This is a genomic window from Nonomuraea sp. B208 (genome assembly GCF_057536035.1).
In genome coordinates this window covers 1-57,671 of the sequence record NZ_BAAJOU010000008.1, presented here as the reverse complement: position 1 = coordinate 57,671, position 57,671 = coordinate 1, and the positions used below count along the sequence as shown (strand labels likewise).

The 57,671-nt window shown below is 73.5% G+C and carries 47 protein-coding genes and 1 pseudogene (1 of these 48 running past the window's edge); 27 read left to right on the top strand and 21 right to left on the bottom strand.

Features of this window, described 5'->3' with window-relative positions:
- Positions 1–507 carry the 3' portion of an ABC transporter permease gene (locus AC27IY_RS03830; protein WP_487177168.1) on the top strand. Its footprint begins 255 nt before the window's first position, so only the last 507 of its 762 coding nucleotides appear in the window; the start codon falls outside the window, past its left edge; its stop codon occupies positions 505–507.
- Positions 504–1,535 (top strand): ABC transporter ATP-binding protein, encoded by a 1,032-nt coding sequence (locus tag AC27IY_RS03825; protein WP_344206394.1) that lies wholly within the window; start codon positions 504–506, stop codon positions 1,533–1,535. Before AC27IY_RS03830 ends, AC27IY_RS03825 begins: the two co-directional genes overlap by 4 nt.
- 11 nt (positions 1,536–1,546) lie before the next feature.
- On the opposite strand, the gene AC27IY_RS03820 is transcribed toward AC27IY_RS03825, so the two are convergent.
- The 3 genes from AC27IY_RS03820 to AC27IY_RS03810 form a co-directional block, all read right to left on the bottom strand.
- The gene (locus AC27IY_RS03820; RefSeq protein ID WP_487177130.1) at positions 1,547–3,760 is read right to left on the bottom strand and encodes a polysaccharide lyase 8 family protein; all 2,214 of its coding nucleotides are present in this window, start codon (positions 3,758–3,760) and stop codon (positions 1,547–1,549) included.
- A 180-nt stretch (positions 3,761–3,940) separates the two neighbouring features.
- Complete coding sequence (locus tag AC27IY_RS03815) at positions 3,941–5,035, bottom strand: hypothetical protein (protein ID WP_487177129.1); 1,095 nt, start codon at positions 5,033–5,035, stop codon at positions 3,941–3,943.
- Positions 5,032–5,541 carry a SigE family RNA polymerase sigma factor gene (locus AC27IY_RS03810; RefSeq protein ID WP_344206397.1) on the bottom strand — a complete coding sequence of 170 codons (510 nt, stop codon included), beginning with the start codon at positions 5,539–5,541 and terminating at the stop codon, positions 5,032–5,034. Before AC27IY_RS03810 ends, AC27IY_RS03815 begins: the two co-directional genes overlap by 4 nt.
- 166 nt (positions 5,542–5,707) lie before the next feature.
- Here AC27IY_RS03810 and AC27IY_RS03805 point away from each other — a divergent pair, with 166 nt between their 5' ends.
- The gene (locus AC27IY_RS03805; RefSeq protein ID WP_344206399.1) at positions 5,708–6,235 is read left to right on the top strand and encodes a hypothetical protein; all 528 of its coding nucleotides are present in this window, start codon (positions 5,708–5,710) and stop codon (positions 6,233–6,235) included.
- Between the two features lie 45 nt (positions 6,236–6,280).
- Here AC27IY_RS03805 and AC27IY_RS03800 read toward each other — a convergent pair whose 3' ends face one another.
- Positions 6,281–7,225 (bottom strand): N-acetylglucosamine kinase, encoded by a 945-nt coding sequence (locus tag AC27IY_RS03800; RefSeq protein WP_487177128.1) that lies wholly within the window; start codon positions 7,223–7,225, stop codon positions 6,281–6,283.
- Between the two features lie 108 nt (positions 7,226–7,333).
- Here AC27IY_RS03800 and AC27IY_RS03795 point away from each other — a divergent pair, with 108 nt between their 5' ends.
- The 6 genes from AC27IY_RS03795 (at position 7,334) to AC27IY_RS03770 (ending at position 15,734) form a co-directional block, all read left to right on the top strand.
- Positions 7,334–8,086, top strand: coding sequence for a sugar isomerase domain-containing protein (locus AC27IY_RS03795; protein WP_487177127.1), 753 nt, complete (start codon positions 7,334–7,336; stop codon positions 8,084–8,086).
- 27 nt (positions 8,087–8,113) lie between these two features.
- Positions 8,114–8,989: a MurR/RpiR family transcriptional regulator gene (locus AC27IY_RS03790; protein ID WP_487177126.1), complete on the top strand. Its 876-nt coding sequence runs from the start codon at positions 8,114–8,116 to the stop codon at positions 8,987–8,989.
- Positions 8,990–9,088: 99 nt separating this feature from the next.
- The gene (locus tag AC27IY_RS03785) at positions 9,089–10,789 is read left to right on the top strand and encodes a ricin-type beta-trefoil lectin domain protein (protein ID WP_487177167.1); all 1,701 of its coding nucleotides are present in this window, start codon (positions 9,089–9,091) and stop codon (positions 10,787–10,789) included.
- Positions 10,786–12,519 (top strand): sigma-70 family RNA polymerase sigma factor, encoded by a 1,734-nt coding sequence (locus tag AC27IY_RS03780; protein WP_487177125.1) that lies wholly within the window; start codon positions 10,786–10,788, stop codon positions 12,517–12,519. Before AC27IY_RS03785 ends, AC27IY_RS03780 begins: the two co-directional genes overlap by 4 nt.
- Positions 12,520–12,617: 98 nt before the next feature.
- Positions 12,618–13,994: a sensor histidine kinase gene (locus AC27IY_RS03775; RefSeq protein ID WP_487177124.1), complete on the top strand. Its 1,377-nt coding sequence runs from the start codon at positions 12,618–12,620 to the stop codon at positions 13,992–13,994.
- 96 nt (positions 13,995–14,090) lie between these two features.
- The gene (locus AC27IY_RS03770) at positions 14,091–15,734 is read left to right on the top strand and encodes a potassium/proton antiporter (protein ID WP_371250441.1); all 1,644 of its coding nucleotides are present in this window, start codon (positions 14,091–14,093) and stop codon (positions 15,732–15,734) included.
- A 7-nt stretch (positions 15,735–15,741) separates the two neighbouring features.
- On the opposite strand, the gene AC27IY_RS03765 is transcribed toward AC27IY_RS03770, so the two are convergent.
- Positions 15,742–16,359 carry a TetR/AcrR family transcriptional regulator gene (locus AC27IY_RS03765; protein ID WP_344206406.1) on the bottom strand — a complete coding sequence of 206 codons (618 nt, stop codon included), beginning with the start codon at positions 16,357–16,359 and terminating at the stop codon, positions 15,742–15,744.
- Positions 16,360–16,510: 151 nt separating this feature from the next.
- Positions 16,511–17,953, bottom strand: coding sequence for an MFS transporter (locus AC27IY_RS03760; RefSeq protein ID WP_487177123.1), 1,443 nt, complete (start codon positions 17,951–17,953; stop codon positions 16,511–16,513).
- Positions 17,954–18,315: 362 nt separating this feature from the next.
- Here AC27IY_RS03760 and AC27IY_RS03755 point away from each other — a divergent pair, with 362 nt between their 5' ends.
- Positions 18,316–19,758, top strand: coding sequence for an MFS transporter (locus AC27IY_RS03755; protein ID WP_487177122.1), 1,443 nt, complete (start codon positions 18,316–18,318; stop codon positions 19,756–19,758).
- A gap of 60 nt (positions 19,759–19,818) precedes the next feature.
- Positions 19,819–20,637 (top strand): VOC family protein, encoded by an 819-nt coding sequence (locus AC27IY_RS03750; RefSeq protein WP_487177121.1) that lies wholly within the window; start codon positions 19,819–19,821, stop codon positions 20,635–20,637.
- Positions 20,638–20,862: 225 nt separating this feature from the next.
- Here AC27IY_RS03750 and AC27IY_RS03745 read toward each other — a convergent pair whose 3' ends face one another.
- Genes AC27IY_RS03745 through AC27IY_RS03735 form a run of 3 tightly spaced genes read right to left on the bottom strand, consistent with a single transcriptional unit; the run spans position 20,863 to position 25,976 of the window.
- Positions 20,863–22,260, bottom strand: a complete 1,398-nt coding sequence (locus tag AC27IY_RS03745; protein WP_487177120.1) for an ABC transporter substrate-binding protein — start codon at positions 22,258–22,260, stop codon at positions 20,863–20,865.
- A gap of 37 nt (positions 22,261–22,297) precedes the next feature.
- Positions 22,298–25,144, bottom strand: coding sequence for an ABC transporter permease subunit (locus AC27IY_RS03740; protein WP_487177119.1), 2,847 nt, complete (start codon positions 25,142–25,144; stop codon positions 22,298–22,300).
- A gap of 22 nt (positions 25,145–25,166) precedes the next feature.
- On the bottom strand, positions 25,167–25,976 hold the full coding sequence (locus AC27IY_RS03735; RefSeq protein ID WP_487177118.1) for an ABC transporter ATP-binding protein: 810 nt from the start codon (positions 25,974–25,976) through the stop codon (positions 25,167–25,169).
- A gap of 255 nt (positions 25,977–26,231) precedes the next feature.
- On the opposite strand from AC27IY_RS03735, the gene AC27IY_RS03730 reads away from it, so the two are divergent.
- The 5 genes from AC27IY_RS03730 (at position 26,232) to AC27IY_RS03710 (ending at position 32,263) form a co-directional block, all read left to right on the top strand.
- Entirely contained in the window at positions 26,232–27,428 is a 1,197-nt protein-coding gene (locus AC27IY_RS03730) for an acyl-CoA dehydrogenase family protein (protein ID WP_487177117.1), read from the top strand.
- A gap of 24 nt (positions 27,429–27,452) precedes the next feature.
- On the top strand, positions 27,453–28,562 hold the full coding sequence (locus AC27IY_RS03725) for an acyl-CoA dehydrogenase family protein (protein ID WP_487177116.1): 1,110 nt from the start codon (positions 27,453–27,455) through the stop codon (positions 28,560–28,562).
- A 62-nt stretch (positions 28,563–28,624) separates the two neighbouring features.
- On the top strand, positions 28,625–29,653 hold the full coding sequence (locus AC27IY_RS03720; protein WP_487177115.1) for an NAD(P)H-dependent flavin oxidoreductase: 1,029 nt from the start codon (positions 28,625–28,627) through the stop codon (positions 29,651–29,653).
- The gene (locus AC27IY_RS03715) at positions 29,650–31,470 is read left to right on the top strand and encodes a CaiB/BaiF CoA transferase family protein (RefSeq protein ID WP_487177114.1); all 1,821 of its coding nucleotides are present in this window, start codon (positions 29,650–29,652) and stop codon (positions 31,468–31,470) included. The genes AC27IY_RS03720 and AC27IY_RS03715 overlap by 4 nt, the downstream gene beginning before the upstream one ends.
- Before the next feature lie 31 nt (positions 31,471–31,501).
- Positions 31,502–32,263, top strand: a complete 762-nt coding sequence (locus AC27IY_RS03710; protein ID WP_364464361.1) for an SDR family NAD(P)-dependent oxidoreductase — start codon at positions 31,502–31,504, stop codon at positions 32,261–32,263.
- Between the two features lie 19 nt (positions 32,264–32,282).
- Here AC27IY_RS03710 and AC27IY_RS03705 read toward each other — a convergent pair whose 3' ends face one another.
- The 3 genes from AC27IY_RS03705 to AC27IY_RS03695 all read right to left on the bottom strand — a co-directional run bounded on the left by AC27IY_RS03705 (position 32,283) and on the right by AC27IY_RS03695 (position 35,859).
- Positions 32,283–32,915 (bottom strand): TetR family transcriptional regulator, encoded by a 633-nt coding sequence (locus AC27IY_RS03705; RefSeq protein ID WP_329578008.1) that lies wholly within the window; start codon positions 32,913–32,915, stop codon positions 32,283–32,285.
- A gap of 146 nt (positions 32,916–33,061) precedes the next feature.
- On the bottom strand, positions 33,062–34,219 hold the full coding sequence (locus tag AC27IY_RS03700) for a thiolase C-terminal domain-containing protein (protein ID WP_423471454.1): 1,158 nt from the start codon (positions 34,217–34,219) through the stop codon (positions 33,062–33,064).
- A complete protein-coding gene (locus AC27IY_RS03695; RefSeq protein ID WP_487177113.1) occupies positions 34,216–35,859 on the bottom strand; it encodes an MFS transporter in 1,644 nt (547 codons plus the stop codon). Before AC27IY_RS03695 ends, AC27IY_RS03700 begins: the two co-directional genes overlap by 4 nt.
- A 227-nt stretch (positions 35,860–36,086) precedes the next feature.
- On the opposite strand from AC27IY_RS03695, the gene AC27IY_RS03690 reads away from it, so the two are divergent.
- The 5 genes from AC27IY_RS03690 to AC27IY_RS03670 all read left to right on the top strand — a co-directional run bounded on the left by AC27IY_RS03690 (position 36,087) and on the right by AC27IY_RS03670 (position 41,438).
- Positions 36,087–36,926, top strand: a complete 840-nt coding sequence (locus AC27IY_RS03690; RefSeq protein ID WP_487177112.1) for a MaoC family dehydratase — start codon at positions 36,087–36,089, stop codon at positions 36,924–36,926.
- A 102-nt stretch (positions 36,927–37,028) separates the two neighbouring features.
- Positions 37,029–37,946, top strand: a complete 918-nt coding sequence (locus AC27IY_RS03685) for an SDR family NAD(P)-dependent oxidoreductase (RefSeq protein ID WP_423471449.1) — start codon at positions 37,029–37,031, stop codon at positions 37,944–37,946.
- A 90-nt stretch (positions 37,947–38,036) separates the two neighbouring features.
- Positions 38,037–39,605 (top strand): AMP-binding protein, encoded by a 1,569-nt coding sequence (locus AC27IY_RS03680; protein ID WP_487177111.1) that lies wholly within the window; start codon positions 38,037–38,039, stop codon positions 39,603–39,605.
- 28 nt (positions 39,606–39,633) lie between these two features.
- On the top strand, positions 39,634–40,665 hold the full coding sequence (locus tag AC27IY_RS03675; protein ID WP_487177110.1) for a TIGR03617 family F420-dependent LLM class oxidoreductase: 1,032 nt from the start codon (positions 39,634–39,636) through the stop codon (positions 40,663–40,665).
- Between the two features lie 20 nt (positions 40,666–40,685).
- Positions 40,686–41,438 (top strand): enoyl-CoA hydratase/isomerase family protein, encoded by a 753-nt coding sequence (locus AC27IY_RS03670; protein WP_487177109.1) that lies wholly within the window; start codon positions 40,686–40,688, stop codon positions 41,436–41,438.
- On the opposite strand, the gene AC27IY_RS03665 is transcribed toward AC27IY_RS03670, so the two are convergent.
- The gene (locus AC27IY_RS03665) at positions 41,435–42,112 is read right to left on the bottom strand and encodes a TetR/AcrR family transcriptional regulator (RefSeq protein ID WP_344206425.1); all 678 of its coding nucleotides are present in this window, start codon (positions 42,110–42,112) and stop codon (positions 41,435–41,437) included. The two genes, AC27IY_RS03670 and AC27IY_RS03665, sit on opposite strands and share 4 nt — an antisense overlap.
- Positions 42,113–42,201: 89 nt before the next feature.
- Here AC27IY_RS03665 and AC27IY_RS03660 point away from each other — a divergent pair, with 89 nt between their 5' ends.
- The 5 genes from AC27IY_RS03660 to scpA are packed head-to-tail and all read left to right on the top strand — an operon-like array spanning position 42,202 to position 49,556.
- The gene (locus AC27IY_RS03660; RefSeq protein ID WP_423471441.1) at positions 42,202–43,740 is read left to right on the top strand and encodes an acyl-CoA carboxylase subunit beta; all 1,539 of its coding nucleotides are present in this window, start codon (positions 42,202–42,204) and stop codon (positions 43,738–43,740) included.
- Positions 43,737–43,991: an acyl-CoA carboxylase subunit epsilon gene (locus AC27IY_RS03655; protein WP_487177108.1), complete on the top strand. Its 255-nt coding sequence runs from the start codon at positions 43,737–43,739 to the stop codon at positions 43,989–43,991. Before AC27IY_RS03660 ends, AC27IY_RS03655 begins: the two co-directional genes overlap by 4 nt.
- Before the next feature lie 2 nt (positions 43,992–43,993).
- Positions 43,994–45,742, top strand: a complete 1,749-nt coding sequence (locus tag AC27IY_RS03650) for an ATP-binding protein (RefSeq protein ID WP_487177166.1) — start codon at positions 43,994–43,996, stop codon at positions 45,740–45,742.
- Positions 45,739–47,424, top strand: coding sequence for a methylmalonyl-CoA mutase subunit beta (locus tag AC27IY_RS03645; RefSeq protein WP_487177107.1), 1,686 nt, complete (start codon positions 45,739–45,741; stop codon positions 47,422–47,424). Before AC27IY_RS03650 ends, AC27IY_RS03645 begins: the two co-directional genes overlap by 4 nt.
- Before the next feature lie 26 nt (positions 47,425–47,450).
- Complete coding sequence (scpA, locus tag AC27IY_RS03640) at positions 47,451–49,556, top strand: methylmalonyl-CoA mutase (protein WP_423447976.1); 2,106 nt, start codon at positions 47,451–47,453, stop codon at positions 49,554–49,556.
- A gap of 14 nt (positions 49,557–49,570) precedes the next feature.
- Here scpA and AC27IY_RS03635 read toward each other — a convergent pair whose 3' ends face one another.
- The gene (locus tag AC27IY_RS03635; RefSeq protein ID WP_423447087.1) at positions 49,571–49,945 is read right to left on the bottom strand and encodes an STAS domain-containing protein; all 375 of its coding nucleotides are present in this window, start codon (positions 49,943–49,945) and stop codon (positions 49,571–49,573) included.
- Between the two features lie 136 nt (positions 49,946–50,081).
- Between AC27IY_RS03635 and AC27IY_RS03630 the strand changes: the two genes are divergently transcribed.
- Positions 50,082–50,630 carry a YciI family protein gene (locus AC27IY_RS03630; protein ID WP_487177106.1) on the top strand — a complete coding sequence of 183 codons (549 nt, stop codon included), beginning with the start codon at positions 50,082–50,084 and terminating at the stop codon, positions 50,628–50,630.
- A gap of 11 nt (positions 50,631–50,641) precedes the next feature.
- On the opposite strand, the gene AC27IY_RS03625 is transcribed toward AC27IY_RS03630, so the two are convergent.
- The 7 genes and pseudogenes from AC27IY_RS03625 to mbhE form a co-directional block, all read right to left on the bottom strand.
- Positions 50,642–52,699 (bottom strand): SpoIIE family protein phosphatase, encoded by a 2,058-nt coding sequence (locus AC27IY_RS03625; RefSeq protein WP_423471432.1) that lies wholly within the window; start codon positions 52,697–52,699, stop codon positions 50,642–50,644.
- A gap of 52 nt (positions 52,700–52,751) precedes the next feature.
- Positions 52,752–53,111 carry a monovalent cation/H(+) antiporter subunit G gene (mnhG, locus tag AC27IY_RS03620; protein WP_423471431.1) on the bottom strand — a complete coding sequence of 120 codons (360 nt, stop codon included), beginning with the start codon at positions 53,109–53,111 and terminating at the stop codon, positions 52,752–52,754.
- Entirely contained in the window at positions 53,101–53,370 is a 270-nt protein-coding gene (locus AC27IY_RS03615) for an MrpF/PhaF family protein (RefSeq protein WP_364457291.1), read from the bottom strand. The genes mnhG and AC27IY_RS03615 overlap by 11 nt, the downstream gene beginning before the upstream one ends.
- Positions 53,367–53,963 carry a Na+/H+ antiporter subunit E gene (locus AC27IY_RS03610; protein WP_423471429.1) on the bottom strand — a complete coding sequence of 199 codons (597 nt, stop codon included), beginning with the start codon at positions 53,961–53,963 and terminating at the stop codon, positions 53,367–53,369. The genes AC27IY_RS03615 and AC27IY_RS03610 overlap by 4 nt, the downstream gene beginning before the upstream one ends.
- The gene (locus AC27IY_RS03605) at positions 53,960–55,474 is read right to left on the bottom strand and encodes a Na+/H+ antiporter subunit D (protein WP_423471427.1); all 1,515 of its coding nucleotides are present in this window, start codon (positions 55,472–55,474) and stop codon (positions 53,960–53,962) included. The genes AC27IY_RS03610 and AC27IY_RS03605 overlap by 4 nt, the downstream gene beginning before the upstream one ends.
- Before the next feature lie 83 nt (positions 55,475–55,557).
- Positions 55,558–55,914: pseudogene (locus AC27IY_RS03600) on the bottom strand (Na(+)/H(+) antiporter subunit C); the annotation flags it as partial.
- The coding region (gene mbhE / locus AC27IY_RS03595; protein WP_487177105.1) for a hydrogen gas-evolving membrane-bound hydrogenase subunit E at positions 55,911–57,671 on the bottom strand (1,761 nt) is incomplete at its 5' end. The pseudogene AC27IY_RS03600 and the gene mbhE, both read right to left, overlap by 4 nt.

Below are 57,671 nucleotides of genomic sequence, written 5' to 3'. Positions count from 1 at the left end.
CTGGTGCTGCCGCCGGTCGTGGGCGGCGTCGCGCTGCTGCTGGTGCTCGGCCGGCGCGGGCTCGTGGGGCAGTGGCTGGAGTCGAGCTTCGGCGTCACGCTGCCGTTCACCACCGCCGGGGTGATCGTGGCCGAGGCGTTCGTGGCGATGCCGTTCCTGGTGATCAGCGTGGAGGGCGCGCTGCGCGGCGCCGACCAGCGCTTCGAGGAGGCCGCCGCGACGCTCGGCGCGTCCCGCTGGACCGTCTTCCGCCGGGTGACGCTGCCGATGGTGATGCCGGGCGTGGTGGCGGGGGCGGTGCTGTGCTGGGCGCGGGCGCTCGGCGAGTTCGGCGCGACCATCACCTTCGCCGGCAACTTCCCCGGCACCACCCGCACCATGCCGCTGGCCGTCTACCTCGAGCTGGAGACCGAGCCGGAGGCCGCCATCGTGCTCAGCCTCGTGCTGCTGGCCGTCTCGGTGATCATCCTGGCCAGCCTGCGCGACCGGTGGGTGAGCGCCGCATGACCCTCGACGCCCGCCTGGTGGTCACCCGGGCCGCCTTCACCCTCGATCTCGACCTGCGCGTCGCCGCCGGCGAGGTGGTCGCGCTGCTCGGGCCCAACGGCGCGGGCAAGACCACCGCGCTGCGCGCCCTGGCCGGGCTGACCGGCCTGTCGGAGGGCGAGATCGTCCTCGACGGCCGCCCGCTGCACACCCTGCCCGCGGAGCAGCGCCCGATCGGCATGGTGTTCCAGGACTACCTGCTCTTCCCTCACCTGTCGGCCCTGGACAACGTCGCCTTCGGGCCGCGCTGCCAGGGCGTGCCGAAGGCCGAGGCCCGCCGCGCCGCCGCCGCCCTGCTGGAGCGGGTCGGGCTGGCCGACCGGGCCGCCGCCAGGCCCCGGCAGCTGTCCGGCGGGCAGGCCCAGCGGGTCGCGCTCGCCCGCGCGCTGGCCGTACGCCCGGAGCTGCTGCTGCTGGACGAGCCGCTCGCCGCGCTGGACGCCCACACCCGGCTGGAGATCCGCTCCCAGCTCCGCCGCCACCTGGCGGACTTCGACGGGGCCACCGTGCTGGTCACCCACGACCCCCTCGACGCGATGGTGCTGGCCGACCGGCTGATCGTCATCGAAGACGGCGCGATCGTCCAGCAGGGCCCGCCGGCCGAGGTCGCCCGCCGCCCGCGCACCGACTACGTGGCCCGCCTGGTCGGGCTCAACCTCTATCGGGGCGTGGCCGAAGGAGCCCTGGTCAAGGTGGGGGAGCTGCCGCTGCACACCTCCGAGCACCTGGACGGGCCGGCGTTCGTCGCCTTCCCGCCGGCCGCCGTCGCGCTCTACCGCAGCCGCCCCGACGGCAGCCCGCGCAACCTGTGGCAGGCCACGATCGGCGGCATCGAACGGCACGGCGACAACGTACGGGTGCACCTCGACGGCCCCGTCACCGCCTTCGCCGACATCACCCCGGCCGCCGTCGCCGACCTCGACCTGACCCCGGGCCAGCGCATCTGGGCCTCGGTCAAAGCGACCGAGACCCACGCCTACCCGGCGTGAGCGAGCGCGGCTCAGACGCGTACGACGGCGGTGTGGGTGGCGCCGCGGCTGCCGCCGACCTCCACCCTGATCGACTTCTTGGACCTGTGCACGCTGCGGCCGCCCTTCACGACCGAGCGCACCGCCCACGGCAGCCTGATCCGCACCTCGTCGGCGGTCCTGGACGGGTCGGAGACGGCGACCCGCACCCGGCCGCGGTCGCGGCGCAGCATCAGGGTGCACGGGCCGTCGGCGGAGAGCTTCCCGTGCGGGGTCTCGACGCTGCCCGCCCGCCAGAACACCGCGGCGATCAGGTCGCCGCGGGAGACGGCCTGGGCCGTGGAGTTGTTGGCCAGGACCTCGACCCCCCGCCGGTAGGCGGCGGTCCGCTCGGCGCAGGCCCCGGGCAGCACCGCGTAGGCGTAGCGGGCCTTGCGCGGGTCGGCGCCGTGGTCGATCACGATCGTCGTGTAGTGCCGGGTGACGGGGGTCGTGTCGCCGCCGGTGGTGGCGCCCTTGTCGATGTCGCGCCAGCGGCCGGTGCGCTGCTCGCGGATGACCTTCACCTCGGCGCCGTCCAGCAGCGCGTACCCGGCCACGCCGGACAGGTGGAGCCACCGCTCGCCCCTGGTCAGCGGCGGGTGCTCGGCGTGGGTGTTGCGGTTCTCCACGATCGTCTCGATCCGGCGGCCGTCGGAGGCGGTGATGCCGGCGCCGAGCGCGATCACCGCGTCGTCGAGGAGGAACCACGCCTTCTTGGCGCGCAGCGACGAGCCGCCCGCGACCAGCTTCATGGCGGCGACGCCGTACTCGCCGTCCAGCGCCACCCCGCCCGCCCACGGGGTGGGGGGCAGGCGGCGCGTGCCGTGCGTGAGGGCGGCGCGCCTGCGGGTGTCGACCGTCGTGCCCGGCAGCCGGTACGGGTCGATCGTCGGCCAGAGGTCGTCGTTCCAGTGGGTGAGGTCGTCGGTGTAGAGGTACGTCATGCCGTCGCCGGTGTACCAGCCGTGCAGGTTCTCCTGGTTCATGGCCTCGGCCGCGCCGATGCGCTGCGAGCTCATCGCGATGGCGAAGGCCCAGCCGGGGCGGCGGTGCACGACCCGGTCCATGTCGGCGAAGATGTACGTGCCCGTCGTCCGCGGCCCGACCGGCACCGAGTCGTCGGCCAGCAGCGCCTCGGCCCGCGCGAGGCTCGCCAGCGGCGCGTGCGTGCCGAAGGGGATCGCCTGGTTGCGGGTGAGCCAGCCCTTCACCAGCGGCCGCCAGCGCCGGGCGTGCCGCTCGGGCGCGCTGTCCAGCAGGGTGAGGACGGCTTCGACGGTCTTCTGCCCCGAATGGTGGTCGCGGTGGCCCTGCACCGAGATCTGCCGGCCGCGGACGCAGTCCATCATCAGCCCGTCGAAGACGAACGGCACGAACGAGCGGTCCACGATCTCGTACACGTTGCCGATCCGGGGGATCTCCCACGGCGAGCGCGCGAGCATGGCGATCAGCTTGGCCACGCTCTCCAGGTAGTCCACGCCGTAGCTGCCGGTGTAGGGGTAGACGTCGTGCTGGATGAACGACCCGTCGCGGTAGAAGCCGTCGCCGGGCCCCTTCGTGCGCCGTAACAGGTCGGAGACCGCGTCCCTGGCCCGCTTGACCAGGCGGGCGTCGTGGGTGAGCAGCCCGCGCATCGCCACGGCCATGGCCTTGCCCGCCCGGTTCGCGCCGGTCTCGATCACGCCGGGATGGCTGATCCGCCGCTCCGGGTCGGGGCACCAGCGGCGCAGCGGGCGCAGCCAGCGGCCGAGGTGGTCCTTCGGCAGGCCGTCGTAGAGCAGGGCGCAGGTGTCGGTCAGCGCGCGCGGCACGCCGATCTCCCACCAGTACCAGTTGCTGCCCCGCCGGTCGAGGTGCTCGTGGTAGGCGTGCTCGTACAGGAAGTCGAGCGCCCTGACCGCGGTCTCCGCGACCTGCGGGCTGCCGTGCATGGCGGTGCCCGGGGTGGCCCAGCCGAGCGCGAGCGTGCGCATGCGGTTGTAGGAGCGGTTGAAGTCGCCCGTACGCGGGTTGGCCAGCGGCAGGTCGGGCCACAGGCTCGGGCGGCGCGGGTCCGGCTTCAGCTTGCGCAGCACCGCGTTCGCCGAGCCCTCGATGGCCTGGATCTTGTCGGTGTGGCCGGGGTCGTACGCGCCGCCGGCCAGCAGGCTCACCCAGCGCTCCCGAGCGGCGTCGAACGCGGCGGTGCCCACGGCGGTGCTCACCGCCTCAGCCGGCCTTTCCCACAGGGCGGCACCGGCCACGGCCGAGGCGCCCAGCAAGGCGGACCGCCGGCTGAGGGGGTGAATCATGGCGGCCTTTCGGGCATGCGGTCTGATGGCAGATGAGAAGATCCTATGTCGGCAGAAGGACCACTCATCGCGCCGTCGCCGTCACACCCGCCGTCACCACTCGGCCGGCAGTCTCACCTCCTGCGCGGTGGTGAGGGACACCTTCTGCACCAGCCGGGCCTTCCCGGTGTCGACGTTCACCGCGTAGCTGCGCAGCTCCTTGCCCACCTGGTAGTCGACCATCACCTCGGACGCGCTCGTCCAGGTCCGCACGGAGTCCGGCCCGCCCTTGACCGGGCCGTCCTTGACCGCCACCTTCCGCACCACCCGCCCGGTTCTGGTGTCGAGCAGCGTCAGCATCCTCTTCTCGAACTCGACGGCGGCCACCGTGCGCCCGTCCGGGGCGAGCTCGCTGAACATGATGTACGTGCCGTGGAAGCGCACCGGCTTGCCGCCGCCGGTGACCGGCATCAGCCACAGGTCGGTCTTGAGGTAGCGGATCAGCTCGACCAGCCCGTCCTTGATGCCGATCGCCTCGTACTTGCCGTTCAGCGTGGTCGTCCTGCCGGTGCGCACGTCGATCAGCAGCCCCGGATACTTGCTCCCCTCGCGCGGGTCGAAGGCGAGGTGGCGCCCGTCCTCGGAGACGACCAGCATCGCGCCGCGGTCGATCTTCGACTCCTTGACCTTGGCCCGCGAGACGACCTGGGTGCCGGCCACCAGGTCGCGGACCACGTACGTCCCCTCCTTCCTGCTGTAGTAGGCGAACATCCGCCCGTCCCTGCTGAGCGCGACCGGCGACCGCGAATCGGTGACGCTGGTGGCGAGCGCCTGCGGCACCCGGTAGGTCCTGCCCGTGCGGGTGACGACCCGCCACTCGACCTGCGAACAGTCGAAGGACGGCGGCGTCTGCGACTCGTCGATCTCGCACCTCGTGAGGTACGCGTGGCTGAGGGCGCCCACCTTGCCCGCGGGCAGGTCGGCGGGCGCCGACGACGTGGCGGGGGCGGCCTGGCCGGACCCGGTCAGCGTCACGCCCGCCGTCACCGCCCCCACCAGCGCCACCGTCGCGAAAAAGGCCGTTGCCATGGTGATGTTTCTCCTGTGTCGTTGGTGGTTCGCCACCGCGAGCGCCGCCAGGTCCGTCGTGGGCGCCACGTCCGGCGCCTCCTGGGCCAGCTCGCCGAGTGCCGCGCGCAGCCTGCTCATCTGGACACCTCCTCGGCCGTGAAGTCCTCGCTCAGCTCCGGCGCCAGCGCGCGTAACCGCGCCAGCGCGTGATGGGTCTGGCTCTTGACGTTGCCGAGCGAGCAGCCCAGCGCCTCCGCGGTCTGGGCCTCCGTCAGGTCCTCCCAGAACCGCAGCACGATCACCGCGCGCTGCTTGCGCGTCAGCTTGGCCAGCGCCCGGCGCAGCACGACGCGGTCGAGCGCCGCGTCGTCGTAGGAGACTCCCTGCTCGGGCGGCTCCGCGCTCGGCACCTCGAAGCGCGGTCTGCGCCGCCACGAGATGTACTGGTTCACCAGCGCCCTGCGGGTGTACGCCTCCGCGTTCCCGCCCGCCGCCAGCTTGTGCCAGTGCCCGGCGACGTTCGTCAACGTGCTCTGCAACAGGTCCTCAGCGAGGTGACGGTCGCCCACGAGCAGGTACGCGGTCCGCATCAACGCCTGTTGCCGGGCGAGCACGAACTCGCGGAAGCCCTCGTGACGATCCAATGTGATCTCCTCTCGCCCGTTGCCAACGCGGCCGGGCGGGCGAAAGGTTGCAGTCGTGGGGCGGGCGGTGCGAGAAAAGCCATCACGCGGTCAATCATGTTGCCCGGCCGTCGTTCCTGGCCGTTGAATGGGAGCTGTGATCTCTTGCAGCGCCAGGGTCCGCCGCGTGCCCTCCATCGAGCTCAGCATCGGGGTGGGGTTCTTCGCGGCGGTGGCGGCCTGCGCGATCACCGCTCTGCTGGTGCCCATCGGCCAGCTCGAGGTGCGCTTCGCCGTCATGGGGCTGGCGGGGTGCTGCTACGCGGCGTTCGCGGCCGACCTGCGGGCCGCCGCCGTCATGGGCCTCGTCGTCTGGACCCTCGCCACCGGCTTCCTCATCCAGCCCGCCGGTGAGCTCATCGTGACCGGCGTCCCCGACGTGCTCCGGTTCGTCGCGGTCGTGGCGATGTGCCTGTCCGGCGGCCTCTACGGCATCGTGCGCCGCCACGCCCGCCCCGGGGGGAAGCGCGAGGCCCGGCGGCGCGACGCTCCGCAGCCGCCGCCGGCCCGGCCGGCGCTGCGGCGCGTCCCTCCCCGCCGCTACGCGCCGGTGGGCTGGTGTCCCAGCGGGCCGGTGGCGCGCCCGCCCGCCGGCCGCTCCGGCCGGACCCTGGCCGGATGCCGGTGCCGGGGGCCGGCCGGCCCGCCGCGCTGAGCCGGTCGTCACCCGGCCAGATGGAGGCGCTGAGTCCGATCTCGGTCAGGGCCGTGGGAACCAGGTGGTGTGCGGCGTCTCCGCTCCGGCGGCCAGCCAGGCGGCCGCGGCGGCGGTGTCGCCGGCGACGGAGATCGGCGCGGCCCAGCGGGCCGCGCACCGCCGCAGGACGTGCTCGCGGACCGGGCCGTCCGCCGACAGGACGCCGCCGGCGAGGACGATCGGCGTCGTCTCGCCGGGCCCGCGCACCTCGGCCAGCGTGGCGAGCAGCCGGTCGGCGGCGGCTTCCACGATCCCGGCGGCGGCCGGGTCGCCCGCCTGGGCGGCCCGCACGACGAGCGGGGCGAGCGGGGCGAGCGTGGGCACCGGCGCGGCCTGCGCCCGGATGATGACGGTCTCCGCGGTTCGCGGCGTCAGGGCCGCGTCCGGCCCGGCGACCGCCTCGGCGACCAGCCGGGCCAGCTCGCCCGGGGTCCCCGCCGTGAGCTGGCGGACCGCGGTCCGCGCCGCCGCCCGGCCGAGCCAGAACCCGGAGCCCTCGTCGCCGAGCAGCCAGCCGAGCGCGTCGCCGACGCGGGTGACCCGCCGGTCCTCGACGCGCAGCGCGCCCGCGCCCGTGCCGGCGAGCAGGACGTGCCCGGACGGCTCCGGGGTGCCCGCGACGAAGGCGAGCAGGGGATCCTCGACCGCGCGCACCGGAAAACGTAAGCCGCACGCGGCCCACGCGCGCCCGAACGCGGCGTGGACGGCCGGGTCCTCCAGCGCCCCGAGCCCGGCCAGCCCGATGACCCCGTCCGCGACCCGGCGCGGGTCCACGTCGCCGAGCGTCTGCCGTACGGCGGCGGTGATCTCGGCGAGCGCGCCCTCGACACCGTGCGCGGCCGGGTTCCCGCCGCCGGCGAGGCCCTGACCGGCGCGTTCGCCGGTGGGCGTGGCGAGCAGGGCGCGGGTGGAGGTGCCGCCGGCGTCGATGCCGAGGAACAGTTCCATGGATCACTTCCTCCGAGGGGCGGGATGGCGGGCGCCGGAACGGCTGTGATACAAGTTTCGCCTTGTCTGGCGAATCATAAAAAAACCTACGATCCGGGGGAAGTGCCCATGTCATCGACAGGCGCCGACTACGTGGCCGTCGTCACGGAGCTGCTCGCGAAACTGCCCGCCCAGCAGGAGAAGGAGATCGCCGCGGCGGCCGACCTGCTGGCCGCCGCGCTGAGCGCCGGCGGCGTGGTCAACGCCTTCGGCTCCGGGCATTCGGAGGCGATCGCGATGGAGATCGCCGGTCGCGCGGGCGGGCTGGTCCCGACGAACCGCCTGACCCTGCGCGACCTGGTCATCTTCGGCGGTGAGCCGCCGAGCGTGCTGCAGGACCCCGAGCTGGAGCGCGACCCGCGCATCGCGCGGCGCGTCTACGAGCTGGCCCCGGTCGCGCCCCAGGACGTCTTCGTGATCATCTCCAGCTCCGGCGTGAACGGCTGCGTGGTCGAGCTGGCCGGCCTGGTCAAGGAGCGCGGCCACGGCCTGATCGCGCTGACCTCGCTGCAGCACAGCCGGGCGGTGCCGGCCCGGCACCCGTCGGGACGCAAGCTGTTCGAGCTGGCCGACGTCGTGCTCGACAACGGCGCGCCGCGCGGCGACTCGGTGCTGGAGCTGCCCGGCGGCGGCTCGTTCGGCGCGGTCTCGACGATCACCTCGGCGCTGCTCGCGCAGCTCATGGTGGCCGAGACGGTGTCCCGGCTGCTGGCGGCCGGCCAGGCCCCGCCGGTCTACCTGTCGGCCAACATCCCCGAGGGCGACGCGCACAACCAGGCGCTGGAGGCCCGCTACGCCGGCCGCATCCGGCGCGGCGCCTGAGACGGTCACCGTGGAAGGATGGCGCACGTGGCGCAGCTGTCTGACGTGACCCCGGTGCTCAACCGCATCCACACCCTCCTCCCGACGCTGCCCGACGCCCTCGTACGGGTCGCCGAGCAGGTGCTCGCGGACCCCGCGGAGATGACCACGCTCGCCCTGGTCGAGCTGGCCGACCGGGCCCGCGTGGCCCCGGCCACCGTCACCCGGTTCTGCCGGACCATCGGCTACGAGCACTACCGGGCGCTGCGCATCGCGATCGCCGCCGAGACCGGCCGGGCCGAACAGGCCCGCTGGGAGATCGACCTCGGCCGCGAGATCGGCCCGCAGGACCCGCCCGGGCGGGTGCTCGAAGTGATCGCCGGCGCCGACGCGCGCACCATCCAGGAGACCGCCGCCCAGATCGACCTGCGCGTCGCCGAGCGGGTCGCCGACCTCGTGGCGGGCGCCCGCCGGGTCGACATGTTCGGCGTGGGCGGCAGCTGGCTGTCGGCGCTGGAGATGCAGTATCGCCTGGAGCGCATCGGCATCGCCTCCTGGGCCCGCTGCGAGGTGCACAGCGGGCTGACCAGCGCCGCCCTGCTCACCGGCGACGACGTCGCGATCGGCGTCTCCCACTCGGGCACCACCCGGCAGACGGTCGAGGTGCTGACCCGGGCGCGGGCGGCCGGCGCGGTGGCCGTCGCGCTCACCAGCTTCCCCCGCTCGCCGCTGGCCGACGCCGCCGACCTGGTGCTGACCACCTCGGCCCGCGAGACGACGTTCAGGCCGGAGTCGCTGGCGGCCAAGCACTCCCAGCTCGTGGTGCTCGACCTGGTGTACGTGCTGATCGCGCAGCGCACCTTCGGCCGCACCACCGAGGCGTTCGACCTCACGGTGCAGGCCGTCGAGCCGCACAAACTCTGACCCCGCGCGGACTCCCGAAAAAATTTCGCGAAGTCGCGTAATCAAGGCGAGCAGCCGGACTCCTCCCTGGTGAAAGGAAAGGAGCTCTGCTTGAGCACGATGAGATCGATCCTCATGACGCTGCTGCTGCCCTCGATGGCGGCGGCGGTTCTGGTGGTTCCCTCGCCCGCCGTCGCCGAGGCGGCCGAGGCTCCGGCGTCGAAGTCGCCGTTCGCCTGTGACGGCGCGGACGCCGCCGACAAGGGCTGGGTGCTGCCGATCTATGTCCACCAGCCGGGGCAGGACGCCTGGGCGGCCGACAGCGCCGCGCTGCTCAACACCCTCTGGGAGACCGACCAGACGGTGGACTCCAGCGCCGAGCGGTTCGGGATCTCCCGGCGGCTGCGGGTCGTGCAGGACGCCGGCTGCCGCCCGGTGGTGGCGAAACTGCCCTTCACCAAGGGCCGCAACCGGGCCGAGATGGGCAAGGCGATGGAGGAGAACCTCGACGCGCAGCCCGCGCAGGTGCGCACCCTCTGGAAGGCCAACCGGGTCAAGCCGCTGTACTTCGTCAGGGACAACGACATCACCGACTCCTGCACGGGCGGTGGCGCGAACGCCGGGATGAGCGGCGGCAACGTCATCCTGCCGCGCTGGTGCTGGAGCGAGGCCGGGCTGACTCACGAGCTGATCCACAGCTTCGGGCTCTCCCACTGCGACGGCGGCGGGGTGAACGGCAACGACCCGGTCTGCCGCGACATGGGCACCCGCAAGGAGTGCACGAGCGACCTCGCGGCCAACTACCACCTCGACTCCTGCCGGATCGACGAGTTCCGCTACTTCGAGCCGACCCCGGTCAAGCAGCCGGCCCTGGAGAAGATCAGGAACGTGGCGTTCAGCCCGTACCTCATGCAGGATCAGCCGAGTCCGGTGTGGCAGTTCCGCGTCAAGGCGGTCGACGGCGGCAGGTGCCTCGACGGGAGCGCGGCCCAGGTCGTGCAGCGCACCTGTACGAACGGCGCCGCGCAGACCTGGCAGCGCGCCATCGACGGCGACGGCTACCTCACGATCCGCAACGCGGCCACCGGCCGCTGCCTCGCCATGGCCGACACGGTCGTGACCGCCGCGTGCGTGAAGAAGGACAAGTCCCAGCAGTGGCTGCCGCAGGCCGGCCAGGACAAGACCAACTTCGCCAACCGGGCGGGCGGCAAGAAGCTCTCCGTCAAGGACAACCGGGACGGCGGCGCGGTGGTGGCCGACGGCAAGGGCGAGTTCGTGGCCGAACTGCTCGACGGCCTCGACCCCGCGCCCGCCCGGCCGGGCACTCCGGCCCCCACGGCCACGCCCAAGCCCACGCCCACGTCGAGCTCGACGTCCCGGCCGACCGCAGCTCCGACCACTGGGCCGACCGCTGGGCCGACCACCGATCCGACCGCTGAGCCGGACGTCGCCGCGCCGGGCAAGGTCCGGTTCAGGAGCTCGTACGGCACCTGCCTGACCGTGTCCGGCACCAGGGTGCGCCTCGGCTCCTGCGGCGCCACGTGGGACGTCGTCAACGTCGGCAAGCACGTGCAGCTGCGCCGGCAGAACCGCTGCCTGGCGCTCGGCAGGATCAGTGGCGGCAAGCGCGCGGTCGTCATGACCGAGTGCAGCGGCGCCGCCAAGGGGCAGCTCTGGCTGCTGGAGCGGACCCGCGGCTCGGTCACGCTGAAGAGCGCGACCACCAGGGCCACCCGGATCGTCGCCGGCGCGGGCAGGTCCGCCGCCGTCTACGCCAAGGCCGCTTACCCGAAGAACTCGGTCAAATTCCTGCTCAAGTGACCGACGACCAGAAAGGCGAGGACTCGGCCCTGACCCGACTGGTCAGGGCCGGGGACGAGCGTGCCGTCTCCGAGCTGTACGAGCGGCACTATCCCGCCGTCCTCGCCTTCGCCCGCCGCCTGTGCCAGGACCCGCACACCGCCGAGGACCTCGCCAGCGAGTCCTTCGCGCGGACCCTGCGCACCGTGCGCCACGGCTCGGGCGGCCCGAGCGGCGCGTGGCGGCCCTACCTGTACGCGGTGGCCCGCAACACGGCGATCGAGTGGGCCCGCTCCCAGCAGCGGATCGTGCTGACGGAGGAGTTCCGCGAGGACGAGCTGACCACGGCGCCGCCCGAGCCGCCCGACGATCTCGTGACGCGGGCCTACCGGTCGCTGCCGCCGCGCTGGCAGACCGTGCTGTGGCACACCCTCATCGAGGGGGAGGAGCCGGAGCGGGTCGCGCAGATCCTCGGCGTCACGCCGGGCAACGTGGGGGTGCTCGCCTTCCGGGCTCGGGAGGGGCTGCGCAAGGCGTACCTGGCGGCGCACGTGGCGGGCGCGTCGCCACGCTGCCTGCAGTACGCCGAGCCGCTGGCGGCGGTCGTACGCAAGCGCAGCGACCGGCTGCCGCGCGGGCTGCGTACGCACCTGAGCGACTGCGCGAGCTGCGCGAGGGCGCACGCGGAGCTGCTCGACCTGAACGCCACGCTCCGCGCGGCGGTCCCCGTCGCGCTGCTCCCTCTCGCGCTGAAGGCGGGCGAGTGGACCGCCACGACGGCGACACCTTTCGCCGCGACCGGAAACGCGTCCATCGCCGCCGGAGAAGGTGCCGTGGCGGGGGAGGGGGCGATTGCCGGAAGGGGAGGTGCCGCCCCCGATGGGGGTGTCGCCTCCCACGGCGGTGTCGCCGGGAAGGGAGCCGGCCTCGGCCCCGACGGGGGCGTCGCCTCCGGAGGCGCCGTCGCCGGGAAGGGGGGTGCTCTTTTCCCAGGGGTGCCGGGGTGGGCGGTTCCGGTGGTGGGGGCGGCGGTGGTCGTCGTGGCGGCCGTGGTCGGCGTGACGCTGGGGCCTGCGCCTGACCCGGCGGCGGCGCCGCCGGTCGCCGCGCCCGCGGCGAGCCCGTCACCGACCGTGGACGCGCCGTCCGCCCGGGCCACGGAACCGGCGCGGACGCGGAGGCCGACGCGGCCCGCCAGGTCCACGGCCAGGTCCACGGCGGGGCCGACGGCCACCGCCACTCCCGGAGCGACCGGCTCACCGACGACCGGCCGGACGCGAACCCCGGCAGCCCGAAAAAGCACCGGCACCCCCGCCCCGTCCGCCGCCGCGCAGGCGGGCGCGCGGCTCGTGCACGCGGGCCGGTGCGTCGGCGCGGCGGGCGCGGAGGTGGCGGCTCTGTCGTGTGCCGACCCCCGCACGGCCTGGCGCACCAGGGGCTCCGCCCAGCAGTTCCAGCTCGTCAACGTGGTCACCGGCCGCTGCCTGGCCGCCGGCGAGCAGTACGACACCACCGCCTTCAACGGCGGCGGCATGCTCGCCGTCCGCCTGCGGCCCTGCGCCTCCGTCCCGGCCCAGCGCTGGCACCGCCCCACCTTCAGCGACGGCGTGCGCCGCCTGGTGAGCGTTCCTTCCGGCAAGGCCCTGTCCATCGGCAAGGAGTTCGTCGGCAAACGCCCGCCGACGGCGTTCATCCTGTACGGCCCCTACACCGGCTCGGCCGACCAGAGCATCACCTTCGCGAACGGCTGACGCGCCCGGCGAGCCGTCATGGCAGGTCTTTTGCCGATCGTTGTCATCGTGGGTGAAACAGTCGATTCATGATGTGGGGCCGGTCCATCAGAGCGCGGATGACGGTCGCGACGGTGACGCTGTTCGGGGTGATCCTGTTCGCGGGCGTCTTCGTGATCTCGTCGCTCTTCCTGGCACGGGCGCGTGACGACCTGCAGGAGCGGGCGGCAGCCGCGGCCCGCCGCCTGACCGTGCTCATCGACCGGTCCCCTTTCACGGGCCCGATCCCGAAGCTGGACGACGTGAGGTTCCTGCAGGTCGTGGACAGCGCGGGCCGGGTGGTGGCGTCCGACGCCGAGCTCGCCGGCGCGCCGCCGCTCACCCGTGCCCGCCCCCGATCGGGGGAGTCGCTCGTGAACGACCGGGTGTGCGGGGAGGACACGTCCACGGACGCCGTACCGCCCGGCACCTGCCTGGTCGTGGTGGGGCTGTACGACGAGGTCAGCGCGTACGGCCCGGTCATGGCCTACGCCGCGGTCCGGGAGCCGAACGAGCTGCGCTCGCCGTTCCTGTTCGTCCTGCTGTACGGGTCCGCGGCGCTGCTGCTGGCCCTGATGGCCTGGGGCACCTGGTACGGCGTCGGCCGCGTCCTCGCCCCCGTCGAGCGCATCCGCCGCGGCCTGGAGCGGATCAGCGCCGAGGACCTGAGCCGGCGCATCGAGGTGCCCGCCACCGACGACGAGGTCGCCGAGCTGGCCGTCACCGTCAACGACACGCTGGAGCGGCTGCGGAACGCGGTGGACCGGCACCGCAGGTTCGTCTCCGACGCCTCGCACGAGCTGCGCAGTCCGATCACGGCCATGACGCTGCGGCTGGAGGCGGGGATGGCCGAGCGGCGGGACGAGGACTGGGCGGCGGCGCTGGCGGACGCGTACCGGCTGTCCGCCATCGTGCAGGACCTGCTGATGCTGGCCCGCCTGGACGCCGCGCCCCCGGTGCGCAACGAGCGCATCGACCTCGGGGCGCTGGTCAGTGAGGAGATCAGCCGCCGCGGCAAGACCCGGCTGCCGGTGACGACCTCGATCCAGCCCGGCGTGATCGTCCGGGGGCACCGGCTGCGGCTGGCCCGGGTGCTGACCAACCTGCTGTCGAACGCCGACCGCTACGGCGACACCCGCGTGCACGTCACCGTACGGGCGGCCGGCGAGCTGGCCGAGGTCGAGGTGCTGGACGACGGGCCCGGCATCCCGCCGGACAAGCGCGAGCAGGTCTTCGAGCGCTTCACCCGCCTGGACGCGACCCGCTCGCGCGACACCGGAGGCAGCGGCCTGGGCCTGCCGATCGCCCGCGACATCGCGCACGCGCACGGAGGGACACTGCTGGTGGGCGAGGGGCCGGGCGGCCGGCTGATCCTGCGCCTGCTGCGCGACCAGAGCGACCCCGGCGCGGGGGACCCGCCCGGGGATGATCCGGATGTGGGGGGTCCGGACCGTTAGAGATCGCCCCGATAGGGAGCTAACTGGTAGGAATCGGACCCGTAGCAACCGAATGTCGGGCCCGGGTTGAGCGTCGATGTGATGTGAGGATTCAGGATGAGTTTGCACCAGTTGTACGCAGTCCTGCTGGCCGGCGGCCTGGTGTTACTCGCCAGCATCGCCGCCGCCCGCACGGCAACCAAGCTGGGCCTGCCCGGCCTGCTGCTGTTCCTGGCGCTCGGCGTGCTGCTCGGCGAGGACGTGCTCGGCATCGACTTCGACGACGCCCAGCTGGCCCAGCTCCTCGGGACCACGGCGCTGGCGATCATCCTGGTCGAGGGCGGCCTGAGCACCCGCTGGAGCGACATCAGGCGGCTGATGCTGCCCTCGGCGCTGCTGTCGGTGCTCGGCGTCGCGGTCAGCGTGGCGATCACCGCGTCGGGGGCGCACCTGCTGCTCGGCCTGGACTGGCAGCTCTCGCTGCTGCTGGGCGCGATCGTCTCCTCCACCGACGCCGCAGCCGTCTTCTCGGTCCTGCGCGCGCTGCCCCTGCCGCGCCGCGTCGCGGGGCTGGTGGAGGCCGAGTCCGGCTTCAACGACGCGCCCACCGTCATCCTGGTGATCGTGTTCTCCACCGGCGTCACCGACCTGCCTGACCCGCTGTCCATCGCCGGCCAGATCGGCTTCGAGCTGGTGGCGGGAGCCGCGATCGGGCTGGCGATCGGCTGGGCGGGCACGGCGGCGCTGCGGTTCGTGGCGCTGCCCGCCAGCGGCCTGTACCCGCTGGCCACCGTCGGCCTGGGCGTCATCGCCTTCGCCGCCGCCGGGGCCGTGCACGCCTCCGGGTTCCTGGCCGCCTACCTGACCGGGCTCCTGCTGGGCAACGCCGTGCTGCCGCACCGCGCCGCGACCCGGTCCTTCGCCGAGGGGATCGGCTGGCTGGCCCAGATCGGCCTGTTCGTCATGCTCGGCCTGCTGGTCACGCCGAGCGAGCTGCCCGCCGCGCTGCTGCCCGCGGTCATCATCGGCCTGGTGCTGCTGCTCGTGGCACGGCCCGTCTCGGTGGCCGCCTGCCTCACCCCGTTCCGCATGGGGTGGCGGCACCAGGCCTTCATCGCGTGGGCGGGGCTCCGCGGCGCGGTCCCCATCGTGCTGGCCACCTATCCCATCGTCGCCGCGGTCCCCGGCAGCCATCAGCTGCTGAACATCGTCTTCGTCCTGGTCGTCATCTTCACCCTGATCCAGGGCCCGACCCTGCCGCTGATCGCCCGGCTGCTGCGCATCACCCAGCCGCACCAGGCCCGTGAGGTGGAGATCGAGGCGGCGCCCCTGAACGTGCTGGCCGCCGACCTGCTCACGCTCACCATCCCGTCCGGCTCGCGGATGAACGGCGTGGAGATCTTCGAGCTGCGGCTGCCGAAGCCGTCCATCGTCACGTTGATCATCCGGGACGGCGACACCCTCGTCCCCGAGCCCGACACCCCGCTCCGCGAGGGCGACGAGGTGCTCATCGTCACCACGCCCGCCACCCGCGCCGAGGTCGAGAACCGGCTGCGCGCCGTGGGCCGCGGCGGGCGGCTGGCCCAGTGGCACGACGGGCGCGGCGAGGCCGGACCGGCCCCCAGGCGGGTCGGGCGGGAGCCGCTGCCGCTGTCCGACGCGAGCCGCGCCGCCGTCCCCGCCCTCGTACGGGCGCGTGAGGCCGTCGCCTCCTGGTGGGCCGGGGTCACCCCCAAGGGACTGCAGCGCGACGAGCCGTAGCCCGGGGTCAGGCGGGCTCGCGGTAGCCGATGGAGGACAGGACGAAGTCCACGACGGTCTCGGCGTAGCGCGGGGCGTCCTCCACCAGCGCGGGCATCTTGTCCAGCGGCGTGGACAGGACGTGGTTGACGAGGATGCCGTTGACCGCGTCGAGGACCAGGGCGGGTGAGGTGCCCTTGGGGATCTCGCCGCGCTCGATGGCGAGCAGGACGAGGCTGCGGAAGATGGTCCGCCACTGCCTGCCCAGGTCCTCCATGGCCTGGCCGAACAGCTCGGGATAGAACTTGGCCTCGATCTGCGCCCGGATGCCGACCAGCCCGTCGCGGCTCTGCTGCGCCCGGAGGGTCCGGATGGCCATCGCCAGCAGGTCCTCGCGCAGCGAGCCGGTGGACTCGGCCATCACCGGGGTGGTGAGCGAGGCGAGCGCCGCCACGATGAGCTTCTCCTTGCTCTGCCAGCGGCGGTAGAGCGCGGCCTTGCCCACGCGGGCCCGGCGCGCCACGGCGTCCATGGTGAAACCGGCCCAGCCCACCTCGGCGTAGATGTGCAGCGTCGCGTCGAGCACGCGCGGCTCGATGTCGGGGTCCGGCGGCCGTCCCGGCCGTGGCGCGGCAGCGCTCGTCATGAGGACCAGTTTGCCAGGAGAGGGCATCAGCGTCAGCGATCTTCGTCAAGGTTGCGGACAATGATCGTCCCTTTTGTGGGGGGCCGCCCGGGCGGACGCCTCCCGCCGGTCGGGGGCCGGCGGGAGGCGCGCACGGTCGTCGTCCTCCGGCTCAGGAGGTACGGGCCGCGCGGGCGGCGCGGGCCGCCTCCACCTTGAGCGCGTCGCGCTCGGGGTTGGCCAGCAGGGCGAACAGCGCGCCGCCGATCAGCACGATGACGCCGGCCAGCAGGAACACCCCGGTGTAGCCGTCGGCAGGGGAGTCGCTGGAGGCCTTGGCGGCGTCGAGGACCATGCCCGCGAGCACCGGGCCGGGCACGCCGATCAACCCGCTCAGCGCCAGGCCGAGCGACAGGACGCCGGTGCGCTGCGCGGGCGGGGTGATCTGGGCGAGCGTCGGGTTGGCGATCGCGTAGATGCTGGTGCTCAGGCCGTAGCCGAGCATCAGCAGCGCCATGGGCAGCGCCACGCCGTCCACGAGGGGGAGCGCCATCAGGGACAGGCCGCCGCCCATCGCCAGCCCGCCGCCGATGAGGGTGCGCACCAGGCGGGCCGGGACGCCCCGCTTGAGCGCCCGGTCGCCCCACGCGCCGTAGGCGAACAGGAAGATCACCGAGGTGATGCTCGGCACCCCGAACAGCGACCCCGCGGTCACGGCCGAGAAGCCGAGGCCCGCCTCGAAGTACGACGGCAGCCAGGTGAGGACGATCATCACGAGCATGCCGACCGAGGAGAACAGCGCGAGGTAGCCGAGGAAGGTGCCGGTCAGCAGGATCGAGCGGAGCGGGGCCTTGGTGCCCGCCGTCGGGTCCTCGGGCGAGTCCTCGGCAGCCGCCTTCTTCGCCGGGCGCGGCGTCACCGGCTCGGCGTACGGGCCGGTCTTGCCGACGAACGCCCAGCCGACGCACCAGACGAAGCCCATGATCGCGACGCTGAGGAAGCCGTACTGCCAGCCGAGCGAGGCGATCACCACGACCAGGACGGGGGCGAAGATCAGCTTGCCGAACGAGGCCCCGGTGGTGAGCAGCGCGGCGGGCAGGCCGCGCCGCTCGTTCGGCCACCAGGAGTAGGCCATCGAGTGCATCACCGAGTTGGAGGGCGCGTCCGCCGCGCCGAGCAGCAGCCGGGTCACGACGAGCATGCCGGCCGAGGCGGCGAAGAAGATCGGTAGCTGGATCAGCGACCAGAGCATGACGAGGGTGAACAGCGTGCCCTTGAGGGGCAGCCGGTCGGCCACGGTGGCGAACAGCAGCGTCACGGCGGGACCGAGCAGGCTGGCGGCGGTGCTGATGGTGCCGAACTGGGTGGCGGTCAGGCCGAGGTCGGCCATCACGGGCTGGGCGACCAGGCCGAGGATCGCCTTGTCCAGGTAGGCGATCAGCGTGCTGGCGAGCAGCATGAGGGTGATCACCCAGGCTTTGACCATGCTGGGCTTCGACGGCGGGGCGGCCGTCGCGGAGATCGCTGGTTCGCTGGGGGGAACGCGCTCGCTGACCATGGTGGGGGGCTCCTTGATGAGGACGTGGCCGGCCAGGGGGTTCGGGGCAGGGTTCATCGGCTCCGCGACGACGGCCCGGGACGTCGTCGTGGAGCGAGTGGAGGTGCGGGGGCGTGGAGGCGCGGAAGGGTGCGGAAAACGGGGGGTGCGGAAAACGGAAGGGTGCGGGAAGCGGGGGGTGCGGAAGGTGCGCCGGCGGGAAGGCGGGCGCGGGGCGGCAGGCGTCCGAGAGGGCTGCTTCGCCCCTGGAAAGGGGAGTTTGAGCTGCGCTTTTAATATGGACGAAACATGTCTGCAAAACAGAAGCTAGGTCAGCGTTCTCGGCGATGTCAAGAGTCCCCCGCCTATTTACAGACAAAGCGCGTCCGCATTAGGGTGCGGGCATCGTCCCCAGCAGAAGGAGTACGGTGGCGGCACCCGTGTCCGGTCGCGCGTCGCATCTCGTGACCGCCGCGCTGGCCTTCAGCGGCATGGTCGTGGCGATGATGCTCACCCTGGTCGTGCCGATCATCCCCAACCTGCCGCGGCTGGTGTCCGCCTCCGTGGACGACGCGTCCTGGGTCATCACCGCCACGCTGCTGTCCTCGGCCGTGTTCACCCCGGTCAGCGGACGCCTAGGAGACATGTACGGCAAACGGCGCATGATGCTCGTCAGCCTCGCGCTCATGTGCGCCGGTTCGCTGATCTGCGTGGCGTCGAGCTGGCTGCCCGCCGTCGTGGCCGGCCGCGCGCTGCAGGGCTGCGCGGTCGGCGCCATCCCGCTCGGCATCAGCCTCATGCGTGACCTGCTGCCGCCCGGACGGCTCGGCTCGGCCATGGCGCTGATGAGCGCGACCATGGGCGCCGGAGGCGCCATCGGGCTGCCCCTGGGCGCACTGGTCGCGCAGTTCGCCGACTGGCACATGCTCTTCCTGGTGGCCGCCGCCATGGGCGCGATCGGCCTGGTGCTGACCCGCGTCCTCGTGCCGGACTCGCCGCTGCGGACCGGGGGCCGGTTCGACTTCCCCGGCGCGGCCGGCCTGTCGGCCGGGCTGGTGTGCTTCCTGCTGCCCATCACCAAGGGCGCCGCCTGGGGCTGGACGAGCCCGCTGACCCTGGGGCTGTTCGCCGCCGCGGCGGTGATCTTCCTGGTCTGGGGGCTCGTGGAGCTGCGGACCCGCGACGCGCTGGTCGACCTGCGCATGACCGTCCGGCGCGAGGTGCTCGTCACGAACGCGGCGTCCGTCGCGTTCGGGTTCGGCATGTTCGGTTCGAGCCTCGTCTTCCCCCAGCTCCTCCAGGCGCCGGCCGCCACGGGCTACGGCCTGGGGCTGTCCATGCTGGAGGCCGGGCTGTGGATGGCGGTGGGCGGCGTGATGATGATCGTGCTGTCGCCGGTCTCGGCCCGCCTCACGGGCGCGTACGGGCCCAAGGTGACGCTCGTGGTCGGCGGCCTGCTCAGCGCCGCCGGCTACGGCGGCGCGCTGTTCCTGATGGACGAGGTGTGGCACGTCGTGGTCGCCTCGACCGTGGTCTCGGCCGGCGCCGGCCTCGGCTACGCCGCCATGCCCGCCTCGATCATGAACGCCGTCCCGCGGTCGGAGACGGCCGCCGCCAACGGCATCAACTCGCTCATGCGCTCCATCGGCACGTCCCTGGCCAGCGCGGTGATCAGCGCCGTGCTGGCCGTGCAGACCGTCCAGCTGGGCGCGGCCGTGCTGCCCTCCCGCACCGGCCTCCAGCAGGCGCTGGCCGTGGCCGCCGCCGCGGTGAGCGCCGCCGTCCTCCTGAGCGTCCTGCTGCCCCGCCGGAGAGGCGGGCCCGCGGGGTCCGCGCCCCTGCCGGGCGGCGTCCAGGCGGAGCCCGCGACCAGCTCGGGCTGACCGGCGGTCCGGTGCTCCGCCTTGCGATCCTTGTCCTGACGCTCCACGGAAAGGTGTCACATGACGGCGTACTCCCTTGACCATGTCGCCCTCGCGGTACGGCGCTGGGCCCAGGCCGGGCCCGTGCTCGCGGGGCGGTTCGGCGGGCGCTGGACCGGCGGCCACACCCAGCCCACCTTCAGACCGGCCCAGCTCCGGTACGCCGGCGGCATGGGCGTCGAGCTCCTGGAGCCCGGCAGCGAGCCGGGGGCGTTCGTCCAGCGCTTCCTCGACGGCGCGCGGGCGGCGGCCCGGCCGCACCACCTCACCTTCAAGGTGCGCGACATCCGGGCCGTCCTCGCCGCGGCCGGGTCGCTGGGCTTCGAGCCGATCCTCGTCAACCTGGGCAACCCGATCTGGCAGGAGGCGTTCCTGCACCCCAAGGCCACCGGGCTCGGCTTCCTCGTGCAGGTGGCCCAGTCGGAAGGGCTGCCCCCTGAGCTGCCCGTGGACCTGCCGGGCGCGGAGCGGGCACCCTGGCCGGAGCCCGCGGCCGAGGCGGCCGCGCTGCCGGTCGTCGTCGGACGGGTCTCGGACGAGGACAAGGCGCGCCTGGTGCTCCGCGACCTGCTCGGCGGCGCCGAGACCACGTGGGGGCCGGGGCTCTCCTCCTACCGCTGGGACGGCGGCTCGGACCTGCTGCTCGCCGCCGACCCCGGCGAGCGGCCCGGGCTCCGGCTCCTCGGCTTCCGCCAGGACGGGGCGGCGGCGTGGGAGCCGTCCGGCGCGCTGCGGGCGGCCGAGGACGAGCCCGTCGTCCCCGAGCTCGGCATCCGGGTCGCCGACCTGGCGGGGGAGAGCCACGACCGCCTCACGGACCCCGTCCCCGCGACCCGCTGACCGTCCGGTGGGCGAGGATCCTTCCTCGCCCACCGGCGCTCGGACGTGTGATCCACCGGGGCCGGTCTCCGCTCATCGGGCCCGGGACGCGTGATCCACCGGGGCCGGTCTCCGCTCATCGGGCCCGGGACGCGTGATCCACCGGGGCCGGCCCCCGCTCATCGGGCCCGGGACGCGTGATCCCCGCCCCAGCAGGACCGGCCGGGGCGGGGGATCACAGGGCCGTTACCGGCCGTCGACGATGAAGTAGCCGCCCACGTCCGCCAGCGGCGTCAGCGGCGTCAGTTTCTTGGCGGCGGCGTCGTACTTCACCACGCCCGCGCAGGCCGGGGTGAGCACCCGGCCGGCCGGCCAGGACTGCGAGCAGGTGACGCCGGGGATGGCCTCGTAGCTGAACGAGCCGCCGTTGAGCACCGTGGCCAGCTTCTCCGCCGTGGGCTCGCCCTCGATCTCAGCGAACGCCTGCAGGAAGAGGTCGGCCGCCCAGTAGGTCGTCACCGTGCCGATGCCGTCCGGCGGCGCGTCCGACCCGATGGCCTTGAGGTCCTCCCTGACCTGGGCGAACTTGTCCTCGCCGAACGCCAGGGCGCCCTGGGTCGTGGTGCCGTACATGCCGTCCACCGTCTGCGCGGTGCCGGCGTTGTCGAGCAGCGCCTGCGCCGCCTGGCCGTAGAGCATGTCGCCGGTCCAGCCGAGCGACTTCAGCGCGCCGAGCACGCCGAGCAGCGCGGGCGCGGTGACGTTGGCCGACACGACGTCGGCGCCGGACGACATGATGCGCGAGGCGATGGGGGTGTAGTCGGACAGCGGGGGCTCGGTGGCGCTCGGCAGGTCCGCTTCCGCGTACACGACGTCGATGCCGAGGTTGGCGGCGATGGCCTTGGCCGAGATGACGCCGGCCTTGCCGTACGGGTCCGACGAGGCGAAGACGCCGAACTTGATCGACGAGGGGTCCTTGCCCGACGCCTTCAGGTACTGCTCCAGCGACGACGACGAGCCGACGACCTTGCCGGGCAGCGCCTCCGCGCACGACGCCTGGCCGGAGGTGCTGAACATCCACGGGTTCTTGTCCCAGGCGCAGAAGTCCTGCCCCAGCCAGCCGAACGTCGGCACCTTGTTCTTGACGATGTAGTCGCCGTTCACGCCGGACGCCGGCACGTACGGCACCAGGGCGAAGACCTTCTCGGACTCGACCAGGCTCTGCGTGGCGTGCTGGGAGGCGGCCGGCTGCCCGTTGTCGTCCTGGAAGCCCGCGTACGCGAAGGTGTAGCCGTTGACGCCGCCCTCGCGGTTGGCACGCTCCAACCGGGCCTTGGCGCCGACGTCGAGACCGGGCAGCGTGTGCTGACCAGCCTTGGTGTTGGTGCCGGTCCCGCCGACGGTGACGACCTTGCCGTTGACGCCGCGTACGGTCTCGCCGGTGAGCTCGGGCAGCTCGCCGAGGATCTTGACGATCTCCTCGCCGGCCTGCTGCGCGGTCAGCGGCTTGGCCGTGACGGCCGGGCGGGATTCCGGTTCGGGGGAGCCGGAGGAGCCGCCGCCGCACGCCGTGAGCGACAGGGCGGCCGTCACGGCGACCAGGGTGTTGACCCGCCGGAGCCGGCGGGTGCGCGCAGAGGTCATGCTGTGTGCCTTTCGAAAGGTTCGGTGGCCGGGGGGGTCAGTGCACGACGGCGGACATGCCGAGGTACGCGGCGGCGACGCGCTGCTCGTCGACGTCGGCCCGCTCGCTCACCCAGCGGAGGTGGCCGGTCTGCAGCGCGCCGACCTGGTCGGCGACGGTCAGGACGTCCCGGGCCTTCTCCTCGACGAGCACCACGGTGGTGCCCTCCTGCTGGAGGCGCTGGAACGCGGCCATGATCTCGGCCGTGACGAGCTGGGCCAGGCCGAGTGACGGCTCGTCGCTGATGAGCAGGCGGGGGCGGCGGACGAGGAAGGGGGCCAGGCTGAGCATCTGCTGCTCGCCGCCGGACAGGTTGCCCGCCGGCTGCCCGGCCCGCCGGGCCAGGGACTCGAACTGCTCGTAGACCTTGGCGCGGTCGGCCTTCGACGGGAGCCAGATGCTGAGGTTCTCGTCGACGGTGATGGACGGGAAGACGCCCCGGGACTCGGGGACGAGGACGAGGCCGCGTTCGACGCGCCGCAGCGTGTCCAGCGCGGTGATGTCCTCGCCGTCGAACACGATGCGGCCGCTCGTCACCGGCACCAGGCCGGCGATGGTGGCGCAGAGCGTCGTCTTGCCGGAGCCGTTGGCGCCCAGCAGGGCCAGGATGGCGCCCTCCCGCACGGTCAGGTCGATGCCGTGGAGCACCTCGACCTCCCCGTACGCGGCGTGCACGCCGTGCAGCTCCAGCAGGCCGGGCGGACGGCCGGCCGCCGGGAACGATCCAACGGACGCCGCCGGCTCGCCGACCTCGATCGCGGGCTCGGGTGAAGCCGGAGGCGCGACCTGGGCGGCGGCCTGGGCGGCGACCTGATCTGCGGCCTGGGCTGCGGCTTGCGCTGCGGCCTGCGCTGCGAGCTTGGCGCGTTTGCGGTCGCGCCGGTGCCTGGCGGCCATGGACTGTGTGGCGAGCAGGCCGTTCGGCTGGGCGGCGAGCTGGATGGCGCCGAGCCCGAACAGCACCTGCGGGATGAGGTCGTTGCTGGTGCCGCCCCAGCTGATCGGCCCGAGGTCGAAGCCGTGGGCCATGATCCAGGGCAGGACGGCGCTGATGATGCCGGCCTCGATGGCGCCGCCGGGGCTGCGTACGCCGACGATGACGACGATCGCCAGCCACAGGAACGTGGCCTGCGGCGGGTTCGCCGTGTTCAGGATGGTGCCGTAGACCGTGACGGCGAGGACGCCGCCCAGCCCCGCGACGGCGGCGGAGATGACGAAGATGAGGAGCTTGGTGACCGGCGGCGAGACGGCCGACGCGGACGCGGCCGGCTCGGCCGTCCGCACGGCGATCATCGCGCGGCCCGCCGCCGAGTCGGTGAGGTTGTTCGCCATCCGGACCAGCAGCAGCACGACGAGGAAGACGACGATCAGCAGCACCCGGTCGTCCGCGAGGTCGATCGGCCCGAACCGGGGGCGCGGGATCGACCAGCCGGCCGTGCCGTTGGAGAACCACTCCATCTTGAACAGCACGTTCGTCGCCAGCAGCGCCAGCGCCAGGGTGGCGAAGGTGAGGCTGAGCCCCGACAATCGCAGGGCCGGCAGCGCGGTCAGCGCGCCGAGCGCGGCGGCGACCAGCACGCCGACCACCGTCGCGGGCACGTAGTGCCAGCCGTTGGCCAGCAGCAGGCCGACGGTGAGACCGGCCGCGGTGGCGAATGCGCCCTGCGCGAGGCTCACCATGCCGCCGAGCCCGGTCACGATGGTGAAGGACAACAGGATGATGCCGAGCGCGAACCCGTAGATGAACAACTGCCGCCAGATGCCGTTGGCGAGGAACAGCGCGGGCACCAGGACGACCGCCGACTTGATGATCCAGGGCAGCGCCTTCTTGAACGGGCTAAGGTCGTCCCGGTAGTCGGGGGTGGGCTTGGCCGCCGTCGCGGCGGTGCCGGCCTTGCGCCGTCTGCGGTCGTGGCCGAGCAGGATCAGCGCGATGAACAGCACGGCGTACGGGACGGACGCGGTCAGGCCGTACACCTTGGCCGCCCAGGCGCCGAACGCGCCGAGGTGGTCCGCGTTGACGTACGCCACGACGATGTTGCGCACGGCCCCGATGAGCAGCCCCGCGAGGAACGCGAGCGGGACGGAGCGCAGCCCCGCCACGACCGCGGCCGTGGTGGCGACGAACAGCGCCAGGGTGTAGTTGTCGTTGACCAGCCCGAACGGGCCGGGGAACGGCGCGGCCAGCACGCCCGCGACGGCGGCGAGGAAGAAGCTGATCACCCACGAGAGGGTCGAGACCCGGCCCGTGTTGATGCCCCGCAGCCGGGCGAGCACCGGGCTGTCCACCGCGGTCCGCATGTGCAGGCCGAGAGGCGTGAAGCGGAGGAAGGCCCACATGGTGACGAAGAGCAGGACGCTGGCGCCCAGGGCGACGAGCTGGTTGTTGCTGAGGACCAGGCCCGCGGCGATCTGGTGCTGCTGGGCCGGCAGCACGCCGGGCACCTGGTAGACCTCGGCCACGTCCTGGAAGGGGATCCCGAGGGCGTCCCGCAGGATCGCGCACACCAGCAGCACGAACGCCGGCACCACGATGAGCACCCCGACCCCGGCGACGATCTTCGTCGACTCCTCGGCGTCGGCCAGGCGGCGGAACACCAGGCGGTCCCACGCCCAGCCCATGAGCGGGGCGAACAGGGCGACGATCACCAGGAGCGTCAGCCACTTGTTCCAGCCGAGCGCGACGTGGAACTGGTGGTAGAGGTAGGCCGCGGCGAAGGCGGTGGCCGCGTGGCCGAAGTTGAAGATGCGCGAGGTCGAGTGCGACAGGACGAGCCCGATCGCGAGCAGCGCGTAGATGGCGCCCGACACCGCCCCGCTGATCGTGATGCTGAAGAACTGCAACGAAGACTCCTAAGAGGGGGTGTCAGCTGCCGAGATAGGCGGCGATGACCTCGGGGTTCTTGCGGATCTCGGCGGGCGGCCCGTCGGCCAGCACGCTCCCCTGGACGAGACAGACGATGCGGTCGGCGAGGCCCATCACGAAGTCGATGTCGTGCTCGACGAGGACGACCGTCAGCTCGTGCCGCTGGACCAGACCGAGCAGGACCTCGCGCAGCAGCTCGGTCTCCCTCGGCCCCAGCCCCGACGTCGGCTCGTCGAGCAGGAGCAGCCGGGGCGCGTCCACGATGGCGCGGGCGAACTCCAGCAGCCGCAGCCGGCCGATCGGCAGGGTCGCGGCGCTCACGTCCCGCACCGCCGACAGCCCGCACAGCTCGATGACCTCGTCGGCCCGCTCCAGCAGGGCCGCGGTCTCGCGCCGCCGGTGCGGCAGGCCCAGCACGTCGCCGAGCAGCCCGCGCCCGCGGGTCCGCCACTCCAGCGGGACGAGCACGTTCTGCCGCACGCTGAGCCAGCCGAACGCCTGGTGCCGCTGGAAGGTGCGGCGGACGCCGTGCCGGGAGAGCCAGGAGGCCGACCGGGAGGTGACGTCCGCGCCGTCGAGGACGACGCGCCCCTCGGTGGGGGTGCGCAGCCCCGAGATCGCGTCAAGAAGGGTGGTCTTGCCGGCGCCGTTGGGCCCGATGAGGCCCACCACCTGCCCGCGCGGCACGTCGAGCGTGACGCCGTCGACCGCGGTGATCCCTCCGAAGCGCACCGTCACGTCCGCCAGCCGGAGAACGGTCCCGGTGTCCGGTCCTGCAGGGGTGACGGGGGTGGTTTGTGCAACATCCATGGTGTGCTCACTTCCTGCGGAGACACAATAGGAACCCGTTTCCGTTGTAGGGAGCGTGACCAGACGCGTCGCCATTGTCAATATCAAAGCTGTAGACAAGGTGTCTGCCTGCTCTTGACATCCGCTCCCGAACAGAAGAGCCTTCGCTAAACGGAACGTGTTTTCAAAGGGCGGGCGGGCGTGGGTCCACGCGCGGGCCCGCCTCTCGCCCAACCCCGCCGCGGCGGCCCGACAGCACTCACGAGAGGAACGCCTATGACCTCCACCGACGAGTTCCGGGCCAGGGCCCGCGCCTGGCTGGAGCAGAACGCCAAACCCTTCGACGAGGCGGCCGACTACGACCTCGAGGGCACCGCCGTGCCGCTGGAGGAGTCCAAGCGGTTCCAGAAGGCGCTGTGGGAGGCGGGCTTCGCCGGCATCACCTGGCCGAAGGAGTACGGCGGCCAGGGCCTCGGCGCGGCCGAGCTGATCGCCTTCTCAGAGGAGGCGGCGGACTTCGAGCTGCCCACCGGGCCGTTCGTCATCGGCCTCGGCATGCCCGGCCCGACCATCCTGGAGCTCGGCACCGAGGAGCAGAAGAAGCGCTACCTGCCGCCGCTGCTCAAGGGCGAGGAGATCTGGTGCCAGCTCTTCTCCGAGCCCTCCGCAGGCTCGGACGTCGCCGGCCTGCAGACCACCGCGACCCGCACCGAGACCGGCTGGATCATCAACGGCCAGAAGGTGTGGACCTCCGGCGCCCAGCACAGCGACTACGGCGCCATCATCGCCCGCACCGATCCGTCCGTGCCCAAGCACAGCGGCATCACGATGTTCATCGTCGACATGCGTCACCCGGGCGTCACCGTGCGGCCGCTCGTCGTGGCGACCGGGCACGCGCCGTTCAACGAGGTGTTCTTCGACGACGTCGAGGTTTCCGACGACGCGGTCATCGGGCGGGTCGGCGAGGGCTGGGCCGCCGCCGTGGTGATGCTCCGCCACGAGCGGGTCACCATCGGCACCGGCACCCGCGCCCGCTCCAACCCGCTCGGCTTCGACGCGCTCCTGGAGCTGGCCCGCGCCCGCGGCCTGGACCGCGACCCCGCCGTGCGGCGCCGGCTTGCGCTGCTGTACGCCCGCGAGTCGGCGCTCGGCGCCTACGGCCGCGTGCTGCACGAGGAGTCGATGGCCGGCGTCCCCATCGGCGCCCGCGGCTCGGCCGCCAAACTGGCCGGCGCCGAGCAGGCCCTGTGGGCCGCCGACCTGGCGCAGGACATCCTCGGCGCCGACCTCGCGCTGGGCGGGGCCGACCTGGAGCGGGTGGCCATGGCCATCGTGGCCGCGCCGGGCAACGCCGTCGCCGGGGGGACCAACGAGATCCAGCGCAACATCATCGGTGAGCGGGTGCTGGGGCTCGCCAAGGATCCCGGCGTCGACCGCAACACCCCGTACAACAAGTTGAAGCTCTCGCGCTGACCGTCCCACCCTCCAGGAGCTGATGTGTCTCTCATCTTCACCGACGACCAGAAGAGCCTCGCTCAGACGGTCAAGCGCTTCGTCGCCGAACGCAGCCCGATGCCGCGGGTCCGCGAGGTCGTCGGCGGCGAGCACGCCTACGACGCGGAGGTCTGGTCGCGCCTGGCCGGGGACCTCGGCCTGGCCGGCCTGATCATCCCGGAGGAGTACGGCGGCGCCGGCGCCACCCACGCCGACCTGTCGGCGGCGCTGCGGGAGCTGGGCGCCGGCCTCGTGCCCTCGCCGCTGCTGGCCTGCGTGCTCACCGCCGGAGCCCTCCTCGCCCTGGACGACGAGCCGGCCAAGCACGACCTCCTGCCGCGGCTCGCCGAGGGCGGCCTGGTCGGCGCGCTCGCCGTCAGCGAGCCGGGAGAGCGCCGCTGGATCCCCGGGACGCCCGCCACCGCCGCGACCGGCTCCGGCGACGCCGTCACCCTGTCGGGCACCAAGATCGCCGTGCTGAACGGCGCGGAGGCCGGCGTGCTGCTCGTCCAGGCCGCCGGGCCCGACGGCGCGGGGCTGTACCTGGTCGAGGGCGACGCCCCCGGCCTCACCGTGAGCAGGGACGCCGGGGTCGACCCGACCCGCAGCACGGCCACCGTGACGTTCGACGGCACCCCGGCCCGGCCGCTCGCGGGCGACGCCGACGCGGCCCTCGACCGCGTGGCCGACCTCGCGAACCTCGCGATCGCCGCCGAGCAGTCCGGCGCCATGCTGGCCTGCCTCACCATGACCACCGAGTACGCCAAGGTCCGCTACACCTTCGGCCAGCCCATCGGCGCCTACCAGGGCGTCAAGCACAAGCTCGCCGACATGTACAACCGGTGGGCGCTGTCGGACGCCGCGCTGCGCGAGGCCACCAGGGCGGCCGACGAGGAGCCCACCAGGCTCGGCGCGGCCGCCGCCGCCGCGCGGGCGCTCACCTCCTCCGGCTACCTCACCTCGGCGAAGGACACGATGCTGCTGCACGGCGGCATCGGCTTCACCTGGGAACACGACGCGCACTTCTACTACAAGAACGCGATCGCCGGAAACGTGCTCGCCGGCGACGGCGACTACCAGCTCGACCGGCTCGCCGACAAGCTCGGCGTGTGACCTCGGTGGCGGGCGCCCCTCCCCGGGGCGCCCGCCGCGGCTCTACCTCCTGAGGTGATCCTTTGACCGCTGACGTGGACCGCCGTGCCCTGCTGAAGCGCGCCCGGCTGCCGCTCGTCGCCGCGCCCATGCTGCTCGTCTCCGGCCCCGAGCTGGTGATCGCCGCCTGCCGGGCGGGCGTCTTCGGCAGCTTCCCGACGGCCAACTGCCGGGCCGAGGGCGAGCTGGACGAGTGGCTGCACCGCATCGCCGCCGCCTGCGGCCCCGACGCCGCGCCGTGCGTGCCCAACCTCATCGTGCACCGCTCGAACCCCCGCCTGGAGCAGGACCTCGACGTCATCCTGCGGCACCGCCCGGCCGCCGTGATCACCTCCGTCGGCTCGCCCGCCGCCGTCGCCCCCGCCCTGCGGGCGGCCGGGATCCAGGTCTGGTGCGACGTGGCCACCGTGCGCCACGCGGAGCGGGCCATCGACGCCGGGGCGGACGGCCTGATCCTGCTCACCGCGGGCGCGGGCGGCCAGACCGGGAACGCCAACCCGTTCGCGTTCGTCCGGGCGGTGCGGCGGCGTTTCGACGGGATCGTCGCGCTGGCCGGCGGGCAGGCCGACGGGCACGCCCTGCTCGCCGCGCGGGCCCTCGGGTGCGACCTCGGCTACATGGGCACCCGCTTCATCGCCACCCGCGAGGCCCGCGCCGACGAGCGGTACAAGAGCTTCGTCGTCGAGAGCGAGCTCGACGACATCCACCTCACCAACGCCCTCTCGGGGCTGGAGACCAACCTGCTGCGGCGGTCGCTGCTGGCCCAGGGGCTCGACCCGGCCGAGTTCGGGCTCGGGCCGAAGCGGTTCTCCATGGCGGCGCTGGAGGGGCGCGAAGGCGGCGCGCCCAAGAGGTGGCGCGACATCTGGAGCGCCGGCCACTCCGTCTCCGGCGTCCGCGACGTCCCCACCGTCGCCGACCTGGTGGACCGGCTGGCCGCCGAGTACGCCGAAGCCGCCCGCACCACCCACACCCTGACCGCCGAGCCCGCCCTGACCGCCGAGCCCGCCCTGACCGCCGAGCCCGGCTCGACGCCCGGCGGGGCGCGGTGAGCGGGGCGCTGGCGGGGCTGCGGGTGCTCGACCTGACCACCGAGCGGGCCTGGCTGAGCGGGCGGGTGCTGGCCGACCTCGGCGCGCGGGTCACCCTGGTCGAGCCGCCCGGAGGCGATCCCGCCCGGTTCGACCGGCGGGCCGGCGCGCCCCCTGGCCGGCCCAACCCGGCGTGGCCGGCCTTCAACCGGGGCAAGCGCTCGGTGACGCTGGACCTGGCCAGGCCGGCCGCCCGCGAGCTGTTCCTGCGGCTGGCCCGCGCCGCCGACGTCGTCATCGAGTCGTACGAGCGCGAGACCCTCCACGGACGGGGTCTCGGCCACGCCGCCCTGTCCGCCGTGAACCCGCGCCTGGTGCTGGTCAGCGTCACCCCGTTCGGCCGGACCGGCCCCTACGCGGGTCACGCCGCCGCCGACCTCGTCGTGGCCGCCACGGGCGGCGCGGTGTGGACCAACGGCGACCCCGACCGCCCGCCCGTCCGCATCAGCTCGGGCCAGTACTTCCTGCACGCCGCGGCCGAGGCGGTCGTGCACACCCTCGCCGCGGTGCGCCACGCCCGGCGCACCGGCCGGGGCCAGCACGTGGACGTCTCGGCGCAGCTCGCCACGATCCGCACGCTGATGAACGCGGTGCCAGGACCCTACACCGACGGCTCGGTGGTGGACCGGGCCTCCTTCGGCGCGCCCGCCCCCGGCCAGCCCTACCGCCACCTGTTCGGCTGCCGCGACGGGCACGTCCTCGCCACCGTCCCCTTCGGCCCCGGCCCCGCCGGGTACGTCGCCTGGCTGCGCGACGAGGGCTTCCTGCCGCCCCGGCTGGCCGCCTACGACGCCGCGCGGCGGGTCGCGGCCCGGCTGACGGCCTGGGCCGACGTCGTCGTCGAGGCGTTCACGCCCGGCGTGATGGACCGGCTCGGGCTCGGCTACGACCGGCTGCGCGCGGTCAACCCCTCCCTGATCATGCTCTCGACGTCCATGAACGGGCAGACCGGCCCGCGCAGGGGGTTCGCGGGGTTCGGCACGGTGCTCGCCGCCATGTCCGGGTTCTGCGAGCTGACCGGCTGGCCCGACCGCGACCCCGGCTCACCGTACGGGGCGTACACGGACTTCATCGGCCAGCGTTTCGCCGCCGTGGCCGTGCTCGCGGCCCTGGAGCACCGCGCCCGCACCGGCGAGGGGCAGCACATCGACCTGTCCCAGATGGAGACCGGCCTGATGTTCCTCGCGCCGGAACTCGTGGACCACCAGCTCACCGGCCACGTCGCGACCCGCGACGGCAACCGCGACCGCGCGGCGGCCCCGCACGGCGTCTTCCCGTGCCTGCCGGAGGACGGCAGGGAGCGGTGGGTCGCCATCGCGGTGACCGGCGACGACCAGTGGAACGCCCTGCGCCGGGCCCTGGGGGAGCCCGCGTGGGCGGCCGATCCCCGGCTCGCCACCCTGGCCGGGCGCAAGGAGCAGGAGGACCGCCTGGAACGGGCCCTCGCCGCGTGGACGTCCGCCAGGACGGTCGCCGAGGTCGTCGGGACGCTCCAGCCGGAGGTGCCGGCGGGTCCGGTGCACGACGCCCGGGGCCTGCGGTCCGATCCGCAGGTGGCGCACCGGGGCTACTTCCGGCCGCAGCCGCACCCCGTCATGGGGACGATGCCGTACGAGGGCGCCCAGGCGGAGCTGTCGCTCACGCCGTACCGCGTCACCAAGGCGGCCCCGCTGCTCGGCGAGGACAACGAGCGGGTCCTCACCGAGCTCCTGGGGTTCGCGCCGGACGAGGTCGCCGGGCTCGTCGCCGAGGGCGCCGTCGAGCAGGTCCTGGACTGAACCGCACGTGGAAGCAGGAAGAAGGAGAGCCATGCCGCAGACCGTCGATCTCACGGGGCAGACCGCCGTCGTGACCGGATGCTCCTCGGGACTCGGGCGGCGCTTCGCCGTCACCCTCGCCGAGCACGGGGCCTCCGTGGTCGCCGTGGCCCGGCGCGCGGACCGGCTCGGCGAGCTCGCGGACGAGATCGCCGCGGCCGGCGGCGCCTGCCTGCCGCTGGCCGCCGACCTCACCGACGACGACCAGCTCGGCGGCCTGCTGGACGCGGCCGAGGAACGCTTCGGCACCGCCACCATCCTGGTCAACAACGCCGGCATCCCCGACGCCCAGCACGCCACCAAGATGCCCGTCGACCTCGTGGACCGGGTGCTGGGGACGAACCTGCGCGCGCCCTGGCTGCTGTCCTGCGACTTCGCGCGCCGGCTCATCGCGGCCGGGGCCGGCGGCCGGGTGGTGAACGTCTCCTCCATGGGCGCCTACGAGTACCGGGGCGGGGGAGCGGCACTCTACTCGGTGACCAAGGCCGCCGTCGTACGGATGACGGAGGTGCTCGCGGTCGAGTGGGCGAAGTTCCACATCAACGTCAACGCCATCGCGCCGGGCGCGTTCGCCTCGGAGATGATGGACGGCATGGTGCGGCGCATCGGCGGCGACCCGTCGCGGTTCTTCCCCCGCGCCCGCATGGGCGACCCGCGCCAGCTCGACAGCACCCTGCTCTACCTGGTGTCCCCGCACTCGGAGTTCGTGACCGGCACCGTGGTCAAGGTCGACGACGGCCAGGGCGCGCGCTGAGCTCCGCCGGGCCCGGGGCCTATCTGCCGGTCTCGGGCTCCGGCATGAGCAGCCGCCGCGCGGCGAACTTCATCCGCTCCTCGACGTACTCGGGGGTGAGCTGGTCGTTGAGCCAGCCGATGACGCTGCTGTTCCAGAGCGACTCCAGCATGTGCAGCGCGCGGTATTCGGCGGTCGTGATGCGGTGGTCGGGCCCCCACGCGGCGCGCCCCATCAGCTCGGCCAGGCTGGTCGGCGGCGGCGTCTCGGCCAGGAGCGGCGTCTCCTCGCGCCGCTCGCCGAGCGGCTTGGGGATGTGGTACGCGCTGAGCGCGGCGTGCGCCCAGCCGCGGTTGTACTGCATCGCGCGGAAGGCCCGGTGCAGCACCTCCGCGGCCCGCCCCTCCGGCGTCCGCTGCCGAGGGGGACGCTGCACGATGTCCTTGCGCAGCTCGTCGAGCTGCACCTGGATGGCCGCGGCGAGCAGGGCGTCCTTCGACGGGTAGTAGCGGTAGAGGGTCGACAGGGCGACCTCCGCGATCCTCGCCACCTCGCGCATCTGGACCGCGTCGTAGCCGCCGCGGGTGGCCAGGGCCATCCCGGCATCAAGAACACGTTCCGCCCGGAAGGCCCGCGCCTCGGGCGTGCGGCCCTTCCTGCTGACCCGCGTCATGGCGGACCCCCTTTCCCTGTGGGTGAAGGACACGAGAGCCCGCTGACGGCCTGGGGTCAGCGGCTGCAAAGCTGGTACTAAAGAGTACACGTTCTCATGACCGCCCGAGCGGCGCCGGGACAGGCTCCCGGCGCCGCCGCCGGGGGTCAGCCCTGATGGCGGGAGAGCACCAGGCTGCCGGCCGCCGCGAAGAACATCCCGACGCCCTGCACGAAGCTGATGTCCGCCTTCGGGAGCTGCTCCACGGCCTCGCCGCGGAGCTGCCGCACGGCCTCCTGGATGGCGAACATGCCGTACATGCCGGTGTGGGTGTAGGACAGGCCGCCGCCGTTGGTGTTCATCGGCAGCGAGCCGCCCTTCATCGTGTTGCCCTCCGCCACGAAGTCGCCCGACTCGCCGCGCCCGACGAAGCCGAGGTCCTCCAGCATGTAGAGCGGCACGTGCGCGAAGGCGTCGTACGCCATGAGGTGGTCCACGTCGGCGCGCGAGACGCCGGCGGTGCGGAACGCCTCCTCCCCGGCCCTGCGGAAGGCGGCGAACGAGCCGGGATCGGCCATCTGCGACACGAGGGGCCCCTCGGCCGACTCGCCCGAGCCGAGCAGGTAGACCGCGCGGTCGCCGCCCGGCAGGTCCCTGGCGCGCTCGGCGGTGGTGAGCACGAGCGCGCCGCCGCCGTCGGTCACCACGCAGCACATGTCCCTGGTGAACGGGTAGGCGATGGGCGGCCCGGCCAGCACCTCCTCGACCGTGGTGGGCTTGCGGCGGAAGGCGCGCGGGTTGTTCAGCGCCCACGTCCGCTGCGCCACGACGACGTGCGCCAGGTGCTCGCGGGTCATGCCGCGCTCGTGCAGGAAGCGCAGCGCGGGCAGGGTGAAGGTCGAGTACGGCGTCTGCGCGCCGTAGACGGCCTCGAACTGCCCGGTCGCCGAGGCCGGGTTGGGCGCCCAGGGCGCCACGCCGACCCGGGAACGCCCGGACTCGCCGTGGGTGACGAGCACGACGTCGGCGGCGCCGGCCGCGATGGCGGCGGCGGCGTGACGGACGTGCAGCATGAAGCTGCAGCCGCCGACCATGGTGCCGTCGAGCCAGCGGGGCTCGATGCCGAGGTGGTGGGAGACCTCCAGCGCCAGCGGCCCCGCGGTGGCCACGCCGTCGATGTCCTTGGCGGTGAGCCCCGCGTCGGCGAGGGCGTTGCGTGCCGCCTCCGCGTGCAGGCCGAGGACGGACAGGTCGGGGCGGACGCCGACGTCGGTGGTCTCCGCCGCGCCGACGATGGCGATGTCGCCGTGGTGCATCGAGGTCATCGGGCCACCTCCCCGGCGGGGGCGAACACGGGCAGGGTGTGCTCGCCCCGCTCGACGAAACAGACCTGCAACGGCATGTCCAGCTCCAGATGCTCGGGCTCGGGCGGCACCCCGACGATGTTGGTCATGAGACGTGGCCCCTCGGCCAGCTCCACCAGCGCCACGACGACCGGCGTGGCGGGGTCGAAGGGCGGCAGGGGGCGGTGGTTGATGACGTACGACAGCAGCCGGGCCGCGCCGCTGACGGTCGTCCACGCGACGTCCGCCGAGCCGCAGGCGGGGCAGAAGGGGCGCGGGTAGAAGTAGTGCCGCTCACAGGACGCGCAGCGCTGGACGCGCAGCTCGCCGTTCGCGGCGCCCTCCCAGAAGGGGAGTGTCTCCGGGATGGGCACGGGTGCCGGGCCGGGCATGGCGGTTCCTTTCACGGATGGTTCCACAGAGGGGCTCACAGGTGACGGGGCGGCGAGCGTCTCGCGCATCGCCGCCGAGCTGACCACGACGACCCCGAGGATCAGCGTGGTGATGAGGAAGGCGGTCTGGAACGACAGGGCGTCGGCGACCGCCCCCGCCGCGACCGGGCCGATGATCGCGCCGACGTCGGACGACATGTTGAACCACGCCACGTTCCTGGCGGGGCTGCTGCCGCTGATGTCGGCGAGGAGGGCGGCGGGCGTCGCCGACAGCCCGCCGCCCGCCACGCCGAGCAGCGCCATCGAGGCGAGGAAGACCGCCTCGCCGGGCGGCAGGCAGAGCAGCGCGACGGCGACGCAGCCGAGCACGCCGGCGGTGATCATCGCGGGCCGCCTGCCGCGCGTGTCGGCCCACCGGCCGAACGCCCGTACGGAGATCACCTGGGTGACGGCGGTGCCGAGCATCGCCACGCCGATGAAGGTGCCGCTGCTGTCCAGCTCGTCCGTGGCGAACACGAGGATGGTCGAGTTGCGCAGGCCGTAGAAGAGCCAGCCGACGGTGAAGCTGGCGACGAGGGCCGCGGTGAAGGCGCGGACGTACGTGCCGCGGGGCAGCGGCCCGGTCTCCGCCGCCGGGGCGCCGGCGGGCCGGGGCCCGGAGGGCGGCGGGACGCCGGGGGAGAGCTTGAGCTGCGAGATCGCGGCGGCCACGAGCAGGGTGACCCCGTACAGCAGGAAGGGCAGGCGCGGGTTCACGTCGGCGAGCACGCCGCCCGCCGCCGGCCCGGCGATGGCGCCCAGCATGAAGCCGAGCTGGAACGTGCTGATGCCGCTGCCCCGCGCGTCCGGCGGCGCCGTGCGCAGGACCAGCGACATGGCGGCGATGGTGAAGGCCGAGCTGCCCATCCCGCCGATCGCCCGCAGGGTGATGAGCAGCGTGAAGTCGGGGGCGAAACTGGCGACGATCATCGTCGCGCCCTGCAGCCACAGTCCCCAGGCGATCACCCGGCGCTCGCCGAAGCGCTGGACGAAGCGGCTGTTGACGACGGCGGTGGCGAGCCGGACCACCGCGAACGCGCTGATCGCCGCCCCCACGACCGCGCTGCCCACGCCGAACTCCGCCGCGAGCAGCGGCAGGGCGGGCGCGATCACGCCGAAGCCGAGGGCGACCACGAACGCGATCAGGGCGGAGATCCGCAGATCGGCGGGCAGCGCCCGGAAGCGCCTCACCGCACAGCCATTTCAGGTCCTCCGGCAGGTGGCGGCCGGGCCGGCGGCCCGGACCCAGCTAAAGACAACATGTTCTGCTTACTGACAGGGTTGGAGCTGAACTCTCCGATGTCAAGAGCCAGCCAAGCCTTGCCGGTTCAGTCGTAACGTGTTTCACTTGGCACCTGATCAGGCCGGACGGCGACGCCCCCGGCCAGGTCTTCCGAGCGTTCACGAATCGAGGTTCCATGCCCATCGACGCATCGCTGGTCGGCCGCAAGAGCGAACCCCTCACGAGATCCTGGACCTCCGACGACGCCCTGCTCTACGCCATCGCGGTCGGCGCCGGTCAGGAGGACCCGCTCGCGGAGCTGCAGTTCACGACCGAGAACACCGCGGGCACGCCGCAGCAGGTCCTCCCGACGTTCTGCAACGTGGCCATGGGCGCGGGGATGGCCCTGCCCGGCGACCTCGACCTCACCAAGATGCTCCACGCCGAGCAGGCCTTCGAGCTGTTCGACACCATCCCGGTCGCCGGCGAGGTCGAGTCCACGGGCGAGATCGTCGGCGTGTACGACAAGGGCTCCGGCGCGATCATCGCCACCGAGAGCGTCTCCAGCGTCCCCGGCGGCGGGCCGCTGGCGAAGATCCGCACCTCCCTGTTCTTCCGCGGGTACGGCGGCTTCGGCGGTGAGCGCGGCCCCGGCACCACCTGGGAGCGGCCCACGGGCAAGCCCGACCACGTCGTCACCTACACCACCCGCGCCGACCAGGCGCTCCTCTACCGGCTGACCGGCGACCGCAACCCGCTGCACACCGACCCGTCCTTCAGCGGCCGGGGCGGCTTCCCGCGGCCGATCCTGCACGGCATGTGCACCTACGGCTTCACCGGCCGGGCGCTGCTGCACACGGTCGCGGGCTCGGATCCCAAGCGGTTCCGCGCCATGTCCGCCCGCTTCACCAAGCCGATACTCCCCGGTCAGACGATCACGGTGTCGATCTGGGCCGACGGGACCGACGTGCGGTTCCAGACCACCGACGAGAGCGGCACCCCGGTCATCGACCACGGCACGGCGGTCATCCTCTGACCGCGCTGACCGTGCTGGCCGTGCGCGCCGCGCACCATCCTCTGACCGTGCGCGCCGCGCACGGCACCCCCTCCACCCCTCCGTCTGCGGAAGGACACCCCCATGGGATCACTTGACGGCAGAGTCGCCATCGTCACCGGCGCCGGACGCGGCATCGGCGCCTCCATCAGCCGCATGTTCGCCCAGCAGGGCGCGCGGCTCGTGCTCAACGACCTCGGCGCGGGCCCGGACGGCTCCGGCGGCGACACCGGCCCCGCCGAGGCCATCGCCAGGGAGATCAACGACCTCGGCGGCCAGGCCGTCTCCGACGCCGGCGACATCGCCGACACCGCGACCGGGCGGCGGCTGGTGGAGCTGGCGCTGGAGAACTACGGGCAGCTCGACGTGGTCGTCAACGTCGCCGGCATCCTCCGCGACAAGATGATCTTCAACCTGCCGGAGGAGGACTGGGACGCGGTCATCCGCGTGCACCTGCGCGGCCACTTCAGCACCATCAAGCCCGCCGCCGCGTACTGGCGGCAGCAGCGCAACCCCGAGGGCCACTACCGGATCATCAACTTCACCTCGGACTCCGCCCTGCAGGGCTCGCCCGGCCAGCCGAACTACGCCGCCGCGAAGATGGGCATCATCGGCCTGACCGCGTCGCTCGCCAACGGCCTGGCCCGCTACGGCGTGACGGCCAACGCCATCGCCCCCGGCGCGGCCACCCGCCTGACCGCGACCGTGCCCGACGACAAGAAGCTCGGCGAGGACCCCGCCGCCGAGGAGCTCATGTCGCCGGACAACATCGCGCCGATCGTCACCTACCTCGCCGGCACCGAGTCCGACTGGCTGTCGGGCCGCACCCTCGGCGCCTCCGGGTACGACGTCCGGCTGTGGAACAACCCGGAGGTCGTCGAGACCGTCTCCTCCGACGGCCCCTGGGACCTCGCCGACCTCGGGGAGAAGCTGACCAAGTCGTTCCGCCCCAAGGCCGACGGGCTGCACCCGTCGATCTTCATGGCGCAGCTGCCCCGGTAACGGAGCCGCACGGGGGACGCGGGACCCAGCAACGGGACCCAGCAACGGGGATCGCATTCATCGGTCAAGCCGGACAGGGAGAGACGCACGATGTCCTCTACCACTCACCCGACCACGCCTCACCCCACCACGGAGCCCGTCGGCTTCTACCGGATCGCCGCGGCCGACCCCGGCCGGCCCGGCATCATCGACCCCGACGGGTCGATGCTCACGTACGGCGAGCTGCTGTCACGGGTCAACCGCGTCTCGCGCGCCCTGCGCACCCACGGGCTCGGCAACGGCGACAGCGTCGCGGTCGCCCTGCACAACGGGCACGAGTACCTCGAGGTGATGCTGGCCACGGCGCAGGTCGGGATGTTCTTCGTCCCGGTCAACTGGCGGCTGACCCCCGCCGAGATGCTCTACATCATCAAGGACTCCGGCGCCAGGCTGCTGGTCATGGACGCCGAGCAGGCCGCCACGCTGCCGCTGGAGTCGCTGCCCGAGCACCGGTACGTGATCGGCGGCGAGGTGCCTGGCTGGCTGCCGTACCCGGAGCTGGGCGCGGGCGAGCCGGACGACGCGCCGGAAGACCGCCGCTTCGGCGGCAGCATGGGCTACACCTCGGGCACCACCGGCAACCCCAAGGGCGTGCGCAGCCTGCTCTACCCCGACGCCGAGCCGGAGCCGGTGCTCGGCGCGCTGTACGGCGGCCTGTGCGCCCGCTACGAGGTCACCATGGACAAGGGCGTGCACCTGGTGTGCTCGCCGATCTACCACGCCGCGCCGAGCGGCCACGCCTTCGCCTTCCTCCAGCTCGGCCACACGGTCGTCATCCAGGGCAGGTTCGACCCCGAGGGCGTGCTGGCCGCCATCGAGAAGCACCGGATCACCACGGTCCACATGGTGCCCACGCACTTCCACCGGATGCTGCGGCTGCCGCAGGAGGTGCGCGAGAAGTACGACCTGTCCAGCCTGGAGGCGGTGATCCACGCGGGCGCGCCGTGCCCGGTGCCGATCAAGCAGCAGATGATCGAGTGGCTGGGCCCGGTCGTGTGGGAGTACCTGGCCTCCACCGAGGGCGGCGTCTCCCTGGTGGGCTCGGAGGAGTGGCTGCGCAAGCCCGGCACGGTCGGCCGGCCGACGCCGAACACCATCGTCAAGATCCTCGACGAGGACGGCAACGAGGTGCCGACCGGCACCGCGGGCGTCATCTACTTCGGCATCCCCGGCGCCGGCCCGACCTTCGAGTACAACAACGACCCGGCGAAGACCGCCGCCAGCCGCCGCGGCGACCTGTCGACCGTCGGCGACTACGGCTACTTCGACGAGGACGGCTACGTCTTCCTCCTCGACCGGCGTACCGACCTCATCATCTCCGGCGGCGTGAACATCTACCCGGCGGAGATCGAGCAGGCCCTCATCACGCACCCGGCGGTCGCCGACGTCGCGGTCATCGGCGTACCCGACCCCGACTGGGGGCAGAGCGTGCTGGCCGTCGTGCAGCCGACCGAGGACGCCGTGCCCGGCGACGACCTCGCCGCCGACCTGCGCGCCCACTGCGCAGGCCTGCTGGCCTCGTTCAAGATCCCCAGGCGGTACGAGTTCCGCTCCGACTTCCCCCGCACGGAGACCGGCAAGCTGCAGCGCCGCAAGCTCCGCGACCTCTACGCCGGCTGACCCCGGCAGGGAAGGACAGGAGACGCCGTTGCAGACGAGTGTGCACGCCGCCGCCGGGCCGGGGGCGGAGGTGGCCGCCTTCGCCGCCCGGGCCGAGCGGGCCGGCTTCGACACCATCTCCAGCGCGGAGGTGGACCACGACCCGTTCCTGAGACTGGCGCTGGCCGCCCCGGCGACGAGCCGGATCAGGCTGGCGACCGGCATCGCGGTCGCCTTCGCCCGGACGCCGATGGCGCTCGCGTACGTGACCAACGACCTGCAGATCCTCTCCGGGGGCCGGTTCGTGCTCGGCCTCGGCACCCAGACCAGGCCGCACATCACACGCAGGTTCGGCATGGAGTGGAGCAGGCCCGCGGCGCGGATGCGCGAGTACGTCACGGCGCTGCGGGCCATCTGGGACGACTGGAACACCGGCAAGGAGGTGCGGCACGAGGGGGAGTTCTACCGGCACACCCTCATGACCGCGACCTTCCGCCCGGAGCCGCATCCGCACGGCAACCCGCCGATCCACCTGGCCGCGGTCGGCCCCCTCATGACCCGGCTGGCCGGCGAGGTGGCCGACGGGCTGATCCCGCACGGGTTCAGCACCGAGCGGTACTTCCGCGAGATCACCCTGCCCGCGCTGGAGGAGGGGCTGGCCCGGTCCGGGCGGGACCGTTCCGACGTCGTGGTCCACTGTCCCGGGTTCGTGCACGTCCTCGATCCGGCCGAGGACGTCGAGCGGCAGCGGCGGGTGCTGCGCGGCCGGGTCGCCTTCTACGGCTCCACCCCGGCCTACCGCGGCGTCCTCGCGCTGCACGGCTGGGAGGACCTGCACCAGCGGCTGCACGCGCTGTCGGTGCGGCCCGAGGCCGACCGCTGGGACCGGATGGCCGACCTGATCGACGACGAGGTGCTGGACACCTTCTGCGTGAGCGGGTCGCTGACGGAGGTGGCGGCGGAGGTGGCGCGCAGGTTCGGCGGCCTGGTCGACCAGGTCGCGCTCCAGCCGCCGCCGGGCACGTCCGACGCCGACCTCGGCGCGGCCCTCGCCACGCTGCGCGCGGCGGGCCGGCCCTGATGGGGTCCGGGGACCTCCTGGTGGAGCGCGACGGCGGCGTCGTCACCGTCACGCTCAACCGTCCCGCCAGGAAGAACGCGATGACGAGAGAGGGCTGGATCGAGCTCACCCGCGTGCTCGGCGAGGTCGCGGCCCGCGCCGAGGACCGCGTCCTGGTGCTCACGGGCGCGGGCGGCGAGTTCTGCTCGGGGGCCGACCTGAGCGCCCAGGGCTCCGGCGACCCGCCGCGCCGCGCGATGCGGATCGTGAACGAGGCGCTGTTCGCCCTGCGGGACCTGCCCCAGCCCACGATCGCCGCCGTGTCGGGGGCGGCGGTCGGGGCCGGCTTCAACATGGCGCTCGCCTGCGACCTCGCGGTCGCCGACGAGACAGCCCGCTTCTCGCAGATCTTCTCCCGGCGCGGCCTGTCGGTGGACTTCGGCGGGACGTGGCTGCTGACCCACATGGTGGGCCTGCACCGGGCGAAGGAGCTCGCCTTCTTCGGCCGGATCCTGTCCGCGCGCGAGGTGCACGACCTCGGGCTGCTCAACAGGGTCGTGCCGGAGGGCACGGCACCGGCGCGGGCGGGGGAGTGGGCGCGCGAGCTGCTGGGCCTCGCGCCGCTGGCGCTGGCGCAGACCAAGGAGCTGCTCAACCTGGCGGCGAGCGGCGACTTCAGGGAGAGCGCCCTGCGCGAGGCGGCCGCGCAGAACCTCAACGGCGCCACCGAGGACACCAGGGAGGCGATCAGCGCCTTCCTGGAGAAACGGCCGCCGGTGTTCCGCAACCGCTAGCCGGGGCCGGCGTCCAGGTGCTGCTGGATGGCGGCCATCACGGCCTGGGGCGAGGCCGAGCGGCTGAAGGTGGCGACCACCACCTGCTCGCTGTCGCGCGGCTGTTCGAGCTGGCGGAAGGTCGCGATCACGTAACCGAGCGCGTGGTCCAGGGGTCCGCTCGGGTCGTAGGTCCCGCCGGCCCGCAGCCAGCCGCGCAGCACCTGGTTGTGGGCCGCCACCACGGAGGCGGCCATCAGCTCGGCGCGCAGCCCCGCGTCGGGCGAGTCGCCGAGCCAGGCGCCGACGAACTCGCGGAACAGCCGCTGGTAGCGGGCGACGCTGGCGATCTCGCGGTCGCGCAGGGCGGGCACCTCGCGGACCAGCCGGTAGCGGCGCAGCGAGACCTCGGCGTCGTCCACGTAGTGGGCGAGCACGATGCGGACGGCGTCGGTGATGGCCACGATCGCGGTGCCCGCCGTCGAGGCGCGCAGCCGGGCGTCGATCCTGGTCAGCAGCGCGTCGTGATCGGGGAAGATCGCGTCGTCCTTGGAGCGGTAGTGGCGGAAGAACGTGCTGCGGCTGACGCCTGCGCGCGCGGCGATGTCGTCGACGGTGGTCGCGTCGTAGCCGTTCTCGTCGAACAGCGTCACGGCGGCCTCGGCGAGGCGCTGGCGGATGGGCGGTGTCGGCACCCGGCCATTGTGACGGAACTTAGGGGTTGTCCCGCACCGCGCGACTGAGTACCGTGAACCTGAAACTGGGTCTTATCGGGTGGTGGTGAATGGCAGCGCAGGGCACCGCGGGCAGCCTGGCCCGTCTGAAGGAACGCCTGGACGAGGCGGTTCACGTGGGCGAGGCCCGCGCGGCGGCCAAGCAGCACGCCAAGGGCCGGCTGACCGCCCGCGAGCGCATCGAGCGGCTGCTCGACGACGGCTCGTTCGTGGAACTGGACGCCCTGGCCAAGGGCTCGCTCGGGTACGGCGACGGCGTGGTGACCGGCTACGGCACCGTCGACGGCCGCCAGGTGTGCGTGTTCTCCCAGGACTTCACGGTCGCGGGCGGCTCGCTGGGCGAGGTGTACGGGCAGAAGATCTGCAAGGTCATGGACCTCGCGATGCGCAACGGCTGCCCGATCGTCGGGATCAACGAGGGCGCGGGCGCCCGCATCCAGGAGGGCGTCGTCTCGCTCGGCCTGTACGGCGAGATCTTCCGCCGCAACATCCGCGCCTCCGGCGTGATCCCGCAGATCTCGCTCATCATGGGCGCCTGCGCGGGCGGCCACGTCTACTCGCCGGCGCTGACCGACTTCACCGTCATGGTGGACGAGCAGTCGCACATGTTCGTCACCGGCCCCGACGTCATCAAGACGGTGACGGGGGAGGACGTCACGTTCGAGGAGCTGGGCGGCGGCCGGGTGCACAACGCCCGCAGCGGCGTGGCCCACTACCTGGCGAGCGACGAGGAGGACGCGCTCGGCTACGTGCGGGCGCTGCTTTCTTACCTGCCGGACAACAACCTCGACGAGCCTGCGCACCCCGCGGTCGAGGCCGACCTGACGCTCACGGCCGACGACCTGGCCCTCGACGCGCTGGTGCCGGACTCGCCGAACCAGCCGTACGACATGCACGAGGTCATCACCGCGCTGCTGGACGACGGCGAGTTCCTGGAGACGCAGGAGCTGTTCGCGCCCAACATCGTGGTCGGCTTCGGCCGCGTCGAGGGCCGCCCCGTCGGCGTCGTCGCCAACCAGCCGATGCGGCTGGCCGGCACGCTCGACATCGACGCCTCCGAGAAGGCCGCCCGGTTCGTCCGCACCTGCGATGCCTTCGGCATCCCCGTGCTCACGCTGGTGGACGTGCCCGGCTTCCTGCCCGGCACCGGCCAGGAGTGGAACGGCATCATCCGGCGCGGCGCCAAGCTCCTGTACGCCTACGGCGAGGCCACCGTCCCGCTGGTCACGGTGATCACCCGCAAGGCGTACGGCGGCGCGTACGACGTCATGGGCTCCAAGCACCTCGGCGCGGACGTCAACCTGGCCTGGTCGACCGCGCAGATCGCGGTCATGGGCGCGCAGGGCGCGGTCAACGTCCTGCACCGCAGGCGGCTGGCCGCCGCCGACGACCCCGACGCGCTGCGCGCCGAACTGGTCGCCGAGTACGAGGACACCCTTGCCACCCCCTACCTGGCGGCCGAACGCGGCTACGTGGACGCGGTCATCCGGCCGAGCGAGACCCGCCGCGAGGTCACCAGGGCGCTGCGCCTGCTGCGCAACAAACGCGACGCCCTGCCGCCCAAGAAGCACGGGAACATCCCCCTGTGAACGGCACTGTGAACGGCACTGTGAACGACGCCCTCGCCCTGACGGTGGTCAGGGGCGCGCCCTCGCCGGAGGAGCTGGCCGCGCTCGTCGTGGCCGTCCACGCCGGCCACGCCGCCCACGCCACCCACGCCGCCCGGCCGGAGCCCGCCGCCCGGCCCGTGACCCACCTTTGGCGCATGCCGCGCCACCCCCTCGCCCGAGGCCCGCGCGGCTGGCGGGAGTCCAGCTGGAACCTGGGAGGACGTCTGTGAGCCTGCGCAAAGTGATGGTCGCCAACCGCGGGGAGATCGCCGTCCGCGTGATCCGCGCCTGCCGGGACGCGGGCCTCGGCTCCGTCGCCGTCTACGCCGACCCCGACCGCGACGCGCTGCACGCGCGGCTGGCCGACGAGGCGTACGCGCTGGGCGGCCGCTCGCCCGCCGAGACCTACCTCGACATCGCCAAGCTGCTCGACATCGCCGCCCGCAGCGGCGCCGACGCCGTGCACCCCGGCTACGGCTTCCTGTCGGAGAACGCCGCCTTCGCGCAGGCGGTCATCGACGCCGGGCTGACCTGGATCGGCCCGCCGCCCGCCGCCATCGCCGCGCTCGGCGACAAGGTGCAGGCCAGGCACATCGCCCAGAAGGTCGGCGCGCCGCTGGTCGCCGGCACCAAGGACCCGGTCTCCGGCGCGGACGAGGTCGTCGCCTTCGCCGGGGAGCACGGCCTGCCGATCGCGATCAAGGCCGCGTACGGCGGCGGCGGACGCGGCCTGAAGGTCGCCCGCACCCTGGAGGAGATCCCCGAGCTGTACGAGTCCGCGGTCCGCGAGGCGGTGGCCGCCTTCGGGCGCGGCGAGTGCTTCGTCGAGCGCTACCTCGACCGGCCCCGCCACGTCGAGACGCAGTGCCTGGCCGACGCCCACGGCAACGTCGTCGTGGTCTCCACCCGCGACTGCTCGCTGCAGCGCCGCCACCAGAAACTGGTCGAGGAGGCCCCGGCCCCCTTCCTCACCGCCGAGCAGGAGCGGCTGCTGCGCGACTCCTCCAAGGCCATCCTGCGCGAGGCCGGCTACGTCGGCGCCGGCACCTGCGAGTTCCTCGTCGGCCAGGACGGCACCGTCTCCTTCCTGGAGGTCAACACCCGCCTCCAGGTCGAGCACCCGGTCACCGAGGAGGTCGCCGGCGTCGACCTGGTCCGCGAGATGTTCCGCATCGCGGACGGCGAGGCGCTCGGCTACGACGACCCGCCGCTGCGCGGCCACTCCATCGAGTTCCGCGTCAACGCCGAGGACGCCGGGCGGGGCTTCCTGCCCGCGCCCGGCACCATCACCCGCTGGCGCGCCCCCTCCGGCCCGGGCATCCGCCTCGACAGCGGCTACGAGCAGGGCGAGACGGTCCCCGGCGACTACGACTCGCTCACCGCCAAGCTCGTCGTCACCGGGGCCACCCGCGCCCAGGCGCTGGAGCGCGCCCGCCGCGCCCTCGACGAGTTCGAGATCGACGGCATGCCGACCGTGCTGCCCTTCCACCGGGCCGTGGTGACCGACCCGGCGTTCACGGCGGAGCCGTTCGCCGTGCACACCCGCTGGATCGAGACCGAGTTCGACAACCGCATCGCCCCCTACGCCGGCCAGGCCGCGGCCGGGGAGCCGCCGGTCCTGGAGCGGATCACGGTCGAGGTGGGCGGCAAACGCCTGGAGGTCGCCCTGCCGGCCGGGCTCGGCGCCGCGCCCGCCGCCGCGCCGAGGAAGCCGGCGGCCGGCCGCCGCGCGAGGAAGCAGACGGCGTCGGCGGCCGGCGGCGACGCCCTGGTCAGCCCCATGCAGGGCACCATCGTGAAGGTCGTCGTGGCCGACGGCGACACCGTGGCCGAGGGCGACCCGATCGTGGTGCTGGAGGCCATGAAGATGGAGCAGCCTCTCACCGCGCACCGCGCCGGGGTCGTGCTCGGGCTGGCCGCCGAGGTCGGCGCGACGGTGGCGGCCGGCGCGGCCATCTGCGAGATCAAGGACCCCTCGTGAGCCCCGTCGTGAGCAGGGAGCGGTGGCGCGAGCTGGCGCTGGAGGTCCTGCGCAAGTCGGGCAGAGAAGTCACCTCCCCCGAGGAGGCCCTGGCGACCGCCACCTACGACGGCGTCACCCTCGCCCCCCTGTACGACGCCGCCGACCTGCCCGCCGGGCCAGGACTGCCGCCCTCCGCCGGTCGCGAGCCCGGCCGGCCGTGGGAGGTGCGGCAGCGCCACGAGACCGCCGACCCCGAGGCGGTCATGACCGACCTGGAGAACGGCGCCGACTCCCTCTGGCTCGCCGTCGCCCCCGAGGACCTGCCCCGCGTCCTCGGCGGCGTGCACCTCGACCTGATCTCGATCGTGCTCGACGCCGGCCCCCGGACCTGGCAGGCGGCGGAGGCGCTGGCCGCGCTGGCCGGCGACCGGGCGGGCGCGCTGCGGGGCTGTCTCGGCGCCGACCCGCTCGGCGACGCGGCCCGTTCCGGCGCGGCGGCCGACCTGTCCGGGCTGGGGCGGCTGGCGCGGCTCCGCGCCGACCGCCTGCCCGGCATGCGGGCGATCACGGTGGACGCCACGCCGTACCACGAGGCGGGCGGCAGCGACGCCGAGGAGCTGGGCTGCTCGATCGCGACCGGCCTCGCCTACCTGCGGAGCCTCACCGAGGACGGGATCGCGGCCGGGGAGGCGTTCGGCCTGCTGGAGTTCCGCTACGCCGCCACCGCCGACCAGTTCGCCACGATCGCCAAGCTGCGGGCCGCGCGGCTGCTGTGGGCGCGGGTGGCGGAGGTGTGCGACGCGCCGCCCGCGCAGTACCAGCACGCGGTGACCTCGGCCGCGATGATGACCCGCCGCGACCCGTACACGAACATGCTGCGCACCACCCTCGCCTGCTTCGCCGCCGGGGTGGGCGGGGCCGACGCGGTGACGGTGCGGCCGTTCGACGACGCGCTCGGCCTGCCGGACGACTTCTCCCGCCGCATCGCCCGCAACACCTCCACGCTGCTGGTGGAGGAGGCCCACGTGGCGCGGACCTTCGACCCGGCGGGCGGCTCCTGGTACGTCGAGCGCCGCACCGCCGACCTCGCCGAGAAGGCGTGGGAGTGGTTCCAGGAGATCGAGGAGGCCGGCGGCATGACCGCCGCCCGGACCCTGGTCGCGGACCGGCTGGCCGCCACCCGCGCCCGCCGCGCCCGCGACCTCGCCCGGCTCAGACCGCCGATCGTCGGCGTGAGCCGCTACCCCGACCCGGCGGGGAGACCGCCCGCCCGCACGCACACCCCACGCCCGGCGGCGGAGGCGTTGCCGCGCGTCCGCCACGCCCAGGACTTCGAGGACCTGCTCGACCAGGCCGGCGAGGCCCGCCCGCGGGTGTTCCTGGCCACGCTCGGCCCGGCGGCCGAGCACGCCGCGCGGCTCGCGTTCGCGCGCGGCCTGTTCGAGGCCGGCGGCGTCGAGACCGTCACCGGCGCGCCCGGGGACTTCGCCGCCAGTGGGGCCGTGGTCGCCTGCCTGTGCGCCGCCGACCGCCGGTACGCCGCCGAGGCCGCCGACGCCGCCGCGCTGCTCCGCCGGGCGGGCGCGCGCTGGATCTGGCTGGCCGGACGCGACCGGCACGACGGCGTGGACGCCCACCTGTACGCGGGCTGCGACGTGCTCGACGTCCTCCGCACGACCCTTTCGGAGGTGACCGCGTGACGATCCCCGACTTCCGCGGCCTCGGCCTGACCCGCTCCCGGCGCCACGCGCCGCCTTCGACCGGCGCGCCGGCCTGGGACAGCCCCGAGGGCATCCCCGTCAAGCCGGTCTACACGTCGGTGGAGGCGGACGGCTACGACCCGCACACCTACCCCGGCATCGCCCCCTACGTGCGCGGGCCGTACCCGACGATGTACGTCACCCGCCCGTGGACCGTCCGCCAGTACGCGGGCTTCTCCACGGCGGAGGACTCCAACGCCTTCTACCGGCGCAACCTGGCGGCCGGTCAGAAGGGCCTGTCGGTCGCGTTCGACCTGGCCACCCACCGCGGCTACGACTCCGACCACCCGCGCGTGGCGGGCGACGTCGGCATGGCCGGGGTCGCCATCGACTCGATCGCCGACATGCGCATCCTGTTCGACGGCATCCCGCTGGACCGCATGTCGGTGTCGATGACCATGAACGGCGCCGTCCTGCCCATCCTCGCCCTCTACATCGTGGCGGCCGAGGAGCAGGGGGTGAAGCCGGAGCAGCTCACGGGGACCATCCAGAACGACATCCTCAAGGAGTTCATGGTCCGCAACACCTACATTTATCCGCCGGCCCCCTCGATGCGCATCATCTCCGACATCTTCGCCTACACCAGCGAGAAGATGCCGAAGTTCAACTCGATCAGCATCTCCGGCTACCACATCCAGGAGGCCGGGGCCACCTGCGACCTGGAGCTGGCCTACACGCTGGCCGACGGCATGGAGTACCTGCGGGCGGGCACGGCGGCGGGGCTCGACATCGACGCGTTCGCGCCGCGGCTGTCGTTCTTCTGGTGCATCGGCATGAACTTCTTCATGGAGGTCGCCAAGCTGCGGGCCGCCCGTCTGCTGTGGAGCCGCATCGTCGGGGACATGGGCGCCAAGGACCCCAAGTCGCTGGCGTTGCGTACGCACAGCCAGACCTCCGGCTGGTCCCTGACCGCCCAGGACGTCTACAACAACGTCGTGCGCACCTGCGTCGAGGCGATGGCCGCCACGCAGGGCCACACGCAGTCGCTGCACACCAACGCCCTGGACGAGGCTCTCGCGCTGCCGAGCGACTTCTCCGCGCGCGTCGCCCGCAACACCCAGCTCGTCCTGCAGCACGAGTCGGGCATCACCCAGGTGATCGACCCGTGGGGCGGCTCCCACTACGTCGAGACGCTCACCGCCCAGCTCGCGGCGCGGGCCTGGCAGCACATCGAGGAGGTCGAGGCGGCCGGCGGCATGGCCAGGGCCATCGAGGCCGGGCTGCCGAAGCTGCGCATCGAGGAGGCCGCCGCCCGCGCCCAGGCCCGCATCGACTCCGGCACGCAGCCGGTCATCGGCGTCAACACCTACCGGCCCGCCAGCGACCAGCCCGTGGACGTGCTCAAGGTCGACAACACCGCGGTGCGCGCCACCCAGATCGAACGGCTGCGCAGGCTCCGCGCCGAGCGCGACCCCGAGGTGGTCCGCCGCGCCCTCGACGCGCTCACCGCGGGAGCCGCCGGGGACGCCAACCTCCTCGCGCTGGCCGTGGACGCCGCCCGCGCCCACGCCACCGTCGGGGAGATCTCCGACGCCCTGGAGCGGGTCTTCGGCCGCCACCAGGCCGGCGTGCGCACCATCTCGGGCGTCTACCGCAGTGAGCTCGGCTCCGGCGCCGACGCGGTCCGCGCCGCGAGCGACGCCTTCGCCAGGGACGAGGGCCGCCGGCCGCGCATCCTGGTCGCCAAGATGGGCCAGGACGGGCACGACCGCGGCCAGAAGGTGATCGCGACGGCCTTCGCCGACCTCGGCTTCGACGTGGACGTCGGCCCGCTGTTCCAGACGCCGGAGGAGGTCGCCCGTCAGGCCGTGGACGCCGACGTGCACGTGGTCGGCGTGTCCTCGCTGGCCGCCGGGCACCTGACGCTGGTGCCCGCGCTGCGCGAGGCGCTGGCCGCCGCCGGTGGCGAGGACATCATGATCGTGGTCGGCGGCGTCATCCCGCCGGGCGACGTGCCGGCGTTGCACGAGGCCGGCGTGGCGGAGGTGTTCCTGCCCGGCACCGTGATCGCCGACGCGGCCCTGAGCCTGCTGGGCAAGCTGTCCGCCCGCCTCGGGCATCAGCCCGCGTGACGATCAGAGGGGAGTCAGCACGACTCCCGGAGCGGGGACGGGCGCTCGCGGCGCACCGCGTCGAGCGCCTGCCCCAGGTTGGCATGGAGGGTCAAAGCGTCCCCTACGCCGGTGATCCGCAGCAGGACCGCGGGTGAGCCGTGGGCGGCGGCCACGTGCAGGCGCGCCGCCTGCCGGCGCAGCCGGTCCTGCTGCCGCAGCAGCAGGTGCAGGCCGCCGCAGTCCATGAAGGTCAGCCCGCCGAGGTCGAGGACCATCGGCTCGCCGGGCGGCGTCGCCCCTTCGAGAAGCGACTCCAGCTCGGCGGCGTTGGTGACGTCCAGCTCACCCGTGACCGTGACCAGGATCCCGGTCGGGAGTGGCCGGCAATGCACGTTCAGAAGAGGCATGAGGCGGCCTGTCGCAGGGGGTGGTTCAACCTTCGTCAACCGAAGAGTACGCCCGAAGCCGGATGCACGAAAGAGTCTTCGTCATAGATTCTTCTCGAATGCACCTTCCGTCCTGCTCGTGGTAGGCACTCGTACCATGGAGTTCTTCTGTTACCACCGCGATCGTCCCGGCTCCGCCGCGCTGCGCGCCGAGCTGACGGAGGAGCACTGGTCCTACATGGACCGGTACGAGGCGGAGCTCATCGCCCGCGGCCCGACCCTTGCGCCCGGCGGTGAGACGGCGACGGGCAGCGTGCACATCGTCGAGCTGCCGGACCCCGCCGCCGCCCGCGCGTTCGCCTTCGACGAGCCCAACTACCAGGCCGGGGTCTACCGGGACGTGCTGCTGCGGCGCTGGCGCAACGTGCTGGGGCGCACGATGTGGGAGTTCCCCGGCGGGCGGGAGAGCGGTAACCGCTATCTCGTGCTGGGCCTCGGCTCGGGCCGCCCCGCCGACCTCGACCCGCCCGCAGGGGAGGACGACCTGATCGCGTACGGGCCGCTGCTGTCCGACGACGGCGCCTCCTGGCTCGGCACGGCGGCCCTGGTCCGGGCGGCCGGCCCGGACGAGGCCCGCGCCCTCCTGACCGCCGGCCGGTACGCCGACGTCGAGGTCCACGACTGGGACTTCGGCGGGCGGCGGTAGCGGCCGCCGGTTCACTGCGGGATGTCCGGGTGCGGCGTCCGCACGGCGATGACGGCGATGTCGTCGAGCCCGGTCGTCGGCAACGCGCTCAGCAGATGGTCGCAGAACTTGTCCGGCGGCTGCTCCGCGACGCACGCGGCGGCCGACCTGAGCCGTTCCAGGCCCCGGTCCAGGTGCTCGCCCGACCGCTCCACCAGGCCGTCGGTGTAGAGCAGGAGCGTGCTCCCCGGCGGCAGCGGCTCCACCTGCGACGGCCTCGGCTCCCCGTGGGGGAAGCCGAGCAGCGGGCTGAGGCCCCCCTCCAGGAAACGGCCCTCGCCGTCGCGCGTGACCAGCAGCGGCGGCGGGTGCCCGGCCACCGCGTAGTGCAGCCGGTAGGCGTCGCCCGAAGGCTCGACGCGGGCGTACACGCAGGTCGCCATCACCTCGCCGACCAGCGAGTCCATCGCGAGGTTGAGCCGGGACAGAATCTCGCCCGGCGGCTCGCAGCGGTCCATGGCGAGCGCCCGCAGCATGTTGCGGATCTGGCTCATCGAGACGGCGGCGCTCAGGTCGTGCCCGGCCACGTCGCCGATCGCCACCACCGGGACGCCGTCGGGCAGGACGAAGGAGTCGTACCAGTCGCCGCCCACCTCCGCCGCGCTCGGGCTCGCCCGGTAGCGGGCGACGATGCGCAGGTCGTCCGCGTGCGGCGGCTCGGCGAGCAGGCTGTACTGCAGCGCCAGCGCCACCTGCTGCGCCCGCTGGAACCGGATCGCCCGGCTCAGCGCGTCATGGGCGTGGTCGAACATGCTCAGCAGCAGCGAGATGTCGTCCGGGCTCACCGGCGGCCGGTCACCGCACATCACGACGGCGACCACGGCGGGCACCGTCCCGTCCACCACGACCGGGAGGATCAGCACGCTGTTGGCGTCGTTCGCGACCAGCCACGGCAGCGTGCCCCTGGGCACGACGTCGGGCGGCGGCGCTCCGGCGGGGAAGGCCCGCAGCAGGGGCCGCCGCCGGCGCACCGCCGTCACGAACGCGTTGCCCCCGCCGAGCCGCTCCTCGCTGTACGGCGGCAGCCGCACCAGGCCGGGACGCGCGGCCGTGGCCATCCGCTCGACGACGAACGGCGCGCCGCCGTGCCGCTGGTCGGTGAGGTCGGTGACGAGGTAGACGCCGCACCCGTCGGCGATCTCCCGCACGATCACGTCGGCCAGCGCCCCCAGCATTTCCTGCAGGCTCCGCAGCCGGGCCGTGGCCGCCGCCGCGCGGTCCCGCAGGCGTTTGCGTCGCTGCTCGTTCCACTGCTCCTCGATGTCGGTGCTGGACCCCACCCACTCCACGACCTCGCCGTCCTCGCGGACGGGCACGGCGCGGATCTGGAAGTGCCGGTAGCCGCCGCCCGGCATGCGCAGCCGGTAGACGTGCTCCCACAGACCGCTGGGGGCGGCGACCGCCTCGCTCCATGACCGCACCGTGTCCGGCCGGTCGTCCGGGTGGAGCGTGCGCAGCCAGCCGTCGCCGCGGTACTCCTCCCACGTCTGGCCGGTCAGCCGCTCCCAGCTCGGGCTCCGCTCGCTCACGTTGCCGTATCTGTCGGTCACCCAGAAGATCTCCGCGCTGACGCGCATCAGGCTCTCGTACCGGCGCAGGACGCGGCGGCGCTGCTCGGCGAGGAGCGCCATCTCGCGGTCGGCGGCGACCTGGTCCGTCACCTCCAGGACCACCACCAGCACGCCGTGGTCGCCGGGGCCGAAGACGATCCGCGACAGGCTGGAGGTGAAGTACCGCTGCTCTGAGCCGGGACGCCTGACCATCGGCAGCTCCGGCTCGGCCGTGGCCACGATCGGCTCGCCCGTGCGGTAGACCTGGTCGAACTGCGGGCGGTAGTAGCGGCGCACGAAGTCGGCGAACACGTCCTCCATCCCGGCCGCGCCGCCGGGCCTGCTGAACAGCGACCGGTAGCGGGCGTTCGTGTAGACCAGCCGGTGTTCCGGGCCGCGCGTCACCGCCACGCCGACCGGCGCCGGGTCCAGCATCTCGAACCCCAGCCCGCTGTCCTCGCGCTCGTCGACGGCGCCCATGACCACCTCCCCCGACGGATTCACCTACCCGGGGACGCGGCGAAGACGCAGGTCAGGACGGATCCCCGCGCGGGGGCAGCTCGTCCGTCACCAGCAGCTCCGGGTCAGGCCGCCGCTCCCTGAGCGCCGCCCGGCCCACCATGTGCGCGGCCACGGGGGCGGTCGCGAGCTGGAACGCGCCGATGAGCACCAGCGTCGTCACGTCCACGCCCGTACGCAGCCGCAGCCCGCACCCGAGCAGCACCAGCAGCAGGCCGAGCACCTGCGGCTTGGTGGCCGCGTGCATGCGGGACAGCAGGTCGGGGAAGCGGACCAGGGCGACCCCGGCCGCGAGGCACAGCAGCGTGCCCCCGGTGAGACACACCACGGCGGCCGTGTCGAGCACCGTGTCGAGCGGGCTGTCAGGACTCATCGCGGCGGCTCCTCACGGCGAAGCGGGCCACGCTCACCGAGCCGGTGAAGCCCAGGATGGACAGCACGAGGAGCACGGGCAGCGTCGTCGCGTCGCGCCCGGCCGCGGCGGCGGTGGCGACGGCCGCGACGATGACCGCCAGCAGCACGTCGGTGGCCACGATCCGGTCGAGCACGGACGGGCCGCGGACGATCCGCGCCAGGGCGAGCACCCCGGCGCAGGCGAGCAGGACGGTGGCCATGACGGCGACGACGGTCATACGCGGGTGCCTTTCTTGTCGGCGGACGACTGCGGGCTGACGGGGTCGGGCGCGGCGACGAGCCGCCTCTCGGCCGCGGACCCGACCGCGGCGATGATGCGTTCCTCCAGCCGCCAGATGCTCCGGCGGAACCGTTCGACCTCCGCGCGGTCGCGGACGCCGAGGACGTGCACGTACAGCGTGCCGGTGGCCCGGTCGACGTCGATGACGATGCTGCCGGGCACCAGGCACAGGGCCACGGACGTGAGCGTGAGGTTGAGGTCCGAGCGCACCTTCAGCGGCACGGCGATGATCGCGCTGCTCGGCCGGTGCCCCATCCGGAACGCCAGCGCCGCCACCTGCACGCTGGAGACGACCAGGTCGAGGAGGAACCGCAGGACGAAACGGAGCACCCCCGGCAGGGAGACGCGCCCGGCGAACGTCACCGGCGGCAGCGGGAACACGGCGAGGACGACGGCCGCGACGGCCAGGCCGCCGAGGACGTTCGCCCAGGTGAACGAGCCCCACAGCAGGCACCACACGGTGACCAGCACGGCGACGGCGACGGCCCGGTTGCGCAGCCGGTCGCGGCGGCTCAGCGGCGCCGGGCTCATGGCGCGCCGCCCGGGTAGACGCCCCGCACGTACGGGACCCGCTCCAGCAGGTCGCCGGCGATCGCGCCGCTGAGGTCGAACAGCGGCCCGGCGACCGCGGTGAGCCCCACGCCGAGCACCACCAGCGCGGCCGTGGAGGTGACCATCAGCGCGGGAAGCGTCACGACGGAGCTCCGCCCGTCCTCATCAGTGCGCGGGGCGCGCCAGAAGGCCAGGTTCCACACCCGGGCGACGGCGTAGAGGGTGAGCAGGCTCGTCAGCAGCCCGCCCGCCACCAGCGCCCAGGCCATCGGGTGCCCCTGCGCGGCCCCGGCCTGCAGCAGCCCGGTCTTGCCGAGGAACCCGGAGAACGGCGGGATGCCGGCCAGGTTGAGCGCGGGGACGAGGAACAGCACCCCGAGCAGCGGCGAGACACGCGCGAGCCCGCCGAGCCGGTCCAGCACGGTGCTGCCGCCGCGCCGTTCGACCAGGCCGACGGCGAGGAACAACGTCGTCTGGATCAGGATGTGGTGCACCACGTAGAAGATCGCCGCGGCCAGGCCGAGCACGGTGGTGAGCCCGACCCCGAACAACATGTAGCCGATGTGGCTGACCAGCGTGAACGACAGCAGGCGCTTGATGTCGGACTGCGCGATCGCGCCGAGGATGCCGACCAGCATGGTCAGCAGCGCCGCCGCCAGCAGCAGGCCGCCCGTCCGCCCGCCGGGGAACAGCAGCGTCTCGGTACGGATGATCGCGTACACGCCGACCTTGGTCAGCAGACCGGCGAAGACCGCGGTCACCGGGGCAGGAGCGGTGGGATAGCTGTCCGGCAGCCACGCCGACAGCGGGAAGATCGCCGCCTTGACGCCGAAGGCGAGCAGCAGCATGCCCTGCAGCATCAGCCGCAGGTTGTCCGGCAGGACGTCGAGCCGCCCGGCGAGCTGCGCGAGGTTGAGCGTGCCGGTGGCCGCGTAGACGAGCCCGATGGCGGTCAGGAAGATGATCGAGGAGAGCAGGCTGACCACGACGTACGTCGTGCCGGCCCGGATGCGGTTCTCCGTGCCGCCGAGGGTGAGCAGCACGTAGCTGGACACCAGCAGGATCTCGAAACCGACATAGAGGTTGAACAGGTCGCCGGACAGGAACGCGGTGGTGACGCCCGCGGTGAGCACCAGGTACGTCGGGTGGTACACCGACAGCGGCGTCTCCTCGTCGCCGTCGGCCAGCCCCTGGCCGATGGAGTACACCAGCACGGCGAGGGTGACGGCCGCCGAGACGACCAGCATGAGCGCGGCGAACCGGTCGGCGACCAGGACGATGCCGAGCGGCGCCGTCCAGCCGCCCACCTCCACGACGAGCGGGCCGTGGAGCGAGGTGAGGACCAGCAGGGCGGCGGCGACGAGCAGGCCCGCGCCGAGCACGGTGAGGCTGACGGCCCGCTGCGCGTTCGGGCGCCGGGCCAGCATCAGCGTCAGCGCCGCGCCGAGCAGCGGCATCACCACCGGCAGGGGGACGAGGGCGGTCGTCATGGCGGCTCCGTCACGTGGCCGCGCCGCGGATCGCCGCCGTTGACGCCGTTGAGGCTGCCGATGCCGTCGGGGAGGTCCGCGTCCTGCTCGGCGAGCCGCACGATCCGGCGGTCCTCGACGTCGTCCTGCACCTCGTCGTGCCCGGTGAGCAGCCAGGTGCGCGAGGCCATCGCGAGCAGGAACGCGGTCATGCCGAGCGTGATGACGATGGCGGTGAGGATCATCGCCTGCGGCAGCGGGTCGCTCATCCCCTCCTGCCCGGCGAGGCCGGCGATGGGGGCCGCGCCGGCCTCGCCGCCCGTGAGGATCAGCAGGTTCACGCCGTTGCCGAGCAGGATCACCCCCAGCAGGATCCGGGTGAGGCTGCGCTCCAGCAGCAGGGTCACCCCGGCGGCGAACAGCACGCCGATGGTGACCACGTAGGTGAGGTTCGGGGTCACACCGGTTCCTCCTTCATCGTCTTCACTGAGGAGTCGTCCATGGAGATGTCGTCGGCCCCGATGGGGGCGCCGAGGCTGCGCAGGATGTCCAGCACCAGGGCGACGACGATGAGGTACACGCCGATGTCGAAGAAGACCGACGTGACGAGGTGGACCTCGCCCAGCACCGGCAGGCTCAGGTCCAGCGTCGCGCTCTGCAGCACGTCCCCGCCCAGCAGCATCGCCGCCGCGCCCGTGCCGACCGAGACGAACAGGCCCGCGCCGAGCACGGCGCCCGCGTCGACGGGCGCGGCCGCGTTCAGCTCCGCCCGGCCGCCGGCCAGGTAGCGCACGGTCAGGGCGAGCCCGCAGACCAGCCCGGCGGCGAACCCGCCGCCCGGGGCGTTGTGGCCGGAGAAGAGCAGGTAGACCGAGAGCAGCACGATGACGTGGAACAGCAGCCGGGTCACCACCTGCAGGATGATCGAGGTGCCTTCGGTCGCCGGGCGCGGCGCGGTGGCGAGCCACCGTCCCGCGACCGGCGTCCTGGACGCCGGCCCCGGGCTGCCCGTACGCCGGCGCAGCGCCGCGCTGCCACGGAAGATCAGGCTGGCCACGCCGGTCGCGGCCGCCACGAGCACCGCGATCTCGCCCATGGTGTCCCAGGCTCTGATGTCGACGAGGATGACGTTCACGACGTTGTCGCCCCCGCCGTACGACACCGCCAGGTCGGCGAACCCCGACGAGATCGGCTCCGCCTGCCGGGCGCTCGTGGCGGCGTACGCCATGCCTGCGGCGACCACGCCCACGGCCACGCCGATCGCGGCGCGCCCGCGCCGGCTGGGCCGCCGGGAGAACCTGGGCGGCAGGCGGCGCAGCACGAGCACGAACATCGCGATGGTGACGGTCTCCACCAGGAACTGCGTCAGCGCCAGGTCGGGCGCGCCGTGCAGGACGAACAGCACGGCGGTGCCGTAACCGGTCACCCCGACCAGGATCATGGCGGTGAGCCGGCGCGACGCGCGGACCGCGATGACCGCCGCGACGATCACCCCGGCGGCGACGACCGCCTGCGCGGGCGTGTCCCAGGCGCGTCCCTCCGCCGACCACGGCCGCCCGGCCAGCATCACCCCGCCGGGCAGCGCGACCATGACGAGCAGGATGACGCCGAGGGAGAACGGCAGCGAGCCGCGCTGGGTGGCCCCGGTCAGCTCCACCGCGAGCCGGCCCACCCAGGTCAGCACCCGGTCGTAGGCCCGGGCGCCGGTGGACCGCACCCCGCCGGGCAGGCGGGCGGCGAGCAGGAACAGCCCGGCGCCCACGGCGAGCGCCAGCGCACTCAGCCCCAGCGCGGGCGTGAACCCGTGCCACAGCGCGAGCTGGTAGGGCACCACGATCGCGTGCCCGTCCCCGCTCTGCGCCGCAGCGATCTGCACGGCGTTGGCCTGCGCGGCGCCGGCCTGCGCTGTGCCGGCCTGCGCTGTGCCGGCCTGCGCGGCGTCAGCCTGCCCATCGCCGACGGCGCCGGCCTGTGCGGCGCCGGGCGGTGGTCCGCCGGCCTGCGCGGCGCCGGGCGGTGGTGCGCCGGCTTGCGCGGCGCCGGGCGGTGGTGCGCCGGCTTGCGCGGCGCCGGGCGGTGGTGCGACGGCCTGCGCGGCGCCGGCGTACACGGTGTCGGCGTACACCGCCAGCATCCGGTCCACCGCCGGCGCGAACCCGCCCACCGCGAGCCCGGCCACGGCCAGCACCGCCGCCGGCCCCGCGAAGGCCCACCCGAT

Bases quoted from the DNA above. Each gene is read 5' to 3' on its own strand.
- AC27IY_RS03775 (WP_487177124.1), top strand. From the start codon at position 12,618: ATGACGGTCGCGACGGTGACGCTGTTCGGGGTGATCCTGTTCGCGGGC.
- AC27IY_RS03680 (WP_487177111.1), top strand. From the start codon at position 38,037: ATGTCCTCTACCACTCACCCGACCACGCCTCACCCCACCACGGAGCCC.
- AC27IY_RS03610 (WP_423471429.1), bottom strand. From the start codon at position 53,963: ATGAGCCCGGCGCCGCTGAGCCGCCGCGACCGGCTGCGCAACCGGGCC.
- AC27IY_RS03690 (WP_487177112.1), top strand. From the start codon at position 36,087: ATGCCCATCGACGCATCGCTGGTCGGCCGCAAGAGCGAACCCCTCACG.
- AC27IY_RS03625 (WP_423471432.1), bottom strand. From the start codon at position 52,699: ATGGGCGCCGTCGACGAGCGCGAGGACAGCGGGCTGGGGTTCGAGATG.
- AC27IY_RS03705 (WP_329578008.1), bottom strand. From the start codon at position 32,915: ATGACGCGGGTCAGCAGGAAGGGCCGCACGCCCGAGGCGCGGGCCTTC.
- AC27IY_RS03800 (WP_487177128.1), bottom strand. From the start codon at position 7,225: ATGGAACTGTTCCTCGGCATCGACGCCGGCGGCACCTCCACCCGCGCC.
- AC27IY_RS03635 (WP_423447087.1), bottom strand. From the start codon at position 49,945: ATGCCTCTTCTGAACGTGCATTGCCGGCCACTCCCGACCGGGATCCTG.
- AC27IY_RS03660 (WP_423471441.1), top strand. From the start codon at position 42,202: ATGGCAGCGCAGGGCACCGCGGGCAGCCTGGCCCGTCTGAAGGAACGC.
- AC27IY_RS03750 (WP_487177121.1), top strand. From the start codon at position 19,819: ATGACGGCGTACTCCCTTGACCATGTCGCCCTCGCGGTACGGCGCTGG.
- AC27IY_RS03770 (WP_371250441.1), top strand. From the start codon at position 14,091: ATGAGTTTGCACCAGTTGTACGCAGTCCTGCTGGCCGGCGGCCTGGTG.
- AC27IY_RS03735 (WP_487177118.1), bottom strand. From the start codon at position 25,976: ATGGATGTTGCACAAACCACCCCCGTCACCCCTGCAGGACCGGACACC.
- AC27IY_RS03615 (WP_364457291.1), bottom strand. From the start codon at position 53,370: ATGACCGTCGTCGCCGTCATGGCCACCGTCCTGCTCGCCTGCGCCGGG.
- AC27IY_RS03700 (WP_423471454.1), bottom strand. From the start codon at position 34,219: ATGACCTCGATGCACCACGGCGACATCGCCATCGTCGGCGCGGCGGAG.
- AC27IY_RS03630 (WP_487177106.1), top strand. From the start codon at position 50,082: ATGGAGTTCTTCTGTTACCACCGCGATCGTCCCGGCTCCGCCGCGCTG.
- AC27IY_RS03795 (WP_487177127.1), top strand. From the start codon at position 7,334: ATGTCATCGACAGGCGCCGACTACGTGGCCGTCGTCACGGAGCTGCTC.
- AC27IY_RS03710 (WP_364464361.1), top strand. From the start codon at position 31,502: ATGCCGCAGACCGTCGATCTCACGGGGCAGACCGCCGTCGTGACCGGA.
- AC27IY_RS03605 (WP_423471427.1), bottom strand. From the start codon at position 55,474: ATGACGACCGCCCTCGTCCCCCTGCCGGTGGTGATGCCGCTGCTCGGC.
- AC27IY_RS03745 (WP_487177120.1), bottom strand. From the start codon at position 22,260: ATGACCTCTGCGCGCACCCGCCGGCTCCGGCGGGTCAACACCCTGGTC.
- AC27IY_RS03785 (WP_487177167.1), top strand. From the start codon at position 9,089: ATGAGATCGATCCTCATGACGCTGCTGCTGCCCTCGATGGCGGCGGCG.
- AC27IY_RS03760 (WP_487177123.1), bottom strand. From the start codon at position 17,953: ATGAACCCTGCCCCGAACCCCCTGGCCGGCCACGTCCTCATCAAGGAG.
- AC27IY_RS03685 (WP_423471449.1), top strand. From the start codon at position 37,029: ATGGGATCACTTGACGGCAGAGTCGCCATCGTCACCGGCGCCGGACGC.
- mnhG (WP_423471431.1), bottom strand. From the start codon at position 53,111: ATGAGTCCTGACAGCCCGCTCGACACGGTGCTCGACACGGCCGCCGTG.
- AC27IY_RS03765 (WP_344206406.1), bottom strand. From the start codon at position 16,359: ATGACGAGCGCTGCCGCGCCACGGCCGGGACGGCCGCCGGACCCCGAC.
- AC27IY_RS03815 (WP_487177129.1), bottom strand. From the start codon at position 5,035: ATGAGCAGGCTGCGCGCGGCACTCGGCGAGCTGGCCCAGGAGGCGCCG.
- AC27IY_RS03825 (WP_344206394.1), top strand. From the start codon at position 504: ATGACCCTCGACGCCCGCCTGGTGGTCACCCGGGCCGCCTTCACCCTC.
- AC27IY_RS03730 (WP_487177117.1), top strand. From the start codon at position 26,232: ATGACCTCCACCGACGAGTTCCGGGCCAGGGCCCGCGCCTGGCTGGAG.